Origin of the sequence: Pantanalinema rosaneae CENA516 (assembly GCF_050753385.1) — a bacterium.
Classification (GTDB): Bacteria; Cyanobacteriota; Cyanobacteriia; order Leptolyngbyales; family Leptolyngbyaceae; genus Pantanalinema; species Pantanalinema rosaneae.
Genome location: NZ_JBLZFZ010000004.1, coordinates 115343 through 173013 on the forward strand (window position 1 = coordinate 115343; position 57671 = coordinate 173013).

The 57671-nt window shown below is 48.3% G+C and carries 52 protein-coding genes (1 of these 52 cut by a window edge); 13 read left to right on the forward strand and 39 right to left on the reverse strand.

What is annotated here, in order from left to right; all coding sequences use genetic code 11:
• From ACN4EK_RS03530 to ACN4EK_RS03570, 9 genes are all read right to left on the reverse strand, one after another.
• Nucleotides 1–39 carry the beginning of an ABC transporter ATP-binding protein gene (locus ACN4EK_RS03530; RefSeq protein WP_431656094.1) on the reverse strand. It extends 1266 nt beyond the left edge of the window, so the window shows 39 of its 1305 coding nt (coding positions 1–39); its start codon is at nt 37–39; its stop codon lies off the left edge, out of view.
• A 65-nt stretch (nt 40–104) separates the two neighbouring features.
• A complete protein-coding gene (locus tag ACN4EK_RS03535) occupies nt 105–947 on the reverse strand; it encodes an ABC transporter permease (protein ID WP_431656095.1) in 843 nt (280 codons plus the stop codon).
• 589 nt (nt 948–1536) lie between these two features.
• Nucleotides 1537–2451 (reverse strand): cyanoexosortase C, encoded by a 915-nt coding sequence (crtC, locus tag ACN4EK_RS03540; RefSeq protein ID WP_431656096.1) that lies wholly within the window; start codon nt 2449–2451, stop codon nt 1537–1539.
• 5 nt (nt 2452–2456) lie between these two features.
• Nucleotides 2457–3056, reverse strand: a complete 600-nt coding sequence (gene hpsJ-C / locus ACN4EK_RS03545) for an HpsJ-like protein, cyanoexosortase C-associated (RefSeq protein ID WP_431656097.1) — start codon at nt 3054–3056, stop codon at nt 2457–2459.
• A gap of 159 nt (nt 3057–3215) precedes the next feature.
• Nucleotides 3216–3899, reverse strand: a complete 684-nt coding sequence (locus tag ACN4EK_RS03550) for a PTPA-CTERM sorting domain-containing protein (RefSeq protein WP_431656098.1) — start codon at nt 3897–3899, stop codon at nt 3216–3218.
• A gap of 452 nt (nt 3900–4351) precedes the next feature.
• Nucleotides 4352–5302: a GDP-L-fucose synthase family protein gene (locus ACN4EK_RS03555; RefSeq protein WP_431656099.1), complete on the reverse strand. Its 951-nt coding sequence runs from the start codon at nt 5300–5302 to the stop codon at nt 4352–4354.
• 29 nt (nt 5303–5331) lie between these two features.
• A complete protein-coding gene (gene gmd / locus ACN4EK_RS03560) occupies nt 5332–6411 on the reverse strand; it encodes a GDP-mannose 4,6-dehydratase (protein WP_431656100.1) in 1080 nt (359 codons plus the stop codon).
• Between the two features lie 116 nt (nt 6412–6527).
• A complete protein-coding gene (locus ACN4EK_RS03565; RefSeq protein WP_431656101.1) occupies nt 6528–7328 on the reverse strand; it encodes a WecB/TagA/CpsF family glycosyltransferase in 801 nt (266 codons plus the stop codon).
• Between the two features lie 422 nt (nt 7329–7750).
• A complete protein-coding gene (locus ACN4EK_RS03570; RefSeq protein WP_431656102.1) occupies nt 7751–8188 on the reverse strand; it encodes a hypothetical protein in 438 nt (145 codons plus the stop codon).
• 45 nt (nt 8189–8233) lie between these two features.
• On the opposite strand from ACN4EK_RS03570, the gene ACN4EK_RS03575 reads away from it, so the two are divergent.
• Nucleotides 8234–8497 carry a hypothetical protein gene (locus tag ACN4EK_RS03575; RefSeq protein WP_431656103.1) on the forward strand — a complete coding sequence of 88 codons (264 nt, stop codon included), beginning with the start codon at nt 8234–8236 and terminating at the stop codon, nt 8495–8497.
• A 916-nt stretch (nt 8498–9413) separates the two neighbouring features.
• Here ACN4EK_RS03575 and ACN4EK_RS03580 read toward each other — a convergent pair.
• Together ACN4EK_RS03580 and ACN4EK_RS03585 are read right to left on the reverse strand one after the other, a co-directional pair.
• Entirely contained in the window at nt 9414–10106 is a 693-nt protein-coding gene (locus ACN4EK_RS03580) for a Bax inhibitor-1/YccA family protein (protein ID WP_431656104.1), read from the reverse strand.
• A 140-nt stretch (nt 10107–10246) separates the two neighbouring features.
• Complete coding sequence (locus ACN4EK_RS03585) at nt 10247–10930, reverse strand: potassium channel family protein (RefSeq protein WP_431656105.1); 684 nt, start codon at nt 10928–10930, stop codon at nt 10247–10249.
• A 168-nt stretch (nt 10931–11098) separates the two neighbouring features.
• Here ACN4EK_RS03585 and ACN4EK_RS03590 point away from each other — a divergent pair, with 168 nt between their 5' ends.
• Both ACN4EK_RS03590 and ACN4EK_RS03595 read left to right on the forward strand, forming a co-directional pair.
• Complete coding sequence (locus tag ACN4EK_RS03590) at nt 11099–12445, forward strand: S1C family serine protease (protein ID WP_431656106.1); 1347 nt, start codon at nt 11099–11101, stop codon at nt 12443–12445.
• 351 nt (nt 12446–12796) lie between these two features.
• Nucleotides 12797–13528: a GUN4 domain-containing protein gene (locus ACN4EK_RS03595; RefSeq protein ID WP_431656107.1), complete on the forward strand. Its 732-nt coding sequence runs from the start codon at nt 12797–12799 to the stop codon at nt 13526–13528.
• Between the two features lie 7 nt (nt 13529–13535).
• Here ACN4EK_RS03595 and ACN4EK_RS03600 read toward each other — a convergent pair whose 3' ends face one another.
• The 14 genes from ACN4EK_RS03600 to ACN4EK_RS03665 form a co-directional block, all read right to left on the reverse strand.
• Complete coding sequence (locus ACN4EK_RS03600) at nt 13536–14984, reverse strand: HlyD family efflux transporter periplasmic adaptor subunit (protein ID WP_431656108.1); 1449 nt, start codon at nt 14982–14984, stop codon at nt 13536–13538.
• A gap of 2 nt (nt 14985–14986) precedes the next feature.
• Nucleotides 14987–17959 carry a peptidase domain-containing ABC transporter gene (locus tag ACN4EK_RS03605; RefSeq protein WP_431656109.1) on the reverse strand — a complete coding sequence of 991 codons (2973 nt, stop codon included), beginning with the start codon at nt 17957–17959 and terminating at the stop codon, nt 14987–14989.
• A 225-nt stretch (nt 17960–18184) separates the two neighbouring features.
• Nucleotides 18185–18925, reverse strand: a complete 741-nt coding sequence (locus ACN4EK_RS03610; protein WP_431656110.1) for a peptidylprolyl isomerase — start codon at nt 18923–18925, stop codon at nt 18185–18187.
• A gap of 267 nt (nt 18926–19192) precedes the next feature.
• The gene (locus ACN4EK_RS03615; protein WP_431656111.1) at nt 19193–19474 is read right to left on the reverse strand and encodes an HU family DNA-binding protein; all 282 of its coding nucleotides are present in this window, start codon (nt 19472–19474) and stop codon (nt 19193–19195) included.
• Nucleotides 19475–19698: 224 nt separating this feature from the next.
• The gene (locus ACN4EK_RS03620; RefSeq protein WP_431656112.1) at nt 19699–20334 is read right to left on the reverse strand and encodes a vWA domain-containing protein; all 636 of its coding nucleotides are present in this window, start codon (nt 20332–20334) and stop codon (nt 19699–19701) included.
• Between the two features lie 119 nt (nt 20335–20453).
• Nucleotides 20454–22058 (reverse strand): photosynthetic/respiratory NAD(P)H-quinone oxidoreductase subunit D1, encoded by a 1605-nt coding sequence (ndhD1, locus tag ACN4EK_RS03625; RefSeq protein WP_431656113.1) that lies wholly within the window; start codon nt 22056–22058, stop codon nt 20454–20456.
• 298 nt (nt 22059–22356) lie between these two features.
• Nucleotides 22357–24450 (reverse strand): NAD(P)H-quinone oxidoreductase subunit 5, encoded by a 2094-nt coding sequence (locus ACN4EK_RS03630; protein ID WP_431656114.1) that lies wholly within the window; start codon nt 24448–24450, stop codon nt 22357–22359.
• A 163-nt stretch (nt 24451–24613) separates the two neighbouring features.
• Nucleotides 24614–25816: a glycosyltransferase family 4 protein gene (locus ACN4EK_RS03635; RefSeq protein ID WP_431656115.1), complete on the reverse strand. Its 1203-nt coding sequence runs from the start codon at nt 25814–25816 to the stop codon at nt 24614–24616.
• Nucleotides 25817–25965: 149 nt separating this feature from the next.
• Entirely contained in the window at nt 25966–27645 is a 1680-nt protein-coding gene (locus ACN4EK_RS03640; RefSeq protein WP_431656116.1) for an MFS transporter, read from the reverse strand.
• A 49-nt stretch (nt 27646–27694) separates the two neighbouring features.
• Nucleotides 27695–28642, reverse strand: a complete 948-nt coding sequence (gene recO, locus ACN4EK_RS03645; protein WP_431656117.1) for a DNA repair protein RecO — start codon at nt 28640–28642, stop codon at nt 27695–27697.
• Nucleotides 28643–28680: 38 nt separating this feature from the next.
• Nucleotides 28681–29361 carry a deoxyribose-phosphate aldolase gene (deoC, locus tag ACN4EK_RS03650; protein ID WP_431656118.1) on the reverse strand — a complete coding sequence of 227 codons (681 nt, stop codon included), beginning with the start codon at nt 29359–29361 and terminating at the stop codon, nt 28681–28683.
• 338 nt (nt 29362–29699) lie between these two features.
• On the reverse strand, nt 29700–31613 hold the full coding sequence (gene dnaK, locus ACN4EK_RS03655; protein ID WP_431656119.1) for a molecular chaperone DnaK: 1914 nt from the start codon (nt 31611–31613) through the stop codon (nt 29700–29702).
• A complete protein-coding gene (locus ACN4EK_RS03660) occupies nt 31586–31891 on the reverse strand; it encodes a hypothetical protein (RefSeq protein WP_431656120.1) in 306 nt (101 codons plus the stop codon). The genes dnaK and ACN4EK_RS03660 overlap by 28 nt, the downstream gene beginning before the upstream one ends.
• A gap of 12 nt (nt 31892–31903) precedes the next feature.
• Nucleotides 31904–32395, reverse strand: a complete 492-nt coding sequence (locus tag ACN4EK_RS03665) for an Hsp20/alpha crystallin family protein (protein ID WP_431656121.1) — start codon at nt 32393–32395, stop codon at nt 31904–31906.
• Nucleotides 32396–32751: 356 nt separating this feature from the next.
• Here ACN4EK_RS03665 and dusB point away from each other — a divergent pair, with 356 nt between their 5' ends.
• Nucleotides 32752–33816, forward strand: coding sequence for a tRNA dihydrouridine synthase DusB (gene dusB / locus ACN4EK_RS03670; protein WP_431656122.1), 1065 nt, complete (start codon nt 32752–32754; stop codon nt 33814–33816).
• A gap of 158 nt (nt 33817–33974) precedes the next feature.
• On the opposite strand, the gene ACN4EK_RS03675 is transcribed toward dusB, so the two are convergent.
• The 5 genes from ACN4EK_RS03675 to ACN4EK_RS03695 form a co-directional block, all read right to left on the reverse strand.
• A complete protein-coding gene (locus ACN4EK_RS03675; protein WP_431656123.1) occupies nt 33975–35081 on the reverse strand; it encodes a hypothetical protein in 1107 nt (368 codons plus the stop codon).
• A gap of 199 nt (nt 35082–35280) precedes the next feature.
• Nucleotides 35281–36762 carry a lecithin retinol acyltransferase family protein gene (locus ACN4EK_RS03680; protein WP_431656124.1) on the reverse strand — a complete coding sequence of 494 codons (1482 nt, stop codon included), beginning with the start codon at nt 36760–36762 and terminating at the stop codon, nt 35281–35283.
• A gap of 255 nt (nt 36763–37017) precedes the next feature.
• The gene (locus tag ACN4EK_RS03685; protein WP_431656125.1) at nt 37018–37233 is read right to left on the reverse strand and encodes a hypothetical protein; all 216 of its coding nucleotides are present in this window, start codon (nt 37231–37233) and stop codon (nt 37018–37020) included.
• A complete protein-coding gene (locus ACN4EK_RS03690; protein WP_431656153.1) occupies nt 37214–37543 on the reverse strand; it encodes a PIN domain-containing protein in 330 nt (109 codons plus the stop codon). Before ACN4EK_RS03690 ends, ACN4EK_RS03685 begins: the two co-directional genes overlap by 20 nt.
• A gap of 159 nt (nt 37544–37702) precedes the next feature.
• Nucleotides 37703–40318: a DNA polymerase III subunit alpha gene (locus tag ACN4EK_RS03695; RefSeq protein ID WP_431656126.1), complete on the reverse strand. Its 2616-nt coding sequence runs from the start codon at nt 40316–40318 to the stop codon at nt 37703–37705.
• A 251-nt stretch (nt 40319–40569) separates the two neighbouring features.
• On the opposite strand from ACN4EK_RS03695, the gene ACN4EK_RS03700 reads away from it, so the two are divergent.
• A complete protein-coding gene (locus ACN4EK_RS03700; protein ID WP_431656127.1) occupies nt 40570–41307 on the forward strand; it encodes a Uma2 family endonuclease in 738 nt (245 codons plus the stop codon).
• Nucleotides 41308–41310: 3 nt separating this feature from the next.
• Here ACN4EK_RS03700 and ACN4EK_RS03705 read toward each other — a convergent pair whose 3' ends face one another.
• A complete protein-coding gene (locus ACN4EK_RS03705; protein WP_431656128.1) occupies nt 41311–42294 on the reverse strand; it encodes a type II secretion system F family protein in 984 nt (327 codons plus the stop codon).
• A 55-nt stretch (nt 42295–42349) separates the two neighbouring features.
• On the opposite strand from ACN4EK_RS03705, the gene ACN4EK_RS03710 reads away from it, so the two are divergent.
• Nucleotides 42350–42694: a phosphomannose isomerase type II C-terminal cupin domain gene (locus ACN4EK_RS03710; RefSeq protein WP_431656154.1), complete on the forward strand. Its 345-nt coding sequence runs from the start codon at nt 42350–42352 to the stop codon at nt 42692–42694.
• Here the strand turns inward: ACN4EK_RS03710 and ACN4EK_RS03715 are convergent.
• Nucleotides 42677–42847 (reverse strand): hypothetical protein, encoded by a 171-nt coding sequence (locus ACN4EK_RS03715; protein ID WP_431656129.1) that lies wholly within the window; start codon nt 42845–42847, stop codon nt 42677–42679. The genes ACN4EK_RS03710 and ACN4EK_RS03715 overlap by 18 nt on opposite strands.
• A gap of 161 nt (nt 42848–43008) precedes the next feature.
• Between ACN4EK_RS03715 and ACN4EK_RS03720 the strand changes: the two genes are divergently transcribed.
• The 4 genes from ACN4EK_RS03720 (at nt 43009) to ACN4EK_RS03735 (ending at nt 48392) form a co-directional block, all read left to right on the forward strand.
• Entirely contained in the window at nt 43009–44157 is a 1149-nt protein-coding gene (locus tag ACN4EK_RS03720) for an ABC transporter ATP-binding protein (RefSeq protein ID WP_431656130.1), read from the forward strand.
• Nucleotides 44158–44970 carry an ABC transporter permease gene (locus ACN4EK_RS03725; protein ID WP_431656131.1) on the forward strand — a complete coding sequence of 271 codons (813 nt, stop codon included), beginning with the start codon at nt 44158–44160 and terminating at the stop codon, nt 44968–44970. It abuts the gene before it with no gap.
• A gap of 113 nt (nt 44971–45083) precedes the next feature.
• Complete coding sequence (locus ACN4EK_RS03730) at nt 45084–46844, forward strand: Gldg family protein (RefSeq protein WP_431656132.1); 1761 nt, start codon at nt 45084–45086, stop codon at nt 46842–46844.
• Between the two features lie 72 nt (nt 46845–46916).
• A complete protein-coding gene (locus ACN4EK_RS03735; RefSeq protein ID WP_431656133.1) occupies nt 46917–48392 on the forward strand; it encodes a cyclic nucleotide-binding domain-containing protein in 1476 nt (491 codons plus the stop codon).
• Here the strand turns inward: ACN4EK_RS03735 and ACN4EK_RS03740 are convergent.
• A complete protein-coding gene (locus ACN4EK_RS03740; protein ID WP_431656134.1) occupies nt 48378–50642 on the reverse strand; it encodes an AAA family ATPase in 2265 nt (754 codons plus the stop codon). The genes ACN4EK_RS03735 and ACN4EK_RS03740 overlap by 15 nt on opposite strands.
• A 115-nt stretch (nt 50643–50757) precedes the next feature.
• On the opposite strand from ACN4EK_RS03740, the gene ACN4EK_RS03745 reads away from it, so the two are divergent.
• Together ACN4EK_RS03745 and ACN4EK_RS03750 are read left to right on the forward strand one after the other, a co-directional pair.
• On the forward strand, nt 50758–51003 hold the full coding sequence (locus tag ACN4EK_RS03745) for a DUF4160 domain-containing protein (RefSeq protein WP_431656135.1): 246 nt from the start codon (nt 50758–50760) through the stop codon (nt 51001–51003).
• Entirely contained in the window at nt 50996–51382 is a 387-nt protein-coding gene (locus tag ACN4EK_RS03750) for a DUF2442 domain-containing protein (RefSeq protein ID WP_431656136.1), read from the forward strand. Before ACN4EK_RS03745 ends, ACN4EK_RS03750 begins: the two co-directional genes overlap by 8 nt.
• On the opposite strand, the gene ACN4EK_RS03755 is transcribed toward ACN4EK_RS03750, so the two are convergent.
• The 5 genes from ACN4EK_RS03755 to ACN4EK_RS03775 all read right to left on the reverse strand — a co-directional run bounded on the left by ACN4EK_RS03755 (nt 51360) and on the right by ACN4EK_RS03775 (nt 55389).
• On the reverse strand, nt 51360–51518 hold the full coding sequence (locus ACN4EK_RS03755; RefSeq protein ID WP_431656137.1) for a helix-turn-helix domain-containing protein: 159 nt from the start codon (nt 51516–51518) through the stop codon (nt 51360–51362). The two genes, ACN4EK_RS03750 and ACN4EK_RS03755, sit on opposite strands and share 23 nt — an antisense overlap.
• A 554-nt stretch (nt 51519–52072) precedes the next feature.
• Nucleotides 52073–52318, reverse strand: coding sequence for a type II toxin-antitoxin system RelN family antitoxin (locus ACN4EK_RS03760; protein ID WP_431656138.1), 246 nt, complete (start codon nt 52316–52318; stop codon nt 52073–52075).
• Nucleotides 52319–52645: 327 nt separating this feature from the next.
• A complete protein-coding gene (gene gcvT / locus ACN4EK_RS03765) occupies nt 52646–53779 on the reverse strand; it encodes a glycine cleavage system aminomethyltransferase GcvT (protein ID WP_431656139.1) in 1134 nt (377 codons plus the stop codon).
• A gap of 66 nt (nt 53780–53845) precedes the next feature.
• Nucleotides 53846–54637, reverse strand: coding sequence for a DUF4347 domain-containing protein (locus ACN4EK_RS03770; RefSeq protein ID WP_431656140.1), 792 nt, complete (start codon nt 54635–54637; stop codon nt 53846–53848).
• A gap of 593 nt (nt 54638–55230) precedes the next feature.
• Nucleotides 55231–55389, reverse strand: coding sequence for a hypothetical protein (locus ACN4EK_RS03775; protein ID WP_431656141.1), 159 nt, complete (start codon nt 55387–55389; stop codon nt 55231–55233).
• A 115-nt stretch (nt 55390–55504) separates the two neighbouring features.
• On the opposite strand from ACN4EK_RS03775, the gene ACN4EK_RS03780 reads away from it, so the two are divergent.
• Nucleotides 55505–56572: a GGDEF domain-containing protein gene (locus ACN4EK_RS03780; protein ID WP_431656142.1), complete on the forward strand. Its 1068-nt coding sequence runs from the start codon at nt 55505–55507 to the stop codon at nt 56570–56572.
• Here ACN4EK_RS03780 and ACN4EK_RS03785 read toward each other — a convergent pair.
• Complete coding sequence (locus tag ACN4EK_RS03785; RefSeq protein WP_431656143.1) at nt 56559–57242, reverse strand: hypothetical protein; 684 nt, start codon at nt 57240–57242, stop codon at nt 56559–56561. The two genes, ACN4EK_RS03780 and ACN4EK_RS03785, sit on opposite strands and share 14 nt — an antisense overlap.
• Between the last annotated feature and the right edge of the window lie 429 nt (nt 57243–57671).

The window sequence follows — 57671 nt, forward strand, 5'->3', positions numbered from 1 at the left end:
CTTGCTCAAATTCTCAACCCGAATGACCGTGTCAGACATGCTTATCCTATTGTTTACTGCTGACTGCTGTGAAGTTAAAACTATTACCAATTAATCTTCGGGAGTTAAATCACATCCGCAAATGTCCGCTCCATGCGGCGGAAATACCAAATTCCACTAATTAGGATTAACCCTACTAGGGTCAGAGACAATAAGAATCCTGGCAAATAAATCTGTGAATCGCCACCCAATATTGCCCAGCGAAACCCATCTATTACCCCTACCATCGGATTCAAAGAGTAAAGCAATCGCCATTGCTGCGGTACAATGCTGCTGCTAAATCCAACTGGTGAGATATACAGCCCAAACTGGACAATAAACGGCACAATGTAGCGAAAATCTCGATATTCTACATTCAGTGCTGCCAGCCACAGCCCTGCCCCCATTGCTGCTGCAAAAGCAATTAGAATAAACAATGGCAATGTTAGAATTCGCCAATCTGGGACAAAGTTATACCATGCCATTAGCCCCAGAAGAATCATACCCGAAATTAGAAAATCCACGAAACTTACAATTACTGAGCTGGTTGGTACAATTAACCGAGGGAAATAAACTTTAGAAATCAAATTGGAATTAGCAATTAAACTATTACTGCACTCTGACAAAGCGTTAGAGAAAAACTGCCAGGGTAACATAGCCGCAAATACTAGAATGGGATAGGGAGCACCTTGAGAAGGTAACTTTGCTAATGTACCAAATACTACCGTGAACACCACCATTGTCAGAAATGGACGAATGAGTGCCCAAGCAATACCGATCGCGGTTTGCTTATAACGTACTAGAATGTCTCGCCAAGCCAGGAAATAAAATAACTCCCGATACTTCCATAAATCCTGCCAATATTGGCGCTCTGTTCGTCCTGCTTCAATAACGAGATGCTGCCGTATTCCAGCCATTTGATGGTTCATTACGCTGTTACTTTTGTTTCTATAGTCATCCCATACAACAAGAACGTAATCACGTTCTAAAGTTATGTGATTAATAACTCAGGCTCCAAAGACCTGACCGTCTTGAGCATCTTGACATTTCAGGCATTTGCAGTCACTCCGTCGTGTTCCAATATCATCTTATGCTTGTCACTATTTTTGCCATACTAATCCCGTAATTGAACCTCCTGGTTAACAAAGTCATTTCAAGGCTAAGGATCGCAGATTAAATAAGACCAATTGTTCTCTGAATAGACAAACGGCTGTTCACCCGTACAAGAAAATATCAAAATTATTTAATTCCCGTTCCTAAGGAGGTTACGATGAAGGAACTGAGATCTAAACGACCATCAAAGCTCACTTCTGACAGAATTATATATTCTATTGATTGTTTAACCTTAACAGAGCCAAACCTATTACTGTAAGTAACAGCAAGCTTAGTTCTAAATAGTTTGATTTCAGGGCTTAACTTGAACTACTCACTTACTACGCAGGCTGCTCCTTATATCAGGGAGAAACACAAAAACTCTTCTGCAACTTATGTTGACTTTAAGTGGCGTTCATCTAGGCTTCATATTGGAACTTTTTTAGTGGAACGATTCACTATCCACATAATGGCATAGTAGTAGACAGTAAACAGTACCCCTGCAAACATTTGCCCGCCCCAAGGCCCGTGCCAAAACTTAAATGATACTTCTCCCCAATAAACAGAAGCGATCGCTAGCAGCATGATACGCGGCACATTGAAGAGCAGTGATAAAACAATCCCTACCACAATAAAGCCAATAATCTTGAGCCAGCTTTGCTTGAGAAAAAGTCCCATAATTAAACCAGCCGCTGCCATCGTAAAAGCCATATTAAAGCCATTGCAACCCCAATCCACTTTCACTGCACCAGCCGGTAGCGAAACAACATTCTCAATCACCGTGGCTGGTTGTCCGATCGCTCTCAGGGCATGAACTCCAGCATTCGCCATTAAATTCTCAAGTAGGTTCGGAGGTGTGAAAGTTTGCCACAGAATACGTGCCATCACCCCAGGCTTAGGATACACACTTAACGCAATCAGCAGAATTGGCAGTGGGTATTTTCGAAAGAAGCTGACTCCCCAAGAACTACAAGCAATCCCAGCCAGGACTAATAACCAGATTAAAGCTTGCGGCCAGATCACAGATCGACAAAAAGGAAACAGGATCACCCCACTCAGGATGAGAATATGCCCCAACAGTTGGTCTTCTTCCGCCGCCGTAGTCTGGGCTAATGCTTGCCGCTGCTTCCACAACTCGTGAAATCCCAGAAACACAACCGCCAGAATGAGCGGTAATCCTGCCGATCCTTGCGATGCGCTAACGGTTAGACCGCCGAGCCAAACAGGGAGATAACTCAGTCCTACTAGTAACCCACATAATACAAAGCGCCCATGAGTTGTTTTTAGGTGAGTTTGCAGGAATTGCCGGGCTACCTGACTCACCTTCTTTTGCCACTTCATTGTCACTAATTTCTACGTGGACGCAGACCATAACGACCTAAACTAATCAAAGCAATCCCAATCACCACCAAATTCCCTGTAATTGCGATCGCAGTTTTCATGATGCCAGCCTTAGCATTTTGCTTTAGAGCCGTCACTCGTGCATCCACTTGTTGAGACGCTTGTTGTAACTGCTCCGGTGTAATACTGGGTGCAACTTTGGGATCATTTTTGGCATTTTGAATTTGGGTTTGTACCTGCTCAGCTTGGTTCGTAATGTTTTTAGCCGCTAGATCATTTAAGGTCAAGCCATCATAAATTACTAGCACACAGGAAAGCAGATATATGACACCAATCACTAGCAATACCATGCCAAGCTGCTTACGTAATGCCCGTACTTCTAAGCTGCCATAGAGGGTTAATGCTGCCCCAAATAGTAAAACAATACTGCGATCGCTTATCTGTTGCAGAAACCCTGTGCGCCACTCTGGATTACCCAGAGCAGGGGGTAAAGCCAGGATCAGCATATCAATTACAAAGCCAGCTAAACAGGCAAAACCGACGATTCTAATCAGGGATTTTGTATTGTAGCTAGTAGAAACCTGTGAAGAAGATAGAGATGCCATAGATTAAGTCGGTAGTTTGTGAATAGGAACAATAACTAATGGAAGGTCAGGATATTAATCTGATCAGTTCGCACCAAGGAAAATTCTTTAAATTATTCTGAGATAAAGGTGTGAGATCCGGATAAAAAGCTATCAAATCATCACACCTTCATACATGAATTAAACGTTGATTGCAGCCTCCTCAATTGCTTCTGTCTTGCGCTTACGCATTACACCTAGTCCTAGACCAATCAGACCAGGTAGCAGAGCCGGAGTAGGAACAGGATAAGCGGCGATTGTACCTGAGTAACTTGTTGTTATAGCTTGGTTGATTTGCTCCGCTGTCAGAACAAACTGTGTAGTAAAGACACCAGATCCCAGAAATTCGCCATCCGCAAAAAACTTTCCACTGATATCGGAGTCATAGACGTAGCGCGTAAAGCCACCTGGTAAGGATCTAATGCTGGCAGATCCTAAAACAAATTTTGTGAGGTTAAATGTCAGATCTTTGCCCTCTACTTTTAAGCCTGTTAACCAATTTGGAAACGGACCAGCTTCACCACCAACCAAGTTGATGACCTTAGGAGCAACCTTTCCCGTACCAGTAACCTGATTCTTCTCGGGAGTATCAAAAGCCAGCGTCGTACTTGCTAAATCAACAGCGAAATTGAGACCAGGTGATAAAGAATTAGAATCTTCAAATGTAAGTTTGGTTGGGTTGCCAACAGTATCAAACGTGACTGCACCAGTAAAGTTTAGAACCCCTGTTAACTTTGCAGCCTGAGCAGGTGTTGTAGATAGAATCGTGTTTGAAGCAACAGTTGCCGCTACAACCATTCCTACATGGAAAGTTTTCAACGTCATAAATTAAGCCTACCTAAGTGTACTTTTTGTTCAGTTTGAGTTGACTTTACAAAACCTGATAGGCTACCGAACTGTAGAAGTGTGTGAAAGAGTTGCTAAGCTGATGGTTGATCTGAAGAACGCCAGTTAGTGGCATCATTCACCTACCTCTGTCCAGGCAAGCTAGACAATTGATTCGGTAGCCCGGCAGTGCACTATTGGTAGATGAACTAAACCCTGAAAACTTGTGTGGAGAGTTTTCTAATCAGCTAATTGATCATGCCAAGCTCCACTCCTTTGAATTTTAAGTAGTCCTACTGAAACCGACCAGATCAGCAGCAGAGATTTACTAAACTTTTACAGGGTTATCTGCTTTTTAAACTTTCCAGAGAAAATAGCTTTAACACTCTAGAACATCCTCTTAGATGTGAAGTAATAGTGTAGGAACATCTGACGATCGCTCGGGATTGCTCTTAAGCAGCCTGTTGGGCATACCACGCGATCGTATTCTGCAATCCCTGCCGGAAGCTTACTTGAGCCGTAAATCCAAAAGCCGCTTGCGCCCGTTCTATATCCAGACAACGGCGCGGTTGACCATTTGGTTTATCTGTCTCCCAAATCACTTCTCCCTCAAACTCCATCAGTTCACAAATCAGTCGCACTAAATCCCGAATCGAAATTTCCTCCCCAGTACCCAGATTCACAGGGTCTGGATGACTGTAGAACTGAGCCGCCATCACAATCCCTCGCGCGGCATCTGTAGAGTAGAGAAACTCCCGTGTCGGACTGCCATCACCCCATACAGGCAGTAGTTGATCTCCCCGTTGCTTCGCCTCATAAACCTTGCGAATCAGAGCCGGGATCACATGGGAACTGCGGGGCTCAAAATTATCCTCCGGCCCATACAGATTCACGGGTAATAAATAAATTCCATCAAATCCATACTGCTGCCGATAGGCTTGCAACTGCACTAACAACGCTTTTTTCGCGATGCCATAGGGTGCATTTGTTTCCTCAGGATAACCATTCCACAGATCATCTTCCTGAAATGGCACTGGAGTGAATTTGGGATAAGCGCAAATCGTGCCTACACAGACGAACTTTTGCACTCCAGCCGTATGGGCAGCATGAATCAACTGAGTTCCCATCATTAAGTTGTCATAGAACAACTCAGCCGGTTTTTCTCGATTCAAGCCAATCCCACCGACATGAGCCGCTAAATGAATCACCACATCCTGCTGATCAACTGCCCGTTGACAAGACTCTAGTTGGCGCAGATCACAATCCCGCGATCGAGTCACCGTCACCTTATCTAAAGTGGCTCCAGCCGCCACTAGTTGCTGAATCACCTGTTTACCCAGGAAACCAGCCCCCCCTGTCACCAAAATGCGTTTACCGGACAGGTCAAATTGAGGAGTGTTCATTCACACCATTCCTTACAATACGCCATTGTTTAAGCCAGAGAACTACCAACCGACTGCCGCACCGTGGCTAAATCTTGCACAATCTGGATTTCATGCCCATTCAATGGCACTAGCCCCAATGCCTTCAGATCGGCTTCCACCATCAAATGCACTAACTGTTCAAACGTCACCGATGGTTCCCAGCCCAGCTTCGCCTTCGCCTTCGCCGGATCTCCAATCAACAGTTCTACCTCCGCAGGACGCAAATAGCGTTCATCAAACTCCACATACTTTTGCCAATCCAGATTGACATAACCAAAGGCAATATCTAGAAACTCCTTCACGGAATGGGTTTCTCCCGTGGCTACTACATAATCATCCGGCTCTTCCTGTTGCAACATCAACCACATCGCCTGCACATAATCCTTGGCATAACCCCAATCGCGTTTAGCATCTAAATTGCCCATATACAGTTTTTGCTGCTGTCCGGCAACAATTCGCGCCAATGCCCGAGTAATTTTGCGAGTCACAAAGGTTTCACCTCGCCGGGGCGACTCATGATTAAACAGAATTCCATTACAAGCAAACAGATTGTAAGATTCTCGATAATTCACCGTTTGCCAATGGGCATAGACCTTCGCACAGGCATAGGGACTGCGAGGATAAAACGGAGTCGTTTCTGTTTGGGGAATTTCCTGCACCTTACCAAACATTTCCGACGAACCCGCCTGATAGAAGCGCACTTGCTCTCCAGTCCGCTGCTGATAGTCCCGAATTGCCTCCAATAGCCGCAATGTCCCCGTACCGACAGAATCCACGGTATATTCTGGTGAATCGAAACTCACCCGCACATGCGATTGGGCTCCCAAATTATAAATTTCCGTGGGTTGCACCTCTTCCAGGACCCGTCTTAACGTTGTGCCATCGGTCAAATCGCCATAATGCAAAAATAACCGCGCCCCAGGAGTATGGGAGTCCACATAGATATGATCAATGCGATCGGTATTAAACGTAGAGGTACGGCGAATGATGCCATGAATTTCGTAGCCCTTTTCCAGCAAAAACTCGCTCAGGTAAGAACCATCCTGGCCAGTAATTCCTGTAATCAGTGCCCGCTTGCAATTCGTCATGAATTTCTACCTTGATTGTGAAATAAATCAACTCACTAGAGTAATCACCCCTTCTCCCAAGTTAAGGAAAAGGGGTGAGGAAACAACTATGGACAAAGATTTAGCAAGCTCAATGCTCAGTTGATTTCAACTAAATCTTCGTTTAGATCAGGTTTACTGCTCCATAGTTGCTTTAGCGCTAACCATAAAAACATGGGAATTGTGCTGCTGTAACGCCACCATAATCGCCTCGGTTCTTGAATCAGCCGATACAACCACTCCAGTCCCGCTCCTTGAATCAAGCGAGGGGCCCGCTTTTTCAATCCGGCATAGACAGGAAATGCTCCGCCTAACCCAATCATCACCGCCTGGACTTTACCCTGGTGTTTAGCCATCCAGGCTTCTTGCTTCGGGCAACCCAGCGATACCAGCACCAATCCAGCACCGCTTTGATTGATCTTTTCGACGATCGCCACATTTTCAGCCTCAGTTAACGGACGAAAGGGGAGCGATTCCGCCCCAGCGATCTTTAACGTGGGAAACTCCTGATGGAATTTAGTGGTCATTCGCTGCAAAACCTCCGGTTCTGAACCCAGGAGGAAAATGCTGATGTCTTGCTCAACGGATCGATCGCAGACAGACAGCATAATGTCCAAACCTGCTACTCGGTTCTGGCGAGGATTACCTAACCACCTCAACATCCAGACCAGTGGCATCCCATCAGGAGTCACGAGATCCGCCTGCTTTAGCACTTTGGCAAACGCAGCATCTCGGTGTGCTTCAACTAACATGTGGACATTCGCAACGCAAACGCTTCTACTGTCTCGTTGCTTAGCCCATTGCATCATTAAGGTAATTTGGGATTGAAAGTCTAAGGCAGTGACAGGAATACCAACAACGTTGACAGAGGTGAGTTGATCTTTCAAATCTGCATGCATAGGGTTGACTTCTTTTTGAGCAGGGTTTAGTACAGACAGGGGCTTCAGTACCCACTAACCTGGCAATACATGGCAGAAATACACCTATAGCTGTTCTCAACTGTGGCGAACAGGCAAAGCTGTGAAAGTGATTTCCTGACAAAACGTTCTTTCACAAGCCCATTAAAGTAATTCAACTCAGAATTTAGCCTCGGTCTTGATTAGAAAATTATGACTAAACTGATGTCAGACTCAGCTAGCACAATCATTGGCATCCAAAATTGACTAATCCAGGGAACTTTATGTCGTGATTCTGATGAAATTAAAACGCCATTATTTCTTTCAGCGTTTTAACCGCTAAAACAACCATTTAGTAACTAAATTCATTTTTTAGATTTAATCTAAAGGATGACTTTAGTTACTTTTTGACGACTAATCAGAATCTACACATATTTCAACATGCGAGCTTGTCTTCTGGTAAACTCGCTGACCGAAGGGTTTCCGTAAGGATCAATCACACCAGACACCGATCGCCAGAGTTCAGGTGGAGCAAGGGAAACGTCATAGGAACTCTCTAGCTTACGCACCCGGTACCACTTGGTTCTCTGGCAAGACTCACACCAAAATGCTTCCAACCACTCTCCTTGTAAGGGCACTGCCGTTTGATCGGCGATCAAAAGCTGGGCATTTTTGCGTGATATGCCTCGCTGTTGCAACTGACCAGGTTGGTCAGCGAACAGCGGATATTTAGGGCTAACACTATCGAGATAGCAAGCGTGGATAGGGCAATAGATCCCACGTCGCTTTGAGCGTTTTCGATTCCGTTTGCGGCGCTCCTGAGTATATAACTCTGAACTCAACGAAGGTGGCTCAGTTTGCATAGCGTTCTATCGTCAGGTGAATGTCAAGATTTGCACACGATTTCTGTGAATCAGTTTCCCGAACTACCGTTACAAGCAGCAAAAGGAAACCGCATTGGAGGAACTGAGATCGAAATGACCATCAAAGCTCACTCCCCTGGGCAAAAGACACCTGATTACTTAAAATACGACGATCGCCGCCGTCACAATCTCGATCGCTCAACTTCCCCGATTGCCTTTCAGCCAGAGAGCGAGCAGCAGATATTGGTAGGAACTCAGATCTACAAGATGCTCAAGTTCACTCTTTTGGGCAAACGACACCTGATTTAACTCGCCTATCGCTATAAACTTGAGAGATTCTCTCGTCTCGCGATCCTGAAAGATTGGCGATCACACACCTGATTCTCATCGCCCCGAACTGGTATTAGGAAATTGATGCCACTCTGCGGCTTAACGCTGAAACTGGTTGAGTGTTTCAATTTCTGACTAATAGCATGATGTACCTAACAAACATGATTGTTGAAGGGAACAGTTCGGAACTGAGGAGCGCACCCAACCAAAGCAATCGAGACTTCTTTGGAATTTCACTCACTAAAGTGCCCTAGACCCAGTGATTACAGGAAAGCCAGGGATTTGACTTCCCGATAAATTTACTGAGACAGTTGTACTTTTCTCAAGTAACTTTAGCAAGCCAACTCAATTACTCCCAGAGAATAACTACAACTTCATCATATCCTTACAAAGATCAGGAAAATATGATTACATGACTAGAAAAAATTTGCCTCTCTCTGTATCAAAGAGTATTGGAAAGTCAAAATTGTTACTTACCCTATTCCCCTACCCCTAAATCCGAAGGACTCAAGAGGAATGACACCAAAATCAGCCTAAAATTAATATCCTGGCTCAGGGTCAAAGTCAATTTCAACTGACTACAATGATGTTCTACTAAAGCTTTTAAGCTGTTTTAATAATTTCAGTTTTGAGCCCGAGATCGATTTCAAGGGTCTTAAGTCAGTGACATTTGCCTCAAGAACATCTATTCAGAAAAACCAGATAGAATGTGCAGTTTCCATTCGAGTTTCATCGCCCTTAGCGTTGAGTGACCAATAAACCCAGACAAATTTCTACTATAAAATTAGCTGATTTTTATACCAAGACTCGGTGTGAGCTTTCCATATTAATAAAGATGGACGGCAGTTGCTCGTCCGAGTCTAACCACCGTCCATTACTGAGAACAGCTGTGCGATTAACGACGCGATGAGAATGCCATGACAATACGCAACACGTACCAGAATAGTAGGGCGACGGAGGCGAATAGCTCTAATGATGCTGCAACGTGATGCTCAGTAGAATAATGGTGCATGATTTTGGAGGTGTCATACAAAATGGCAGCCGCCGCAAAGATGACCATTGCTACCGAGAAGATGAGTCCCAAAGTAAAGCCAAACAACACGCTGCAAATAATTAATCCGATCGCCACAAAGCCTGCAATCTTTAGAATGCCACCCAAAAACGAAAAATCTTTGCGGGTGGTAAAGGCGATCGTGGTCAATCCAGCAAATAATAATAAGGTCAGAATTGCCGCCGTCGGAATCACAGTGGGATCAGAAAAATAGGCTGCAATAAATAATAAGGGTGCAAAGATGATGGCTTCAGCAATCACATAAACGCCTAAACCAATATATTGAGTTTGCACCGCATCTGCCTTACCAGCCAGTTCTCGCGAGAACCATCCCAATAGGGCAAAGCCACCTAAAATCGCTAACCAGCTAAAGCGACTGGCAGCCACAAAACTCGTTAATGCCGCCGCAATACCAGTTTGAAATAAAAGAAATTCAACCAATACAAATGCGCCAACTGCCCCAGCTAAATGGGTATAGGTTTTTTGAATAAACTGCGCTCGTTCACTGGGACGGGCTTGAGCTACTGTTAGCGTCATAGTTTTCCTGAAGATAGTTAACTGAGTCTATCGCCAGTCTAGCCAACCGATCGCGCAAGTCAGTTGAGTATAAATACTTTACCTTCGGAGTTAAATACCCTGCTAAAACGATTAAAAAATTTACTCTTTTCGGAAACAAATCAAGTTGATTCACACCCTTGAATAAAATCAATCATGGCGTGCATTGTGCCCGGTTTAGTCACAATTAAAATGGTTGATTCCGGCTCTAAAACAGTATTGCCATTGGGAATCACCAAGTCCATCTGAGGGTGAGATTGATACCCAATAATCAGGGAACCACTGGGAAACCGAGGATCTTGGGCAATCTCAGCTAACCGCCGATTCACCACATAACATTGTTTAGGAATTGCCAACTTTAAGACTTCAATCTGTCCCTGTTCAAAATGCATCATTGATTCCACCTGAGGATACTCGATCGCATTTGCCATCGTGGAAACCGAGAGATCGATCGTGTTAATCACATAGGTTGCTCCAGCAATGCGGTAAGGTTCAGCAAAGTCTCGATGCCGCATTCCCACCAAAATTCGCGGCACTCCGTAATGTTTTGCCAGACAAACCATGGCTAAATTCAACGCATCATCCCGGAGCACAACGGCCACCGCATCCGCTTTGCGAATTCCCGCTTCTAGTAACAATTCTGTACTGACCGCATTCCCTTCAAATGCCATCACACCTAAGCGTTCCCGCGCATACCGACAGGCAATTGGATCAATATCAATCACTGCCACGGTATGACCTAGATCAATCAGACGTTGAGCTAACCCCAACCCCATCAATCCCGCACCACCAATCAAGATATACATATCCCTTGTGGAAACCAGTTCCCTCCTAATCTATAGCAATCCTTGACAATCTCCGTACCATCGCCAGGAAAACTTCTGGAGCACATCACGAATTCTGTAGATTTTAGCTTGCCAAAGACATTTAAATTTGCCATGCTGAGTGACCATCTGCTTCTGTGTTCTCGGTCTATGGCAAAAATTCTCTGGAGTGTCCTGCTGACGATCGTGTTGTGCTGGACTCCCTTCCAACTCCCTGTCAGCGCCACACCCCTCCATCCTGTCCAATCTACTGTCAGTCAGTCACCTTTCAGCCCCTTCGAGCCCCAGTCCAAAGTGACGATCGAGATTGCTCGCATTCGTTCCGGGTTGTTGCCCGGTGCTTTTTTAGGTGGGCATCACGAAGGCTTTCTTCATCTGCTACAACAACACTATACCGCTTCGGGTTGGCTGGATGAACAACTGGAAGATGCCCTGCGGCGGGTGCTGGCAGATGAACTGAATCGAGCAGGGTACAATGTGGCTCAAGCCCAAACCAGTTCAGTGTTTGAAGAACAATTGGTAGAAGAATTGGAGCCAGGACAATTTTTGCTCGGGGGGACGATTACCCAGGCGGCACTCAATTCCTACAGTTCCCTGTTTGGGGATGTGACGAAAGACGAACGCACTGTACGTTGGGAGGTGTTCGATCGCGATCGGAGTAAGGTGATTTATCGCCAAGAAACGACAGGTCAAGCTGAAGCCGAGGGCATTAAGAATCCGGCAGCAACCTACGAAGCCATTAAAGCCAGTTTTCAGGCGCTATTAGCCTCCCCCCAATTTGCGGCAGTGTTCGAGCGATCGCCGATACCGGAAGCCGCAGTGCCGACAACGAGCTACACAATCTCAGCGGTTCCCAGTTCTACGGTGCCGTTGACTGTAGAACAGATTGCCGGACAGACCATCCCTTCGATTATCCGGATTCGGACTCCCCTGGGGCGAGGTACAGGCTTTTTGCTGAGTGACTCTGGGTTAGCCATTACCAATCAGCATGTGGTGGGTGCCGCGTTCTCGGTCAAAGCTGATTTATACGATGGGTCTACCCGCACCGGGCGGGTGATGAAACGGGATGCCACGTCGGATATTGCCCTAGTCAAACTGGAAGGGGAAGCGACCCACATCTCCGGACTACCGATCTGCCAAACCAATGCCGTCAAGGTCGGTGAATCAGTAGTGGCGATCGGGAATCCCCTGTCCTATACCAATAGCGTGACGCAGGGAGTTGTGAGTGGATTTCGGACAACCGCATCCCGCAATCTGATCCAAACCGATGCGGCGGTGAATCCTGGTAATAGTGGGGGACCACTGCTGAATCGCTTTGGGGCAGTAATTGGGATTGTCACCGAGAAGATCGCCAGTCGTGGAGTAGAAGGGTTAGGCTTTGCTGTCCCGATCGCCGAATCCCTGCAAAAACTGAATGTGCAAATCACCACACCAATGAATACGAATTTAAATGCCTGTGGCAATCCCAATTCCATCACAACTAGAAGAACAGTTTAGAGGCAATAAGTTATATACCTAAATTCCTTTTGGATATAACTACGAAACCTCACTCAAGGATTAATTTTTTCTAAAATTACTGGCAGGGCAAAAATATTGCCTTGTCTACAAAAACGTTTGAAGGTTAAGGTGGTACTGATTATTAGCGGTGCGTGGATATTCTAGGCGGGGATGTGGGGCTAAAAGCACCTTACTAGTTTTTACATATTGCCCAGCCAAAATAGCTATATAACTTTTCCCAAGAATTGTAAGTTATGTGTTTCATGACACGGTTGTTCATGTACTTGAGCAAGCTATTGGGCAAATGAAAGGCTAGTTATTGAACATTCATAACTTTTCAGAACTTTAACTATGACACCAAATAGACACTATCAAACACTTGAAATTGCACCAGGAGCTACCCAGGCTGAGATTAAGCAGGCTTATAGAGATTTAGCTCTAGTTTGGCATCCGGATCGATTTATTGATAATCCGAAGTTACGGCAAAAGGCAGAAGAGAAGCTAAAGCAAATTAATGCTGCCTATGAATTTTTAAGATCTTATCAACCTCAGTTTTCTCGAAATGAAGTCGAGCCTGAACCGGAGCAGGCTGTTAAAACTTCTTTGGGGTGTGAGAGGCTAGAGGAACTGCTTGAGGCAGGTCAGTTGAAAGAAGCTGACTATGAAACTAAGCGGCTTTTACTGAAATTAGCAGGTCGGGAAAAGGATGGTTGGTTAAGACCAGAAGACATCAAAGCGCTTTCACTCCAGTCTCTACTAATTATTGATCAACTCTGGATCCGCAACAGTAACGGTCACTTTGGATTTAGCGTCCAAAGTAAAATTTGGCATCAAATTGGTTGCACCTCGTCCACTAATATATCTACACAAACAATCAACGAGAATAAATTTGGTCAATGTGTCCGTTGGCGTGCCGGTAATATGTGGTTATCCCCCTGGGATTCCTTTCATTATGATAGCCAGTCCCCTCAAGGAAGCTTGCCACGGGAATACATTTTTACTCTCAGTGGTTGGTGGAGTTATTCCAAAGGTTGGGTTGGTTACCTGATATGGCGATTCGATGAAATATTTCTCAAATTTTAGGATGAAGTTATCGAATAAATTTGAGGGTTTCTGCTTTACGGGCAAACAGATCGGTAAAGATGCTCATCACTGTTCGTTGTCGCAACTTGATATTGGTACTGACAGACATCCCCGACTGGAGAGGAATTTCCCGTTCGTCTAATTGCAGGTGTTGGCGATCGAGTTGGACTTTTGCCGGGAAGCGATAGAACGGATAAATCTGATCAGGGGGAAGGGCATCGGAACCAATCCAGAGCAGTTTGCCTTTAATGTCGCCATATTCACTAAAAGGAAACGAGTCAATCCGCACATCAACATCCATCCCTTCTTTAACAAACCCAATATCCTTGTTGGTAATGTAAACTTCCGCCACCAGGGAATCGGTCGGCACGACCTTCAGCATCGGCACATTGTTATTCACCACATACCCTGGAGAACTCGGTTTAAGTTCAAATACAGTGCCATCCGCCGGAGAGGTGATCACCTGATACTTGAGTGTTTGTTGTGCTTGACTCAGCTTGCCATCAATTTCATCAATTTGCTTCTGGTTATCCAACATCGCCTTCGTCAGTTGGCTATCGATCGCGGCAACTTGTTTGTTGTTATCCGTCAATCTCGACAACATATCTTCCTGGGATACTGCCGCCGAATTATGCAGTTTTTCGATCGCTTGCGTAATCGCTAATTGCAGTCGTTCCTGTTCCTGTTGTAGCTTCTGAACGTCCGTCTTCCGAGTTTCGACATCTTGTTGTTGTCGCAGATATTGCAGGCGCGAAATTCCCCCTTCCGTTGCCAACGTTTGCAGATCTCGCAGGATACCTTCATTCACACCTAATAGATTGCGAGCATTGGCTAATTGCACTTTCACCTGGGCTAATTGTTGTCGCAGTTGTTCCACCTCTAGTTGTGCCGTCGCTAACCGGGTATTACTCTCGGTTTGGCGAGTTTGTAGCCGAAGGCGTTGTTCAGTCGTTAAGTTTGCCGCTCCAGTCTGCCCCTGGAGTTGTGCCTGGTAGACCTGGTTCTCTGCTGTTAGGGCAGCGCGGCTTCTGGCAAGGGTTAACAATTCCGGCGCAATCTTGGTCGGAATATTGCTAGGGTCGGTGGCATTGCCAGTCAACAAACTGCGGTAAAACTGGTTTTCTGCGACTAAGGCAGCTCGGACTTTCTGTAATGACACCAGTTGTGCCTGCGCCGTAGTCGAATCTAGTTTGACTAACTGTTCGCCTTTCTTGACCCGCTGCCCATCTTTCACGTAAATTTCTTGCACCACCCCACCCAGGGGAGCCTGAATCTCTTTGACTGCTCCCTGGGGATGCAGTTTACCGATCGCAGGAATCGCTTCTTCAATTTTGGATACACAAGCCCAGATGACTGCCAGAGTGGTCGCGCCAATAATGCCAACAGCAATCAGGCGGGAGCGAGTGGGTGACTGTTCAAGAATCACCGGTTGATCAAACTGAGTGTAAGTAGTCATAGTTAGTTTGCAGCATCCTGTTGTTGATACAAGCAGTAGTAATAACCTTTCATTGCCATCAGTTCTTCGTGTGTGCCCATTTCGACGATGCTGCCTTGATCCATCATCAAAATGACATCGGCGCTGCGAATCGTGCTAAGGCGATGCGTAATGAAGAACACGGTACGATCGCGGAAGGCATCCGCAATATTCACACAAACCTGATGTTCCGCGTTGTAATCGAGGGCGCTGGTCGCTTCATCCAAGACAATCAAGCGAGGATTTTGTAACACGGTACGGGCGATCGCAATCCGTTGACGTTGTCCTCCCGATAATGCCGATCCGCGTTCCCCAACCCGTGTGTTGTAACCATTGGGTAACGCCATAATGAAGTCGTGAGCAAAGGCAACTTTTGCGGCTTCAATCACCTGTTCATCGGTGGCATCGGGATTGGCAAGGGTAATGTTATCGCGCACCGTACCATCAAACAGCAACGTATCTTGCAACACCACGCCAATCTGTCGCCGCAGGGAATAGAGTTCCACTTTGCTGATGTCGTAGCCATCCATCACAATCTTGCCAGCTTGCGGTTCATACAAGCGCGGCAGTAGTTTCAGCAAGGTACTTTTCCCGGAGCCGCTCTGTCCCACAATGCCAACAAAGGTGCCTGGCGGAAAGTCGAGATTAATATTAATCAACTGCATCACACCCGCCGCCGGATTGAAGCTGAAGGATACGCCGTCAAACTTCACATGTCCCTGGATGTCTGGCATCAGAATATTTTGACTGCCCTCTTCCTGCTCTAAGGGGGCATCGACAATATCTGCCAACCGTTCCAATGAGAGCGCTGTCTCCTGAAAATTCTGCCAGAGTTGAACTAACCGCAGTAGGGGACTGGTGACATAGCCAGCAATAATCCGAAAGGCAATCAACTGGCCCAGAGTCAGGCTCCCTTGCAACACCAGATAGGCTCCCACCCACAACACCAACATACTGGAGAGCTTGTTAAGAAAATTACTAACGTTGCTGGCGGTTGTGTGGGTCGAAACGGTTTTAAACCCAGCGCTAATGTAGCGAGCATAGCGATCTTGCCATTGCCAGCGCGATCGCAGTTCCAGATTTTGGGCTTTAACAGTCTGCATCCCTCCCAACACTTCAACTAAATAGGAGTGAGTGTCAGCATGGCGTTCAGCTTTTTCCCGAGACTGGCGACGGATCAACGGCGATGCTACTAACGTGACTAAAGCAAATAGGGGAACGGTTGCCAGCGCCACTAGAGTCAGCACCCAGCTATAGATCAACATCACAACGATGTAGACCACCGAAAACACCGCATCGAGTACCACCGTCAAAGCCGTTCCCGTGAGGAATTGGCGAATGTTTTCTAATTCATTTACCCGAGTTGCCAGTTCTCCCACCGGACGACGTTCAAAGTACGGCAGGGGCAACCGCAACATGTGATGAATCACTTCGGAACCCAGAGCCAGGTCAATTCGGTTAGTAGTATCAACAAATAGATGGGTGCGTAAGTTGGTCAGAATGGCTTCTACAAATGCCATTCCCAACAAAAAGATCCCTAATACGGTGAGGGTATCGCCACTGTTTTTGGTAATGACTAAATCAATGATCACCTGTGTAACCAGGGGATTCGCTAAGCCGAATAACTGCACGAATACCGATGCCAGGAGGACGATCAGGAGTACACCCCGGTAGCGAATCAACGATGGCACAAACCAACTCAAGCCAAAGCGTTGTTTGGGAGTGTATTTCGAGGTACGCAGCAGCACCACCTCCCCCTCTTCGCCCCAGGCTTCGACAAAGTTGGCAGGCTGCTTCCGAATTAAGCCGATCTCGGGCACTGCTAACACAATTTCCTGAGCGCTGGCGTGATACAACACTGCAAACGTATCTTGCCAACTAATCAGGGCGGGAGTTTGCAATCGACTGACTGCCACGGCGGGCACTCGCACCAGTTGGGTGGTTAAACCAAGCAATTCAGCCACCGCTCCACAAAAGGGTAGAGAAAGACTGCCAACTCGCTCCAGTTGGTTCGCGACAACCCGCCGCACTGTATCTCGCCGAAACGGTACCCCAAAATGCTGGCTGATCATCTGACAACACGCGAGAGTAGCATCCAGGGGACCGCGACCGGAGACAAAGGGATATTTTTGCGGTTGGGTGTAGGTTGGGGTGGGTGTCACTGAAATTTCAGGCGCATCCTGAATTTCGATCGCCCCTGCCCGATCGCCATCAGCCGCCGTGGAGACAATCGCGCTGGTGGCACTACTATTACCAGTAGGAGCCAGAATTGATTTGGGTAAGCCAATTAAGCGAGCCCCATTTCCCTGAACCTGTAAATCGACGATCGCGGTACTGGGATTAATCCGGCTAGAAACGGGAAAGCCAGTCACCGCACCCGCACTAACAAACCACATTAGATCAGGATCTAACTGACCAATGGCAGTTTTACCCCCCGACAACGGATGGACAACTGCCTGAGCATAACCTTTCAAGACCAGATCCGACAGTTTCACTGTGGCATTGGCTTGTCGCCCTAATTCTGCTCCCAGGAGATCAAAGATTTCGACTAAACTAGATTGTTGGAGAAAAGCTTCGGCAAAGTTGGGATATTGTTTCATCAATCCCAAAAAGTCGGCGGCGGGAATGGTTAAACAAATCGCTTCCGTAGAGGCGATCGCCGTTTCACAGGGCACCCCCCGGATTAATCCTACCCAGCCAATAATTTCCCCTGGCTCTGCTAGTTTTAAGGTGGTAGGAGTCTGCCCATTCGGGTCAAAGCCTAATAGCCGCACCTGACCTTGATACAACACACTCACCTGGGTCGGCAGAGTCTCCCGCACAGCGATCGCCTGCCCCATGCGGTAGCGTAAGAATTGCACTCGCTCGCCTAAGCGTTGAAAAACATCGGGTGGTAGGCAATCAAACGGAGGAACACCCGTCAGAAATTCCTGAGTTGCAACAGAAACTGAGTTCATTTTGATTTTCTTTGCCAAAGGCAAAACTACCGGACGGTCACTACAGGTAGACATAATTTGGGGTTGTATGGACAAAATTACAGCCGATCGGGGCAATCTGTCGCCAGAATGCTGTGAAAGTTTAATAGTCTCGGAAGAGAAAATTACTGGGTTTGACCAGGGATCACTAATGGGCTAGAACCCTGCCTGACACTCAATAGCAACCTGATTCATGCGTTCCGTCGCTCAGGCAACCTGTAACTGCGGTGGTGCTGCCGTGGCTTGCCCGAGTTGGCTTTGGATCCAGGTTTCAAATAATTCGTTCAGTAACCGTTGCCGCATCAAATCATTCATTTGGGCAGGCACAATTTGGTCTAACTGCACAATCACCAGCCACTCCCCTAACCGCGTTGGTTGCCAGAGTTGCCCCGGCTGACTCACCCGTAACATCCGCGCTAGTTGGGGATGCAGTGTACCTAATTCCGACGGCCCAATCTTTCCCCCCGATCGCGCTTCGGGGCCCAGGGAATAGGTAGCCGCTAACTCGGCAAAACGTTGTTCCTGCGCTTGTAACCGAAAGTAAAGTTCCTGGGCAATCCCAGTATCTTGCAGCCGGATTAACGAATAAATGGCTTGATCCAGTTGCCCTTTGCGCTTGAGGAAATAGGATTCTAATTTGTGATCCCAGGTTGCCCGCTTAAATTTTTCTATGCGTAACTTCCGAGTCGCGATCGCGTCCAGATCGGCAGGCTGCATGTTGTGGCGTTGCAACCATCCCTGTTGATCCGCTTCGGAGGTTAGTTGCTGCTGTTGATAAAACTGCTGACGGGCAATGGCAGTTTCTTCAGGAGTACAGATCATCTCCGCGATCGCCTGGTCAATCAGAATTTCCCGTTGCAGTTGAGGCAATAACTGATATCGAGTTAATAGCGGCATCAGGTCTTCGGAGGTCAGAGTTTGATTGCCGATTTGGAGGGCAGTGGACATAGATCGATAGTTCCTTATAACTCACGCTTAGGGGCGGGGGCTAGACCAGCACCTATGGATTTATATGGAACAAGCACCAGGTTTTATGCACAGGCGATCGTATTCAGTTGCAGAATCGACTGACAGACAACCCATAACCTGACGATTTAGCCACCCAAATTAAAAAGGGACGTAAAACTACGCCCCTAATCTGCCAATATCCGATGATGACAATTCAGTAATGAGTGCAGGCTGAGAATTGGGAGGTTCCGGCAGCTAAATCAAGTCTTAAGCACTCTCTAGCACTTTTTCTTTGAATAACTTACCGGCACTAAAGGCGGGGACTCGGGTTGCCGGAATCTTGATTGGCTGCCCCGTCGAGGGGTTCCTGCCTTCCCGTGCCTGCCGTTCTCTAGCTTCAAAGGTGCCAAAGCCAACCAGCGTGACCTTTTCGCCACTGGCAACCGTTTCCAAAATCACATCTAGCATGGCAGTCAGAACGAGATCTGCATCTTTTTTGGTGACATTTGCTTTAGCAGCAATCTGGTCAATCAGTTCTCCCTTATTCATATTCGGAAAATCCTTGTAAGAGTTGCTGTGATTATACTTGAGGAGTTTGAAAGCGCAACAGGTTCAATGACATTTTCAACAGAAACACACTAAATTTCAAGTTTTAATTTGCTGATGTCGCCGCTAACAAGTGCAAAACATTCTTAATCGCTAATATTAGCAACTCCCAGCCCCGTTAGACTTTATCTTTAGCAACAAAATAGATTGCTTGAAGATCAACGAATCTAATCACGAATGATGTCTTTCAAAAATTCAGTTAAACAGTTCGCTTGAATCTTGTCCAACGTTTGGGTGTGAACAATATCAAATTTGGCCCCTGCCCGCGATCGTAAATCATCATCCAGAGCGTTGAGAAATCCCCGCGCAATTAGATCATCACCCACTTGCACAAAGCCAATCCCCAGTTCATGATCATGATCCATTTGCTCGGCGGCTTCAACAATGGTTTTAACAATTTCCATGCGATCGCGGGGTTCGCCATCAATCAACACCACAATCATTTCACCATTTGGCTTTGTTTGTCCGGCTTGTTTGCGAGTGAAGTAGTCACTTAACGCCAGACTCAACCCGTCCAGTAAATTGAGGGCTTCTGGAGGATAGTTTTCACCGAAGATCTGTTCGATCACGGTAGAGGTGACATGACGGTACTGCCGGAAGAACCCAGCCGCATAGTCTTTAGAAGAAATGTAAATTGTAATCCCATCCGGATCGAAGGTTTCACATTTTTGTACCAACGTGACGATCGCTCGATGGGCATCACTCCAACTTTGGTGAAATTTTGGCGAGGCCTGCACCGTACTGGGAGCGGTCTTAGCGACAATTACAGTGTAATCCCGGTTATCAAGGGCAACTTCAGACATGGGGGCTTCTCCTGAGCTTTGGCTATTCTAGTGCGTTCCTCCACTGTCGAAAAAAAATCTCTAGGGTTTTCTTTAGAAGTGGAAGCCCCTAGAGATTAAAACTAGTTGGGATTTACCCCTTAGTCGGGTGAATCGACCAGAGCAGGAGCCTTCAGTGGCGGGAGCTTCAACTGCGGCACCGTGATCGCATTCGGAACGAGCGGGGCAACTTCAACCAGGGACTCATCCAGCTTTGCCGTGAGTTGCAAGGTGGTCGAGTCGTAGATTTGGGTCAATAGTTTGGGATATAGCCCAATGCCGATAATGGGTACTAACAGCGCCCCAATAATGAAAACTTCACGCGGTTCGGCATCCACCAACGCTTCGTGCGAGGTTAATTCCTTGTTCTCCGGCCCATAGAAGATCTCGCGCAGGTTAGACAGCAGGTAAATCGGAGTCAGAATCACCCCAACCGCCGCTAACAGCACCACGATGATCTTGAACGGCAAGCTATACGCATCACTGGTGGCAAACCCAACGAACACCATGAGTTCGGCGACAAATCCGCTCATGCCGGGTAAAGCCAAGGAGGCCAGGGAACAGGCTGTCCACATGGCGAAGATTTTCTTCATCTGTTTGCCGACCCCACCCATTTCATCCAGCATCAGGGTATGGGTACGATCGTAGGTAGCACCGACCAGGAAGAACAGACTGGCTCCAATCAGTCCGTGGGAGACCATTTGCAACAGCGCTCCACTTAGACCGAGATCGGTAAACGACGCGATCCCGATCGTCACAAAGCCCATGTGGGAAATGGACGAGTAGGCGATCTTCCGTTTCAGGTTACGTTGGGCAAAAGAAGTCAGCGCCGCATAAATAATATTGACAATGCCCAAAATCACCAACGCTGGGGCAAAGACCACATGGGCATCGGGCAACATACCAACATTCATCCGCACCAGGGCATAACCACCCATTTTCAGCAGGATGCCTGCCAGCAACATGTGAACCGGAGCGGTCGCTTCACCGTGGGCATCCGGTAGCCAGGTATGGAAGGGAATAATTGGCAGTTTCACGGCGTAGGCGATCAGGAATGCGCCATACATCAACAGTTGAAAGTTGAGCGCCATATCCTTTGCCGCCAGCGATCGCATATCGAAGGTGACAGTATCGCCATAAAATGCCATCGCCAGCGCCGCGACCAGAATGAACAGCGAACTACCTGCCGTGTAAAGAATGAACTTGGTAGCCGCATATTGCCGTTTTTTCCCACCCCAGATCGCCAGCAGTAAGTAGACCGGAATTAACTCCAGTTCCCATGCCAGGAAGAACACCAGCATGTCTTGAACCGCGAATACGGCAATCTGACCGCCGTACATGGCTAGCAACAGAAAGTAGAAAAACTTCGGCTTGAGAGTGACCGGCCAAGCGGCGAGGGCTGCCAGAGTGGTAATAAATCCGGTCAGCAGAATCAAGGGCATCGACACCCCATCGGCACCAACGGACCACCTGAGATCCAATTGGGGAATCCAGGCGTAGCTCTCGACCAGTTGCAGATCCGGATTAGCAAAGTCGTAGAAGTTATAAAAGGCGTAAACCAAAACTGCAAAGTCGATCAAGCCGACGACTAGCGCATACCAGCGTACAGTTTTGCCATCTTTGTCGGGAATGAAAGGGATCAGCAGTGAGGCTGCGATCGGGAACAGAATGGTGAACGTTAGCCAGGGAAAATCGGCAGTCAACATTTCACGATAGGTGTAATGAGTATCAGTCGTTTGGTGTAGGTATTAAACCAATTTTTCAATTAATACCGCATGGAAGTTGATGTGAGGGAAATTCTAAGGTTGAATCCCGATTCCATTGGTTGCCAGAGGGGATTGGAGCGAGAATCTCATCCAGGCGTTGATTAGAGTGTGGTCAAAATTTTAATTGCTCACCGATGCTCATGCCATCCAAAATCTGGATGATTGAATTTGGAATTGCGCGTAGTGGTTCACTCAGAACATCGATCGAGTTGAACCACTACCAGCGGTAATCCTGGGTTCAAGTTACCCCAGAAAAGATCACGAGTCCTAGAACCGCAGCAAAGACAATCAGGGCATAGAACTGAGCGCGACCATTTTCCAGGTACTTCAGTCCTTCACCCGTTAACAAGGTGACTAATCCTGCCAGGTTGACGATGCCATCAACCACCTTGTAATCGACTTCCAACACTTGTCGGGCTAACCGCCGACTGCCCTGAACAAATAACGCATCGTAGATTTCATCCACATACCACTTGTTCTTAGACAGGTTGTAGAGGAAGGGAATCTTCTGAGCGATCGCCACTGGATCAACTTTGCGGCTCAGATACATTAAGGAAGCCAGGGTAATTCCAATCAAGCTGATGCCCACAGAGCTACCTGCCATTAAGGCAAATTCGCCTAATTCCTCAGTGGGTAGACCATTTGCCCCAGCTTCTAGCACTTCACCCGGTGGATGGATGAAAGCTTCAAAGTAGTTGCCAAAGGGCGTACCAACTAACCCGATCGCAATTGAAGGAATCGCCAGAATCAACAAGGGCAATGTCATGGTGATCGGCGACTCATGGGGCGTATCCGCATGATGGTGATCATGACCATGCGCCTCGTGATCATGGGTGTCATGGTGATCATGGGCGATCGTCAGTTCCTTGGGATTCATCGCTCCTGGCCCAAAGGCGATCCCCAACGCTTGCAGTTGTTCGGCTTTGATCTGGTTGCGAATGTCGGCATCCTTGCCCCGGAACTCACCTTCAAAGGTCGTGAAGTACATCCGGAACATGTAAAAGGCGGTAATTCCGGCAGTCAACCAGCCAATCACCCATAGGGTGGGGTTAACGGCATAGGTAGAGCCGAGAATTTCGTCTTTTGACCAAAATCCGGCAAACGGCGGAATCCCGGAGATCGCTAAAACGCCAATAAAGAAGGTTCCGGCAGTCAGCGGCATGTATTTGCGTAAACCACCCATCATCCGCATGTCCTGAGCATAGGCAGGATCATGACCAACCACACCTTCCATGCCATGAATCACCGAACCGGAGCCGAGGAACATCATGGCTTTGAAGTACGCATGGGTCATCAGGTGGAATAGTCCAGCGCCGTAAGCACCTACACCCATTGCCATGACCATGTAACCCAACTGCGACATCGTCGAGTAGGCTAACCCCTTTTTGATGTCGTTTTGGGTAATCGCGATCGTCGCCCCCATAAAGGCAGTGAAGGCTCCTGTCCAGGCAATCACACTCATGGATGAAGGAATGCCTTCAAACATCGGAAACATGCGGGCAATCAGGAAGACTCCGGCGGCAACCATCGTTGCGGCGTGGATCAGTGCTGATATCGGGGTCGGACCTTCCATTGCATCCGGTAGCCAGACATGCAGGGGAAACTGAGCGGATTTCGCTACCGGTCCTAAGAACACCAGAATGGCGAATAGGGCTGCCAATCCAGTACTAATAGCGCCGGTTTGGGTGAGTTCCTGAAGGCGATCGCCAATCACATTGAAATCAAAACTATGGGTTGACCAGTACAGCCCCAGAATCCCCAGGAGTAGCCCAAAGTCACCCACACGGTTCGTGACAAAGGCTTTCTGGCAGGCATCTGCGGCAGCTTTGCGGTCATACCAGAATCCAATGAGCAAGTAGGAACACATGCCCACCAGTTCCCAAAACACATATACCTGCACCAGGTTGGGACTCACGACCAACCCCAGCATGGAAGAACTAAATAAGCTTAGATAGGCATAAAAGCGCACATAGCCTGGATCGTGCGCCATATAGCCATCGGTATAGATCATGACCAGGAACGCCACCGTGGTTACGATCACCAACATCAGGGCAGTCAGGTGATCCACCACGTAGCCCATACTGAGATGAAAGTCTCCAGCGGCTGCCCACTCAAACATTTGAGTGTAGGTTTCGTGCCCCTGCCACTGACTCCATAACAACGCAAAGGACAGCACCATTGCTGCCCCTGTAACTGACACAATAAACACGGCAACGACCTGCCGCAGGCTGCTGGTTAGCTTACTGAAGGAGATTAAGCCCAATCCGACAATCATTGCCGCGACCAGCGGCAGGACAGGGATCAACCAGGCATATTGATAGATCGTTTCCATTACGTATGCCTATGTTTCAAGTTCTTTCTGGGTTTGGAAACCCGTTGACAGACAATCGGGTAGTTTCAGAAGACAACCCACCAACAAGGTAGGCGATCAACCTCATGTTAGTTTACCCGCTTTGTACTGTCTTAACATTTCTCGATAAAGTTTCCTGATTAGCTCACCGTTGAATGGACTGCAAAACCTTAGCAGCAAACCGTCGTTGTGCCCGTCCAGTCACACTTTCCACGATCGGTTGTTGTTCTACAACCTCGTCATACAGCTTAACTAACGTTGCAATGTTATGACTTAAGGTATAGCGTTCTTCGACACGACGACGGGCATTGTGCCCTAAAAGTGTTGTCCAGCTTACATGATCCCGCAGTTGGGGCAGTAGGATTTTCAGTTGAGTCGCGACACTATGGGTTTTCAGAATCACTCCGGCTTCGTTTTCCAACACCTCGCCATCAGCACCCGCATCCGTAGCCACGCAGGCAACCCCGCAAGCCATTGCCTCTAGTAAGGAAAGCGATAGCCCCTCGACTAGAGATGGCAGCACAAACACATCGGTGCCACGGAGGATATCAATTCGGCGTTGTTCGTCAGCAATGAAGCCCAGCCAGATAATTCCATGCTCTGCCCCATAAAAGGGCATCAGAGAAGCTGCGAGAGGTCCATGATTGCCGACGATGACTAATTTGGTATCGTCTCCCATTCGGCTTTGTTTCCAGGCTTTCAGGAGAGATTCCACATTCTTTTCTGGCGCGATTCGTCCTTGATACAGAAAAATCCGCTTAGCCCCCAGTTCGGCTTTAAGCGTGGAAGCCCCAGGCGAGTATTTCTGGATATCAACTCCATTCGGAATCACCACTACGCGATCGGCGGGAACACCCAATCGAATCAACAGTTGTCGTTGCAGATGGGAAAACACAATCACGCGATCGTACTTGGCTAACCAGGGGGCATAAAGCTGGTAGGTAAGATGTTGCGTCCCAGAGGTGATGTTACGAAGTTTGCGATCGAAGGCAGGGTGAAATGTGGCGATCAACGGTAGGTTTAGATCGCTACAGATTTCTGGTAGGAGAAAATCTAAGGGTGATAGGGTCAGCGAAGCATGAACCACATCTGGCTGCAATTCCTCCAGAGACTGGGTCAGAATCTTTTTGGAGGTGAGGCTGGGGATCGTGTAAATCTGGGACTTGTAGAGAAATGGGATCGTTACTTCTTCGCCAAAGCTCGGCCAATTATCCGGTGGGGGTTCATCTTGAGCAAAGTGGAAAAAGCTGACTTGATGACCCAGATCCCGCAGGATGTTAGTGACTTCGCGGCTATAGGTAACGTTGCCACAAAAAGGGGATTTCTTTCCGAGCCAAGCGATATGCATTCAGGTTTGTTCGGGTAGTGGACACAGAAGGAGGCGCTAAAGGAGCGATCGAAACTAAAATTAAGCAGATGTCAGAAGTTATACCAGATTTTCTCCGATCGCTGGAGTTCAGATAAGCCGGAATTCCTTGCCCACTTAGCGTTAAACCACTATTCTTGTTTGCTACGACTCACATACCAGGTAATTCCTCCCCCGGCAATCACTAGTAGCGCTAATCCTGTAAACACGGCGCGTAGCCCCAAAAAGGTTTCTGCTACTCCAGCTAATGCCAGTGGCAAACTCAGGGCAATATTGATCGCGTTATTTTGCAACCCAAAGACTTTTCCATGCATATCCTCCGGCGTTTCTTCCTGAATCGTCGTTTGCATGGGGACTCCGACTAAGGCGGCAAATGCTCCCAACGAGCTAATTAATAGCAGAGCCGGGACTAATTGTTGGGCAAATAGTGCCAACCCCAGCAAAGACGCTGCCATTCCGATCGAGCCATACAAACTCAATTGAGCATGGGGAAAGCGTTGCCCATACTGCCCAATGAACGTCGCCCCGATCGCCATCCCCACTCCACCCGCTGCCAGCAAGAAGCCGAATTGGGATGACTTAATCTCTGGGATCACTTCTGCCAGACGTACCGCTAACACGGCTAGAGCCGCAAAGACAGAAAATAGAATCACTAATTGGATCAGCGCACTCCGTACCCGGCGTTGTTGACCGAGATACCGCAGCCCGTCGCGAATATCTTCCCAGATATGCGGTGGTTCTGTCGCGATCGCCCCATTCCCATTGGTTCCATTGACCTGATTGATCTGGCGGCGACGTTGGGCATCGGGCTTCAGCAGCAGAATCAGAATTAGCCCCGCGATCGCGTAGCCGCAGCCCACGACTAATTCTTTGCCTAAGCCCACGGCTGTCCAACCGAAATAATTCATCAGGTGGTCGGCAATGGCTAACAACGGTTCACCGACTGCAAACCCAATGATCACCGATACCATCATGGTGGTCGTATAGAGGGAGTTGGCAGACAGTAAATGTCGGCGTTCGACGATCAACGGAATCGCCGCTTGTTCCGCTGGAGCAAAAAACTGGGTCAGGGTAGAGACTAGAAAGGTAATTGCCAACAGAATCCAGAAGCCTACGGGGAGTCCGGCTAAGGGAGTCCAGCCTTTGGTCAGCCATAGTAAAAAGGGTAGGGCAAACACCAACCCGCCCCGGAGCAGATTCGTTACCACCAAGACCCCCGGTTTTGACCAGCGATCGACCAACGCTCCCGCGATCGAGCCAAATAGGACTGCCGGAATCGTGAAGGCAATCATAATTGAGGACACCCAGCCACTAATCGTCTGATCTTCTGCCTGAAAACGACTGGCAATTAAGGCAATCATCAATACCAGATACACCTTATCTGCCAATTGCGAGAAGACCTGACCACTCCAGAGCGTCAGAAACTGACGATTCCGCAGAACAGGGAGAAATCCAGATTCGGGCTCTAAGCTATCTCCACCCTCCTCCTCTAGATCCACTAACGCATCCCCCACGGGCAGCAGGGAAGACTGGGAGGCACGATCGTTCATTGCCGGAGTCCGAGCATCGGTCGGTTGCATCTCATCGGTAGTTGGGAGCGTATCTTCCTCAGAGCGAAACATTAGCGAAGAACTCTCCTCAGTACTAGAGATATCCTGAGCTAAAACGGGGCGTTCCGGCAAGTCCTTGCCATGCGTCGGCTCCTCCGCCAACTCTGGAAACGATAACTGGTTGCTCGACGCATCTCGATATGACGTTGGGGATTGCTTTTGCCGATCGCCGGAATAGCGGGGATCACTTGAGAGCAACACAGCTGATTCCAGGTTGGAGTTCGAGAGTTGAATCATAGCTCGGACAGGATTAGGGGTGGGTTGGCGGGGTCAGAAAGCAGGCATCCATTAAACTGGCAGACCGGATGGGACGATCGAAATGATACTGAGCATAATGCCGCAATGCGCGTTCCAGGGAAAGCCATAATCGATCAATTTCTAAAGCATCTGCTGCCAAAGTCACAGATTGAATAGTGTCGGTTTCCGGTAATTCTGCCTGAGCCAACTGTTGCAGCAAGATTAATTCCGGAGCAGTCAACTGACGATTTAACTGCGATCGCAGGGTAGGTGGCGGTAATTGATAGGATCCGGTGCTACTGTTCGCTCTAGGATTCTCTATGGCTGTGTGAGCAGCGGATGACGCGACGGCGACCCGTCGAGTCGGTTGGTGTTTGCCCAGTTGCAGTTTTTCCAGTGCGGCTAACGTGACCGCCCCTCCAGTCGGAATGCTGAATCCGGCTCGCCAATTGCTATCGGTGGGGTCAGGAATTAAGGGTTGGCGAGTGACACAGCAGAGATGAACTTGAGGAGCTAGACCTGCCAGAATCAGCAGTTGGTAGGTGGCATGGGTGAGTCGGGCCAGGACTTCGGTGCTAGGCGATCGCTCAATTCGTTTTAGATGCTCATTCAGTAAGGAAAATAATTCTTCTTGCGGCTGGTCACTTAATGCCTGACAGAGACACAGTTCAGCCAGGTATTGGCTGGCAGTGAGCTTCTTCAAATCCAGCCCTAAACCGGGATAGGATTCCAGCGTTTCGGCTTGGGCAATCTTATCCAGCGATTTGCCTTTAATAATCAGCAGATCGTTGACGACAAATAGACCACTCCGCCCCGCCAGACTAGAATTATGTTTGCGCGATCCCATTGCCACCACCCGCACCAACCCATGTTCCCGCGTGAGGACAGTCAGCAAGCGATCGGCTTCCCCCATAGGCATTGCCTTCAAATTAATTCCAGTGGCTTTGTAGGTGCCGCTCATAAATAAGTTTGATTAGTTGGCGCGGTCTGCTGCTTCATTTACTCCTCTCCCAGGGTATCGCGCTGTCGCAGGATATCGGGTCCCCGAGAGGTACCTAATCGAGTTGCCCCTGCCACAATCAGTTCCAGAGCTTGTTCGGCAGTACGAATGCCCCCAGAGGCTTTAATCCCGACCCGATCGCCCGTGAGTTCTTTTAATAGCCGGACATCAGCAACAGTGGCTCCGCCATATAACCCTGTACTGGTTTTGATCAAGGCGGCTCCCGCATCCATACAGAGTTCAGCCGCCAAGCGTTTTTCGGCATCCGTCAGCAGGGCAACCTCCAGAATCGCTTTCACCAGTTGTCCGGTGGCTTCCCGGATTTCGGCAACTTCGCGATGTACCTCATTGGTCATGCCCGCTTTCAGCCAACCAATATTAATCACCACATCCAGTTCGCTCGCCCCATTTTCCACCGCATCTTGCGCTTCATAAAGCTTAACGGCGGAGGTCGTCGCGCCATAGGGAAAGCCAATCACTGTACAAACTTTAGGACGCTTGCCGTGGAGTAAGTCGGCTGCCTGCTTAACGTAGGTCGGTTGGACACAAACCGCCGCGAAATGCAGGCGATCGGCTTCTTCACACCATTGTTCGACCTGTTCCGGCGTAGCCGTAGGAGCCAGCAGGGCGTGATCAATAAACGGCGCAATATCGATGTCGGGCAGGTTGGCGATCGTCATGGAGGCTCTCAGTAGTCCATTACTAACTAGTAGCAAAAAGTTAAGGAAGGTTAAAGCGATTTAAGACAGATTAACGAGATACCCAGTAGACCCGATTAAATCATGAGTCCGGTAGAGGCTAGTAGGGGTGGATTCTACCCTGAAGTGGATAATATGGCTGATCAATTTGTGTAGCTAAAGTTAGCCTTAACGATCGCGACCCGCTGTGGGTAGAGCCGCTGCCCTTAAAAGTATGACAGTAAAAAAAGGCTGATAGAGTCCAGAATGCTCTGCTTCTATCAGCCCTCTTAGTTATGGAGCGATGCACCGACTCAACCAGTCGGAACTAGCTAGTCGGACTACTTGCTTTCGGTGAAGTCAGCATCAATCACATCATCATCACCGCCGGAGGCAGATCCACCGGGAGGGGGAGGAGCGGCTCCACCATCTTCAGGACTACCGCCACCCGCTTGTTGATAGATGTTGCTACCGATCGTGTATAGCGATTGCTGAAGTTCGGTGGTCAGCGTCTTGATGCGGTCGAAATCTTCTTTCGCGATCGCGTCTTTCAAGTCTTTTACCTGACCTTCGACCTTACTCTTGTCGTCAGCAGAGACTTTATCGCCCAGTTCCGCCATTTGCTTCTCAGCCTGGTAGGCCAGCGAATCTGCCTGGTTCTTCAGATCGATCTTCTCGCGGCGTTCCTTGTCGGCATTGGCATTGCGCTCAGCTTCATTCACCATGCGATCGACTTCATCCTTCGGCAGGGTAGAAGCGCCAGTGATGCTAATCGACTGTTCCTTGCCCGTCCCCTTATCCTTGGCAGTGACTTGCAGAATGCCGTTGGCATCAATATCAAAGGTGACTTCGATCTGAGGTACACCTCGGGGAGCCGGAGGAATACCATCTAAGCGGAAGGTTCCCAGGCTCTTATTGTCGTTCGACATTTCCCGTTCACCCTGGAGCACATGGATTTCCACATTGCTCTGTCCGTCAACGGCGGTCGAGAAGACCTCAGACTTCTTGGTCGGAATCGTGGTGTTACGCGGAATGATCTTGGTCATCACGCCACCCAGGGTTTCCACACCCAGCGACAGTGGAGTCACGTCTAGCAGCAGCAGACCTTCGGTTCCCGCTTCACCGGACAGCACACCGGCTTGAATCGCCGCCCCGACTGCTACCACTTCATCCGGGTTCACGGTTTGGTTGGGATCCTTACCGAGTAAGCGCTTCACCAGTTCCAGCACCGCCGGAATCCGGGTCGAACCACCCACCATCACCACTTCATCGATATTGTTCTTGTCGAGCTTGGCATCCCGCAGGGCATTTTCGACGGGGATACGGCAGCGATCGATCAGATCGGCACAGAGTTCTTCAAACTTAACGCGGGTCAGCGTGGTATCGAGGTGCTTTGGACCATCCTGAGTCGCGGTAATGAAGGGCAGGTTAATTTCTGCCTGGGTGACGCTAGAGAGTTCAATCTTGGCTTTCTCAGCCGCTTCCGTTAACCGTTGCAGCGCTTGCTTGTCCTTCCGCAGGTCGATGCCTTCCGTGCGACGGAATTCTTCCGCCAGGAAGTCCACGATCTTCTTGTCGAAGTCGTCACCGCCCAGGTGCGTGTCTCCAGAGGTCGCTAACACTTCAAACACGCCATCGCCAATTTCCAGGATGGACACGTCGAATGTACCGCCCCCTAAGTCAAACACCAGAATGGTTTCGTTGGCTTTCTTGTCTAACCCGTAGGCAAGGGAGGCAGCGGTTGGTTCGTTGATAATCCGCAGCACTTCAATCCCAGCGATCTTGCCCGCGTCTTTGGTGGCTTGCCGTTGGGAGTCGTTAAAGTAAGCGGGAACAGTGATCACCGCCTGGGTGACAGTCTCTCCCAGGTACTTACTGGCATCTTCGACCAGCTTCCGTAATACCTGAGCGGAGATTTCTTCGGGAGCAAACTGCTTGCCCACGGTGGGACAGTCGAGTTTGACGTTCCCATTCACATTCAAAACTTTATACGAGACTTCCGTCGCTTCATGGGTCACTTCATCAAAGCGACGACCAATGAACCGCTTGACAGAGTAAAAGGTGTTCTCGGGGTTCATGACTGCCTGCCGTTTAGCAATCTGACCCACTAAGCGATCGCCATTCTTCGCGAACGCCACAACAGATGGGGTAGTCCGGAAGCCCTCGGCGTTAGCAATCACAGTGGGCTTACCACCTTCCATAACTGCCACACACGAGTTTGTAGTCCCTAGGTCAATTCCGACAACTTTTGCCATTGTGCTTCGGCTCCATTCACTAAATCAAAAATTTCTACGAGTGGCGACGTGCCACGAACGTTAGACCTTAAAAAGGCGACAGGGTATTGCGGTAGGGACAGTAACCGGAAGCGATTTCTTGCAGGGTGACTGACGGCTACACAACACGCCTGTCTACTATACTGAGCGCGATCGTCACTTCTGATGAAGGCGTATTTACCGTACCTGGGTGGGGCGGTTTGGACAGTCGAGATCGGGCAGTTGAGAAAGGGGGATAAGGGCAAACCCAGATTGCTCATCCCCCGATACCATTAGCCTTCAGTTACCTCGGTCGGAGTCGCTGCGATCGGCGTACCGTTCAGGCTCACCTTCACGACTTTGGGGCGATCGGCTTCCACTTTCGGCAAGGTCAAGGTCAGAATGCCATCTTTGAACTCAGCATTGGCTTTGTCATTTTGGACAGCGATCGGCAGACCAATTACCCGCCGGAAGCTGCCATACCGGAATTCGGTTCGGAAGAGTTGATGGTCTTCAGTCTTGGATTCAGCCTTGTATTCACCGGAAATCGAGACGGCATCCTGGGTCACTTGAATGTCGATGTCTTTGGCATCAATGCCAGGGAGTTCGGCTCGGAGTACCACATCGGTTTCGGTCGTTTTCAGTTCGATCGCGGGTGCCCAAGCGCGACCTGTGACGGTAGAAACCGCATCCCGGCTAATTGGAGCTAATTCGTCAAACAATTGGTCAAATTGACGACGCAGGGTTTCCATTTCTTGCCACGGTTGCCAACGAATCATTGCCATACGATTACCTCCTGAAACTGATGGATTGATTGCGTACTTGTGCTGGGTTAGGTGTGGAGAAACTGAGTAACGTTTCAGCATCAAAGTGTTAAGGAATAAATCAGATATTCAGGGCTTGACTGTTAGTTGAGTTCTAGTTTTTTTATTTGAACTCTGTCGTGTTCCTGATGTTTCTAATGTAAGACAGGCTCAGGTTTGTAGCATTGAGGTAAACCGTAATTCTCCGGTCGTAGTTCCCGATTTTTTCTAATAAGTTGCCTGACGTTGCTGGGTTAGGTAAACCGAAATCTCATGGTCGGTTTACCGATGCAATTCCGCAGCGATAGAATGAGAAAGCTAATTCCGTTTGGTTCGCTATGGTTTCTTTGTCGCCTGCCCTGCAAGAACGCCTCGCTGCTCCTCTGAAGATTGGTCCGTTTGAGGTCAAGAGCCGGGTGCTGCAATCACCGTTGTCGGGAGTCACGGATCTGGTGTTTCGGCGGCTGGTGCGGCGGTATGCACCCGATTCAATGATGTATACCGAAATGGTGAATGCGACGGGACTGCATTACGTGAAGGAACTGCCCAAGATTATGGAGGTAGACCCGAACGAGCGCCCGATTAGTATTCAGTTGTTTGACTGTCGCCCAGACTTTCTGGCAGAAGCGGCACAGATGGCCGTCGCAGAAGGGGCAGATACCGTCGATATCAATATGGGCTGTCCAGTGAACAAGATCACCAAGAATGGCGGTGGTTCCTCGTTGTTGCGGCAACCGGAAGTGGCAGAAGCGATCGTGCGATCGGTGACTCAGGCGGTCAAGGTTCCGGTGACGGTGAAAACCCGGATTGGCTGGACAGATAAGGAAATCAATATTCTGGATTTCGCCAAACGCATGGAGGATGCCGGGGCACAGATGATCACGGTGCATGGCCGGACTCGCGCTCAGGGCTATAACGGCTTGGCAAAGTGGGAATGGATTGCCCGGGTGAAGGAAATTCTATCGATTCCAGTGATTGCCAATGGCGATATTTTTTCGGTCGAAGCGGCGGTTAAATGTCTGGAACTGACGGGAGCCGATGGGGTGATGTGTTCGCGGGGAACGTTGGGCTATCCGTTTTTAGTGGGTGAAATTGATTATTTCTTGAAAACTGGAATGACTAAACCTGTGCCGACTCCGATCGAACGGTTGCAATGTGCCCGTGAGCATTTATGGATGTTGTGGGAATATAAGGGCGATCGCGGAGTACGCCAAGCCCGGAAACACATGACCTGGTACTCGAAAGGCTTTGCCGGAGCAGCAGATTTGCGCGGACAATTAAGCACGATCGAGAATGTGCATCAAGGCATGGAATTACTCGATCGGGCGATCGATCGGTTAATGAATACGGATGACTTTGGTACAGAACCAGAATCGGAAACCCCAGAATTAGCGGTGATTTAAATAGAGTTTGCAATTTCATTTAAAAGCTAATTCAAAAGTAGCAAAACGCATTATATCTGCCCCCTAAATCCCCCAATTCTGGGGGACTTTGAATCCGGTTCCCCCCAGAATTGGGGGGCTAGGGGGGCAGTTTTAACTGTTAAACCTTTAAAGCACTCTTAGAGTTCTATTGGCTCACATAGTAGGATGTACATCAAATCTGTTCTCGCTACCTGGGCTTCTGTTGGAGCTAGCTGCACCCAATCTTGAAAACTCATTCCTAATTGATGGATGGCTTTGATCTCGGTTTCATAGGCTTGTAACCGCTGGCTAGTTTCAATCACTGATTCCATCGTTATCATTGCCTTTACCAGTTCATCTTTTTGAGAGGTAATATTTTTAGTAGACGGTGAATTAGGTGAAAAGGCAAATTTGAGCGTTAAAATTCCTAAGGCAACTGGGCTAGGTAAATCTTTAACCGATTGCATCGAATATTTAGCCAATTCAAACAAATTTTCTCGTTGCAATTCAAATACAGCATTTTCATCTAAATTGGGATTGATCCACTGGTAAATTCTGGTCAACCTGCTTAGACTGATTTTTCCTTTCAACTGAGGTTGTAAGTAAATCGCTGGATTATCAGTCAGTAGGACTTCAACATATTTTTGGAAGCGAGGACGCAGCTTTTCTATGCCTTCTTGCAACCGAGTTAAAGCTTGCTTTGATTCTCCTAATTCTAAATAGCAATGAACTTGAGCTAAATAAGCCAGAGATAAGGTCAGAAGATATTCGATCGCGATCGCATTCTTCTGCTCCAGTTCTTTGTCTGCTAGATTCTTATAAATTGATTGGGCTTCAGCAAAGCGACTAATTGCCTCTAAAGCTCGACTTTCTCGATAAGCTAAATTCTCAAATGTAAAAGCATCAGTAGCGGCTTGTAGCGCTGCTTCAAAATTAGCGTAAAAGCCCAGATCAACTTTATGATTTAGCTCTTTAATCTCCGTTTGAATCTGCCGTAAGTTATTTTCAATAACTTCCAAACGTTGCATGATTATCGGTAATCCGATCGCAGAAATCCCCAAATTTAACAGGCTGGCTGCTGTTGCTGTCTGTAGCATTCCCGGTAGAGCCACCTGGGGCAGAGTTGAACCTAGTTCTCTTAACCAAGCGACTATTTGTTTACTCCCCACTTCCCGAATAATTCCACCAACCCGCTCATAGTCACCAATTGCTAATCCCTGAGCAATTTCAACCGGAAGATCAAAGGTCACACTTAAAGGATTCATAGATCTATTCTCTAGAAAAAGTTGAGCAAATCATTAGATACAATGACGCTTCCCTGATCTAGTTAACCCACGTTACCTATCGATGTAACCTAATCTTTGGAGCTTGAGTAAGAATTGCAGCGACCTCTGCTTAACTAGCCTCTTTCTATTAGTGCTTGCCAGTTTATAGCCGTTACAGAACTTCCTCAACTTTAACCATCTAGAGTGCCACAGGTCCAGAAGGTAGAATATACATTAACTCTGACTCCGCTAGCTGAGGTTCTTGAGGGGCTAAGTTTTTCCATTCATGAAAACCGATTCCTAGTTGAGACAAAGCTTTAATCTCTGCTTGGTAAGCCTCTAGTCGGTAGTACGTCTCAATCAAAGACTCAATCATTTCTAAAGTTTGAGGAAGCCGTTTCAAGGCTTCTTGTTTCATCTCTTCTTTGTTACCCCAAACGCTACCCTTCACTTCAGTTCTAGCTACAATTGCTTGAGGAAGTGACTGAACCCATTTATAACCGGATTCATTACCTAAGTCTCTTCTTAGATTGAAAAGATTCTCGCGATGAAATTCAAAAACATCTACCTCATTTAAAGAGGAATCAAACCATTGGTAAACTTGGGTAAAACGATGTAAGCTAATCTGATCCTTAAACTGTGGTTCTAGATAAACAGCAGGATTTGAAGTTAGTAATATCTTGATATACTTCTCAAGTTTGGGACGTAGCTTTTCTAGACCATCTTGAAGAATATCCAAGGCTAACGAAATTTCTTCTAACTCTAAGTAGCAGCGAGCTTCAGTGACGTAGCTTAGAACTAATGCTAGTAAATATTCATCTGCTACCTGGCTGCCTTGATCGATCTTTTCATCGGTGTACTTGCTATAGATAACATTAGCTTCTTTTAACTTAGTAATAGCATTAATCGCCATTCCCCTTCGAGTCTCAGGAGTTTGAGTCTTTATTGCTGTAACAGCCAACTCTAATGCTGCTCTAAAATTAGCGTAATAACCTAGATCAATTTTTTCATTGATTTTATTCAGAGTATCTTGAACTTGCTGAATACCCTTCTCTAACTGATTTAAGCGTTCATTAATTACAGCAAAGCCCATCATGGTAATGCCAAGGTTCAAGACACAAGCCATTGAACTAATTTTCAGTAATTTTGAGATAGGAGTAGAACTAGCTTTAGTTTCGCGCAACCAAGCAACGATTAAATTTTTCTGTTTATCAAAAATTATTCCGCCAGTTCTCGTTAGAGTACCGTTAGCCAACCCTGAAGCAATTTCATCAGAAACAGCATAGGTTGAGATGACTGTTTTCATGGTTTTATAACCTGCCGCTGAAACTCCCACCCCGACAGCAGAAGTACCTACGCGAGATGCACGATTTACTTGTTCACTTTCACTTTTACCTATTTTGCACCATGTCGCAAAATGCTCACAGTTATTAAAAAACAGATTATATTCATTTTCTCCTAACCGTTTTTCTGCACGTAAAACTACAATTTCTGATAGATCGCAATGCTCATAATTCTTTACATATATTTCACTGCCACAGGCAAATTCACTAAGGGTAGTGCGCGTAATAATACCCTTAAGTTTTTCCCCAGTATAGTGAATAACCGTACCATCTCCACAATCAATACCATGATGAGTATAACCAGTACAGTTAATGTAGATATGATCCCCTTTCGACATGGGTACGATCCTTTACATACTTAAAACTGCTATCTTTACTCAAGTTTCCCAAAAACTTTTCAATCTTAATATTCCATACTATTTTTGTATTTTCTTTTGTTAGCAAATTGAAGCGGTTGCGTCAACTAGGTTACTATTGGCTAATAGTACGGAACTTATATTCGATCTTGAGTAAGAACTAAAGCGATCGCAGTTTCCCACCAGCACTACGAGATAGTTCTACTAAGCTAAAGATAAAGTTATCTGCTTACCTGTTTATGGTTTACGGTGCAATTCCTGAAACTCTACAATCTTGGTATACAAACTTGTGACTGACTCTTGACCAAAAAGCTCATCCTTCAGTTTGAGATAATCTCCTTTGCCAAGATGACATGCTGCCCAAAATCGAGCAACTTTCGACGGTTCCGTATTGGATAGAAGAATTTGTAGCCCTTCCTGCAAGACTTGTTGCTCACTCTTGACCTGAATCATCGCCAGCTATCTCCAAGATAAAATCGACTGGATTTGTTGCTTTTATGCCTAATCCTATACACCGATTGATCAAACGCTTGTCACAGGTAATGAAATAGTTGCTACCAATAGCTTCAGCACAGGCAACATGTAATGCATCCATCGCCTTTAATCCATTATGTTCCAGGTGCATGGCTCTTTGGCAAGTTGCTTCATTTACCTCCTGCCTTGCGCCTGCTAACTGGAGATACCGATTCATCGCCGCTTGCTTGAGGGGATATGGATTGCGGCTATTTTCATATTCCAGAACTGAAGAACTGATTAAATCAATCTCGTTTGTCTAAATCATCTGGAAGATAATAATTACAGCTTGAGATTCGAGAAAAATTTTAGGCTGGGTTTGATCATCAAACGGACGGTTATAGACACTGGTATCTAAATATACCTTCATGCGATCGCTCAAATCAGTTGATCGGGCTGATTGGTCAGGTTAGCCATAAACGGGGGCGAGAACTTCGATTTGTTTGAGATCTAAGCCTTGTTCAAAAATGGTGTCGATCGCGAGCATTTGACCGTTAGTAGTCATGAATTTGTGATCTTTGGTAGCACGAATGATTGAGCCATCTTCTAACGTGTATTCAAATACTTCTTGCTGACCGCGATCGTGCCATTGGCGAATCGGTTGGGTGTAAATATAGCCACGGGGAGTCATGCTATAGACTGTGCAATTGAGGCGTTTATCGACAATTTCCCCGATCGGAACTGTGCCATATTCTACAGTCAGAATTGGAGTGTCATAGGTGAGACAATACTCAGCAAATAACACCATTTGTTCAAACAGTTCTGCCGCAATTTTGGATTTCACACCATTTTTTTCTGACCCTTTAACAAAGAGTTCCTGGTGTTTTTCCATCTCCGATTTCTTCTTTTTCCCCATCGCTCGGCGTAGTAGATCCGCTTGACCAAGGGAATACCCTGCCATATCCTGAGCAATTTTCATGATCTGTTCCTGGTAGACCATGATGCCGTAGGTTTCCTTCAGAATCGGCTCTAAGATTTCGTGGGCATAATCAATTTTTTCCCGCCCATGTTTACGGTTAATGAACTTAGGAATTAGCCCTGCATCTAATGGGCCCGGACGGTAGAGGGCAAGAACTGAAGAAATATCTTCCAAACCAGAAGGACGCAGATCGCGGACAATTTGCCGCATCCCCGAGGATTCCAATTGGAATACGCCTTCCAGGTCACCGCGTGCCAAAAGTTTGTAGGATTCGGGGTCGTCGAGAGGCAGGCGATCGAGGTCAATTTTAATTCCCCGACCTTGTTCCACTAACTCCACCGTTTTTTGGATCATGGTGAGGTTTTTCAGCCCCAGGAAGTCCATTTTCAACAATCCCAGTGCCTCAATATCTTCCATGTAATATTGGGTGAACACTGCCCCATCCTGGTTCCGTTCTAGGGGCACAATTTCATCCAACGGCTGCGCCGAAATCACCACTCCGGCGGCATGAATCCCCACACTTTTGTTCGTACCTTCGATCCGCATCGCCATATCAATCCAGCGGCGATAGGTGACAGGTGGATCAGTGCCGGGAACAGCGAGATTTTTGTGGTACTTGTCCTTAAATTCGGGTGTTGGAGTGTCATCCGAAATCATCACCTTCAGTTTGGTCGGCTTCCCGCGCACTACCGGAATCATCTTGGTCATGCGATCGGATTCCCCGTAGGGAATATTCAGCACCCGCGCCACATCCTTTAACACCGCTTTCGAGGTCATGCGGTTATAGGTGATGATCTGCGCCACCCGCTCAGTCCCGTACTTCTCAGTCACATATTGGATCACCTCATCCCGGCGATCGATGCAGAAGTCGGTATCAATATCCGGCATCGATTTCCGTTCGGGATTGAGGAAACGCTCAAATAGCAAGCCATGATGCACCGGATCAATGTTAGTAATGCCCATCGCGTAGGCAACCAGCGATCCGGCAGCCGAACCCCGTCCGGGGCCCACCGGAATCCCCTGATCCCGCGCAAACTTGATGTAATCCCAGACCACCAAAAAGTAGGTCGAGAATCCCATCTGTTGCATCATCTTCAGTTCATATTCCAGCCGCTCTTGATATTCCGGTTCTACTTCCTCGATCGATTTGCAGTCCCGCCGTTGTGCCAACCCTTCCCGCGCCACCTTTTCCATATAGGCATCTGCGGTGTAGCCTGCGGGAACCGGATAATCGGGAATCCGAGGTTCACCCAGAATGTCGTAGCTGGAAATTTTGTCGGCGACTTTCAGCGTATTGGCGATCGCCTGCTCAACCACATCTTCGGTCAGGTGATCACGGAATAAGCAACGCATCTCATCGGCGGACTTGAGATATTCCGTACCGCTATAGCGCAAGCGTTTTTCTTCACTAATCAATTTTCCGGTCTGGATACACAACAAGGCATCGTGCGCCTCGACATCAAAACAGGAAATGTAGTGGGAATCGTTGGTACAGATGACTTCAATATCGAGTTCCTGAGCAATCTTGACCAATTCCACATTCACGATCCGGTCTTCCTGTGATCCGTGATCCTGAAGTTCCAGGTAATAATCGTCCCCAAATAAATCCTTGTACCAGGTCGCTACCCGTCGGGCAATTTCGGGTTTGCCTTGCAGAATCGCTTGCGGCACTTCCCCCCCCAGACATGCTGAGGTGACAATCAGCCCTTCGTGGTATTGCTCTAATAAATCTTTGTTGATACAAGGACGGGCAAAAATTCCTTTGCCTTGATAGCCCTTAAGGTTTGACAGGGTTGTGAGTTTAACCAGATTCTTATAGCCCTGCGTATCCTTTGCCAGGACGACCTGATGGTAGCGCGGACGACGTTCCTGCTTGGTAATATCGCCGTTAATCACATACATCTCGTTACCGATGATCGGCTTGATCGCCCCGCCTTTGCTTTTACAGACCTTCAGCAGTTCGATCGCCCCATACATCACCCCATGATCCGTCAATGCGATCGCTGGCATATTCAGCTCAATCGCGCGATCGATCATCTCCGGTAGCTGGCTGGCACCGTCGAGGAGGCTGTAATCACTATGGATATGAAGACCAACAAAGGACATAATGGCTCAGACTCGGCAAAGACTGAGTTATAGAGTATGCGATCGTGACTCAATTGACTACATAGATTTAGCGGTTTACTTTTAAACTCAACGCTATATGTAGTGAGAAGCCCTTGAGAGGATGGAAAAACTTTTCAAGCTGACTCTATTATGGTACTAAAGTATCACTCTTTCCTTCCAGTACCTCCAGCAATTTTTTCGGGTCAGTTACACTGAAATGGATCGCCTGCTTTTCCTGAGTTCTGGCAGCAATGGTTACACCAATTTCTGTTCAACCTGACGTTTTTTATCCCAGCGAGGATGGTGAACCGTTGGCAGAAACCTCTGTATATGTGGATGCCATTATCCAGACTGTGGTGGCATTACGCCAATATTTAACCGGACAATCCGCGATCGTGCTAGCCGATCAGTTTCTTTACTATGCCCAAGGCTACCCCAAATTACGGGTGGCTCCGGATGTGATGGTGATTTTTAATGTTGCGCCTGGAGCCAGGGATAACTACAAGATTTGGGAAGAAGGACAAGTGCCCAGGGTGATTTTTGAAATTACCTCGGAAGGCACAAGAGCTCAAGATCAGGGGCATAAAAAGATTTTGTACGAACAGCTAGAGGTGCAGGAATATTGGCTATTTGACCCTAAAGGGGAGTGGATCCCTGAGCAGTTGCAGGGCTATCGTCTGCGGAATGGCTTATATGAATCGATCGCCGACTGTCGTTGTGAACCGCTACAATTACGGCTTGCTGTAGAAGGCAACTTGATTGGGTTTTATCGCGAAGATACAGGGGAAAAGCTGCTGGCTCCCGATGAATTGATCCAGACTCTTCAAGCAGCAGAAACCCAACTGGCTCAGGAACGCCAACGGGCTAATCAGGCAGAACAAGCCCAACGGGAAGCAATTCCCCGGTTATTAGCAATGGGACTCACATCGGAACAAATTGCTGCCGCATTAGGCTTACCGATCGAAACAGTGTATGCGATCAGGGAATAAATTTTAATTAGAGAACGTGCTGATTAGAGAACTAATTAGTTGTCCTCCCGCAAAGAATACTAATACGCCCATCGCCACGATCCCGATCGGGCGCAGCATTCCCTGAAGTCCTTTCAAGCGACTTTCCAGATCATCCTGGTAGTATTCGCCAATCTTACGCAGCATTTCGTCCAATTTGCCAGCCACCTCTCCGGTTCGTAGCATTTGCAGGGCATGGGCAGGAATTTTGTCCTGCAAGCTATCACTTAAGGGATTGCCCGCTCGAATTTGCCGAGATGCCATTGATAACGCTTTCGCCAGTTCCGGGTCGGGAATGCGGGGACGGAGTAAATCCACCCCCTGCAAAATCGATAGCCCACACCGGAGGGGTAATTCCAATTCCGAGAAAATCACCATCGATCGTGCCGCTTCCAAATCCTTTAAGGGCGGAATTCCGATAGCAACAGAATGCCAGGTTTGACTGACGTTACTGGTACTGCCCAACATCGTTGCCGCGATCGGCGCGATCGTTAGAATTAACCCAATCAACCAAAAAATCGGGCTGACTAGAAATCCAGTACCACCCGAGACAATAAATAACAGGAGTGCCAATGTACATAAAAGAATGGCTCCTGTGGATAAAGCCACCGATCGATAGAGCTTTTGGCGCTGATGTTGCGTTTCTACCGCCACCGCTAACCGTTCACATACCTCAATCAACGCTCCACTGGCTTCCGCCGATCGCAGGAGGCTGAGTGTCCAGGGATCAAACTGGGGTGGGTTTGTGCGTAACGCCGTCGTTAAATCTTTACCAGCATCAATCTCGGCACCTGCCTGCTTTAAGTAGCGTTGAAACTTATCGCTACAGCGCTTGCCTGCCATACTCAAGCTCTGGGGTACCGAGTATCCGGCATTGAGTAATGCTGCAAACTGGCGGAAGAATCGGGCTTTTTCCAGCATTTTGGCAGAAAATATAGGGGTGGGTTTTGGAATTAAGACGATGAGCAAGCAGGTAGAAAACCAAGAGCTGGTGCATTCACCGTCTGGAAACGAGGCTGACGTAATGCGAGTGCGTCCCTGGGGCACAGTAACGCAACTAGAGGAAGGTAGCCATTACCGGATTAATCGGATTGAGTTAGCACCTGGTAATCATATCAGCACCCAAATGCATTATCACCGAAGCGAACATTGGATTGTCGTGTCGGGTACAGCAAAAGTAATATGTGATGGCAAAGAGGAAATTCTGGTACAGAAACAGTCTACCTATGTACCTACCTGTACACCCCATCGGGTAGAAAATCCGGGCGTGATTCCTCTAGTCATGATTGAAGTCCAGAATGGCGAATATTTGGGCGAGGATGATATCATTCGCTTTGATGATGCGGAAGACTCAAGCCGGTCGCATTAGCACTTCGATCGCCGTGAGTTGCGTAGATTCTGTCTCTGTCTCCGGTGACTCCGGTTGGCAAAAAGCGGTCTGTACCTGTTTGAACCGGGGGAACACCCATTGGATCATGGGGTAGCGAGCGATCGGGTCGGACAGAATAGAACGGCGATGCATAAGCTGATTCCAAATTTCAAGACCATCTACATCCCTTCTTCCCAAACAAGGGGATAGTATCCGGAGAATTTCAGAACAACCCAATTGTTCCCTTCAGGATCTAACATGGGCAATGGTCAGTCGTGATAGACGATCGATTCCCAACAGATCTTGAGGTGAGCATGATTGATGTTGAGCATCTGAGTAAACGGTATGGGTCAACTGCCGCGATCGAGGATGTCACCTTTCAGGTAGAACCCGGAGAAATTCTGGGGTTTCTGGGGCCGAATGGCGCGGGCAAAACGACCACGATGCGAATTTTGGCGGGATATTTACCTGCCAGTTCGGGAACCGCCAAGGTAGCAGGCTATGAAGTACACGAGCAATCGCTAGCTGTGCGGCAGCGGATTGGTTACCTGCCGGAAAACCCACCCTTGTATCCAGACATGACCGTCGCTGGATTTCTCAACTTTGTGGCACAGATTAAAGGGGTGAGTGCGGGCGATCGTCCCCAACAAATTCAATCCGCCCTGGAGCGGTGTGGATTAACCGAAAAACGGCAAACGTTGATCCACAAATTGTCGAAAGGATATCGCCAACGGGTCGGCATTGCTCAGGCGATCGTCCATGATCCACCTGTGATCATTCTGGATGAACCAACGGTAGGACTGGATCCACGCCAGATTATCGAAGTGCGGCATTTAATTAAACAATTGGCTGGCGACCATACCGTAATTCTGTCTACTCACATTCTGCCGGAGGTGAGTATGACCTGTAGCCGCGTTGCCATTATTAACCAGGGGCGAATTGTCGCGACGAATACGCCGGAGTCGCTGACCCATCAATTAACGCAAGGATCGGGCTACGAGTTGGAAGTAGAGGGCGACTGGGAAACCATTCAGCGATCGCTGCAATCTCTATCTGGAGTGCGATCGCTGGTCGCCATGACCGCAGAGCTACCCGAACATCATTACAAAGTCCGAGTCACTACCGAACCAGATACCAGTTTAAGTGGGCGTGATCTGGCGAGCGCGATCGTCACCGCCGACTTGGGACTGTATGAACTGCGTCGAGTCCAAGCCAGTTTGGAAGATGTGTTCTTACAACTGACAACCACGGAACAACCCTTAGAGGTGACAAGTTCATCTAGGGCTGACCTGGCAGCAGAGGATGCACCGGAATCTGAGTCGCCAGCCGCCAACCATCCGGCAAGCCGCGATGATGCAGATCAAGCCGCCGCTTTAGCGACAGAAGCCGATGTTGATCCCGATCCACCGAATACGGAAGCCGATGTTGACCCCGATCCACCCAGTTCAGGAGCCGCCGTTTAAATGCAGATGATGTTTAGTAATATTCTGGCGATCTATCGCAAAGAACTCCAGAGTTATTTTGCCTCCCCGCTAGCCTATACCGTGGCAGGTGTGTTTTGGCTAATTGCTGGCATCTTCTTTGCGGGTATTTTATTCGGCGATCAGGGGCTAATTGGGCAAGCCTCCAGTAGTGATCTACGGGCACAGCAATTTGGCTTTACCCCCTTTCCGATCGATGTGCCCTACACCTTCCTGCAATTCTTTCTGGGCACATTGGGATCGCTGGTACTCTTCATCCTGCCTGTCCTTTCTATGGGACTGTATGCCGAAGAACGGAAACGCGGCACTTTGGAGTTACTGGCTACGTCCCCGATTACCAATTGGATGGTGGCGATCGGCAAACTATTAGGCGTTGTCACCTTCTTTCTCACCATGCTGTTGCCGTTACTGATTTATGAAGCGATCGTCTTCAATGCTTCCAATCCACCGTTCAACTTTACGACAGTATTAGTTGCCCATCTCGGACTATTACTCCTGGCCGCCGCCATTCTCTCACTCGGCATGTTTGTGTCGTCGTTGACCGATAGCACCATCCTGGCAGCCGTGTTTACCTTTGCGCTGGTCTTGCTGCTCTGGGGAATTGATTTGGTGGCTAAGAGTGTGGGTGGAGTAGTGGGGGATGCGTTGGGACATCTTTCCTTGTTGAAGCACTACACCAATTTAGTTCAAGGGGTATTGGACACCGGCAGTCTGGTGCTGTTTGCCAGTTACATTGTGCTGGGAGTGTTTCTGACCGCCCAATCGATCGAAGCCCTGCGCTTCCAACGAAGTTAGAGGGTGTTTCAACAGTCCAACCTGTTACCGTAACTGCCCCCCTAGCCCCCCAATTCTGGGGGGAACTAGATTCAAATTAGCTCAAAATTATTCATGTTCATTTGGGTTGCCCCATGAAAGCGATCGCTCCTTATCTCAAATATCTAAACTATGTCGTTTGGTTAGGACCCATGCTGATTGTGGCGGGGATTACCGCCGGGATTGTTGCCGGAGTCTGGAGTCCGATCCCCATGGGCATGATTTTTCTGGGAATTCTAGTGATCGGACTGTGGTTATTGTCCCTCGGGTTAACGGGAGTTGACCTGTCGCAGCCCGGTTTCTGGAAACGCCGTTCCACCGAAGCCAGTACGAATGCGCTGATTGCCACTGTATCGGTGTTAGTGATTTTAGGGTTAATTAACTTTCTCGCCGTTCGGTATGGCGGACGAGTTGATTTGACGGATAGCCGTATCTTTACCCTGGCACCCGAAACCCAGCAATTAGTCCGTAACCTGAAGCAACCCGTGAAAGTAGTGGTCTTCAGTACCCAGCAGCATCCCCAAGACCGGGAATTACTGGAAAGCTACCGTCATCAGGGGCAGCAGTTTAACTTCGAGTTCGTTAACCCGATCGCCCAACCCACCTTAGTGCAATCCTTTGAGATGAAAAACGTGGGTGATGTGTTTATTGAATCTGGCAACCGGCGGCAGTTTGTGCAAACGGTAGAAGTGCCCCAAGAAAATCAGGTCGTGGAACGGCTATCGGAAGCAAAGCTGACCAACGCGATCGAACGGATTAGCAACGATCGCCCGATTCAAGTCTATTTTCTGCAAGGACATGGGGAACGCCCGATCGAGTCAGGTCGGGGAGCAATGACCCAAGCCGTCCAAAGTTTGACTGATAAGAATTACACCGTCCAACCGTTGAACTTAGGCACAACCGCAGAATTTCCGCAGGATGCCGATGTGGTCGTGGTCGCGGGTCCTCAAAAGCCCTTGTTAGACCCCGAAGTCAAGGCATTACAGAGTTATCTCGATCGTGGGGGCAACCTTCTGTTAATGCTCGATCCCAACACCAATCCCAACCTGGATACGTTGCTAAAACCCTGGGGCGTGAGTTTAGACAACCGCATCGTCTTAGATGCCTCCGGTCGCGGCAGATTAATTAACCTGGGTCCCGCCGATCCATTAGTCACGCAATACGGTGATCATCCCATTACCCGCGATTTTGGCAGTACCAACGGATCCTTCTATCCCCTGGCACGTCCGCTAATTATCACCGCCGTTGATGGCATTACATCCACTCCCCTGTTGTATACCGACGAAAATAGTTGGGCAGAAAGCGATCTAAAAACCGCTCCCCCCCAATTCAATCAAGACACCGATCTACCAGGCTCGATCGTCCTGGGAGTTGCCCTCAGTCGTCCCGTTGATCCCGCCAAAACCGCCCCTCCTAAAACCGAAAGTAATTCCACCAGTAATTCCCCAGGTTCCCAATCAGAACCAACTCCCTCACCTTCCCCATCTCCCTCACCTTCCCCATCTCCCTCACCTTCCCCATCTCCCTCACCTTCCCCAACTCCCTCTCCCTCCCCAACTCCCTCATCTTCCTCCACCTCCTCAGTTCCCCAAACCCGCCTCGTCGTCATCGGCAACTCCAGCTTTGCGACGGATGGTGTATTTGAACAGGTGGTCAATGGCGATGTGTTTCTCAACTCGGTGCGGTGGTTGAGTCAGCAGGATCAGCTAGCCATGTCAATTCGTCCAAAGGAAGCCAAAAACCGTCGCCTATTAATTACGCCCTCGCAGGAAGGATTAGCCAAATGGACAGCGATCGGGATTTTGCCCTTACTGGGATTTGGGGCAGCATTAGCCGTATGGTGGCGACGACGCTGACGGAGGCTATAGACGTGTCCTAGATTCTCCAGCCACAATAATTGGATACGTTTCCTCCCGTCACTGCCCTAAATGAACTGGATTACTGAGCAACTCAAGGAAATTTTTACTGGAGTTATAGAAGTCTTTGCCACACCCATGTTTGAGGTGGGTGGGACAAGATATTCCCTCAACTTAATCCTGACCCTACTGGTGATCAGTATTGCCGTCTTTTGGGTCGCCCGAGGACTGAGTAATTGGATTAAGCACCGATTACTGGTCAAAATGGGCTTCGATCGCGGCAGTCGTGAAGTCACCGCTTCGTTTATCCGCTATTTGTTGACCGCCTTCGGCTTTATTGTCGTGCTACAAACGGCTGGAGTTAACCTGACCTCATTGACCTTATTTGCGGGTGTGGTTGGGATTGGGATTGGCTTTGGGCTACAAAACCTGGCGAGTAATTTCATTAGTGGTCTGACATTGTTAGTCGAGCAACCAATCCGGGTTGGAGATTTTGTCAAAGTCGATGATTTGCGGGGTACGGTTGAGAATATTTCGATTCGATCGACCACAGTCAGAACTCAGGATGGCGTGTTTGTGATTGTGCCGAATATCCGGTTTGTGGAGAACAACGTAGTTAACTGGAGCTATCGTGATCCCCGCTGTCGATTGCACGTCCCCGTCAGTGTGGCGTATGGCAGTGATACGGTTTTGGTATCAGAAGCCCTGCTGGAAGCCGCTCGTAAAGACTTAAGAGTATTGTCAGATCCCCCTCCGCGCGTATGGTTCCAGAATTTTGGGGATAGTGCGTTGGAATTTGAGTTGCTGGTCTGGATCAATCAACCCCCGGAGAGTGATCCAATTAAGAGCGCGTTGAATTTTTTGATTGAGCAGGAATTTCGTAGCCGGGGGATTGAGGTGCCCTTTCCGCAACGGGATCTGTATATTCGCAATCTCTCTGATTTGTCTCCAGCGTTACTCAGCCTGAGTCAACCAGACTCCGAAAACGGGAAAACGGCTCACACGATCGAATCTGCCCCAATCGATAGTAGGAAAGCTGCACCCCCATCCCCCGGCAACATGGCATTGCGGGACTTGCTGCGACGGATTAGTTACTTTGAGCAATGTTCAGATGTAGAAATTCTCCAGTTAATCGAATATGGCTATCGACAACTATTTCCGGCGGAACAAGTGGTCTGTGAGGAGGGCGCACCGGGGGATTCGTTCTACATTATTCTGAAAGGATCGGTAGAAATTTTTTCCCGTCGCGTTGAACAGTACATTGCCACCTTAAACGAAGGCGAATTTTTTGGCGAAATGTCGCTGTTAATGGGGATTCCCCGATCGGCAACAGTACGCACTTTAGAAGATTCAATTTTGTTTGTAATTGAGCGCAATGACCTGCAACGTCTCCTCCAGAACCATCAGGGACTTGCCGATCAAATGGCACAAAAACTGTTGGAACGGCAGCAAACCCTGCGGGAAATGGGCATCTTGTCGGATGAATTGACTGAAGGCAATCCGTTACTGCGAATTCGTAAGCGGTTACAAACCTTATTTGGCATCTAATAAACTTAGGGCTGAAGGTTGAGCTTGAATCAACGCGATCGCGCTTGACCATTGCACCTGCTGCTGATTCAACGTGGTGATCAACGCCTCGCGAATCTTGGTGATTTCAGCTTCAGATAGTGTTTGACTGAGATGATCTTGGTAACTAGGACGATCGCTCCCTGGACTAAACCACCGTTTGAATAAAGCGGGAGTAATGCGGATCTCCGTGGTCATCATGTCCACCTGAATCCCAGCCGTTAACCCTGCCGTGTGCAACCAAGCGGTCAGATCCTCAACATCCCAATTAACTAACGGATCACTAGGATTCTGATAAATCGCTTCTTCCGCCTTCACCCAGCGATTGTAGAGGCGTGTACCTACGCGATCGCGCTCCAGCAATTGATACAGCCGTTGGGTATATCGCGGTAGGGTTTCTGCCAGAATCAATTGTCCCGGCGGCGATAGTAATTGAGTCAGTGCATGAAGTAATGTCGCTTGATCGCTACCTGCTGTCGCCTGCGATCGTTGCATGGCTTGAAGCAACGCATTTCTGCCGATGATGCGATCGTACTGAATCCCAGGAACCTGTTGAGCTAACACCTGTGGTAACTCGATTAGCTCGGCTTGCAACACGATCGGACGTTGTAACTCTGGTAAGGCTAACGCCTGTTCCTGTAACGCGATCGCGTCCTGCTCCGTTTGCACACAGGCATACACGCCACCTTCCGGCACCTGGCGCACTGCTTCCCAAGTGAGTAGACCACTCCCCGCATTCAAATCTAAGATCACATAATGGCGTTGGGGTTGGGCCAGGGCGAAAACGCGATCGCGTACCTGGGCTAATTGGTCGCCGACCTGACTTAAGGTGCGTTGCAACCAGCGTTCTTGAGTAGAGTTGGTGGGGCTAAAGGTCAGCACTTCTGCCACGGCTGGATTCTCAACTAGAGCGGCTAACTGGGCTTCCCGTTGCCGAGCTACTTGCGTTTGAATCTTGGCTTCGTAGCCCTGATTCGAGGGTTGGTAAAACACCTGTCCCTGCAAGGAACTGGGGAGATATTGCTGTTCCACCCAATGATCGCGATAGGCATGGGGATACAAATACCCCGCTCCATGACCAAATCCCTGTTTGTCCCGATTACCATCTCGTAACGGATTGGGGACTTCCGCCTCTCGCTCCTGTTCGACGGTAGCCAGTGCATCAAAGAAGCCCATCACACTATTCGATTTAGCGGTGGTTGCCAGATATAACGTCGCCTGCGCTAAGGGATAACGTCCTTCCGGCATGCCGACGCGATCGAACGCTTCCGCACAGGCATTCACTACCACGATCGCATTCGGATCAGCTAACCCAACATCTTCTCCTGCTAGGATCAGCAATCGCCGAAAAATAAATCGCGGGTCTTCTCCGGCGTATACCATCCGGGCTAACCAATACAACGCTGCATCCGGATCGGAACCGCGCACACTTTTAATAAAGGCGCTAATCGTATCAAAGTGGGCATCCCCTTCCTTGTCATACAGCACCGCTCGCCGTTGAATCGATTCTTCTGCCACGGCTAAGGTAATCTGAATCACTCCTTCCGCATCGGGTGGCGTAGTTTCAACCGCTAACTCCAACGCATTTAACACCGCTCTGGCATCGCCATTCGCCACATTCACCAGATGATCTAGTGCCTCCCGATCCAGTTGCACGTTCAGCTTGCCGTAGCCGCGATCGCGATCCGCCAATGCCTGCTGCACAATTTGGCGTAATCCCGATTCATCCAGGGGCTTGAGTTGGAAAATTCGCGATCGGCTGACCAGCGCTTTATTCACTTCAAAATAGGGATTCTCGGTGGTCGCCCCAATCAGAATCACGGTGCCATTTTCCACCCAGGGTAACAAAGCATCCTGTTGCGCTTTATTAAACCGATGCACTTCATCCACAAACAGAATCGTGCGTTGGTTATACATCCCCCGTTTGTCCTGCGCCGCCGCGATCGCCTCCCGAATTTCCTTCACCCCCGCTAACACCGCATTAATCGCGATGAAATGCGCCTTTGTGGTGTTAGCAATAATTCGGGCTAGCGTCGTCTTCCCTGTTCCCGGTGGTCCATAAAAGATCAACGACGACAATTGATCGGCTTGAATCGCCCGCCGCAATAACCGCCCCGGCCCAATAATCGCCTCCTGTCCGGCAAACTCATCCAGGGTACGCGGTCGCATCCGAGCCGCTAACGGCGCTTCTGCCTCGGTAATCTCCTGTCGATGGCGATCAAATAAATCCAATAGCTCTCACCCAATTTCTGATTCAATGGTCACAATCGTCATTGATTAGACTAGGCTAACTCCTAAAGTGGAAAGTCCTCATGATGACGATCTTCATGATAGAAGGGAGTTTAAGATGCCAACAGTACATCGTGAAGATGGCTTTCGCATCGTGATTTATCCAAACGATCATTTACCTCGCCATGTTCATGTTTTTAAGGCTGATGGTGAAGTTATTATTCAGTTAGGGAGCGATACAGAAGCCCCTCTTATTGATCAGGTCTACGGAGATATAAGTAATAAGAATATTGCTAAAGCGCTTCAGCTCGTTCAAATTCATCAAATGAAATTGCTGGCAGCCTGGAGAGAAATTCATGGATAACATTAGCTCGGACGCAACTAATTTACGATCGCAGATTGTTCAGGCTAGAGAGAAGGCAATTATTTCTAGCCTTTGTGAACCAAGGGCTGAATCTGCCTATTACGATCCGGAGTCCGGCAGAATCGTAATTCATCTGCAACATGGAGCAATTTTTAGCTTTCCAGCCGAATTAGGGCAAGGGTTAGCAGGTGCAACTCCTAACGATTTAGCGACTGTCGAAGTTACGCCCTCTGGTATAGGGCTACATTGGGAATCGCTAGACGCGGATCTCAGTGTTCCAGCCCTACTCAATGGAATTTACGGCAATCCGGCTTGGATGATTCAACTTCAACAATTAAGCCTGCCATCTGACAATGCTAATCATCGATCGCGAGCTTGAGAAACCGCCAGGTATGATTAATATACTGACCTGGAATCTTACCTTCCGAGGCTTGCTCTGCCACAACTTCAGATGGCAACCGGAGATAATCGGCTATTTCTTCTAGCGTCAGAACATTGGGAAGAACAGAGGTCATTAGAGATAGGAATTATTCAGATAACTATGATCTATTCTGGCAAAAATTAAGGGGGTTCAACTCTTAATCTTGATGGATCTAAGAAGTGTGATTTTATTTACTGTTATGCCCTCTTAGATTTGAAGGAACAGGTTATTTATGGAGCGATCGCCATTGACTTGCCATAGAGTACATTCTAAGTCTCGGTAGATCCATCATCAGTGGGATCTATGCTCAACGCGTTGGTAGCGATCGCATCTCTAATTTCTTCCACTGTTACATCTGACTGATCTGACTTGGAATAAATCAGCAATAGCAAGATAACTGCCGATGTTTCAACTTGGTATATCACCCTATAGCCTGCACTTTTACCCTTCTGTATATCACTATTTCGGACTCGAACTTTGAAAACGATATATCCTGTGCCCGGAATCTAGTCGCCAATTAGTTCTCCCGCTTGCAGTTATTCAAAAATTGGCTGAATATCATCACGAATATGGTGATACCGTTTTGCGAGCTTAACTAATCTTCGTTGAAACTCAGGTACAGCTTGTACTTTAATGGGCGGTAAATTGTTAGACATCAATGCCATCCCATGACTGCTCAAGCGGAATCGTCTGCCCTGCTTGCGCTTCTTTCCAGGCTTGGCGAAATCCCTCTAGAACGCTTTCCTTTGGCTCATCAGCTTCATCTTCTAAGCCTTCACTTTCTGTTAGGAGTACAATCACACGTACTCGTTGGGTTTCAGCGACATTTAGGGGATGATCCAGACATAGCTGCCCTTGTTCATTCACTGTTCCAGTGGTTTCGATCGCTCTCATCCTGCCTCCAATGTAATCTACTCACTTCATCATTAACGATCGCAGCTTCAACCAAAATCGTTGACAGATCTTTGTGTCTGCGATTAGTTCATGATCTAATCACTTCTTAATCGATCGTAGCTAACATAACCTGTTGAGCGATCGCAATTGAGTTGTCATAGAGCAACTTCTAATTATCAGTCGATCCATTACAAACGGACTCTATGATCACAGCAATGCTGGACGAGCATATTGAGTTGGATGACGTACAGGAACAACTGTTATGGCACTCAAGCGAATTGCTAGCAGCCTCAAGCATTGGTTGGGAGGGAAACGAAGGGTGAGTGACTAAGCCGATCGGCGATAGAACGGTTTCTTCACCACGATCGCGGGATACTGTTTCCCCCGGATTTCCACATCTAGAATTTGTTCCGGTTTAGATAGGGCAGTTGGGACATACGCTAGAGCGATCGCGTAACCCAATGTAGGGGATTGGGTGCCACTGGTGACTTCACCCACCACAGAACCCTCATGTAGCACCGAATAGCCATGACGGGCAATATTCCGCCCTTGCATTTGGATCGCGACTAATCGCCGTTGGACTCCCGCTTGCTTTTGAGTTTCTAACACCGAGCGACCGATAAACGCCCCTTTGCTGTCGAGGTGAACCAACCAACCGAGTCCGGCTTCTAACGGTGTCGTCGTGTCATCAATATCTTGACCGTACAGACACATCGCCGCTTCTAACCGCAACGTATCTCTCGCACCCAAGCCACAGGGAGTCACACCAGCCAGCAACAGCGATCGCCACAGAGCTACCGCGACGGCTGGATCGACCATGACTTCAAACCCGTCTTCTCCCGTGTATCCAGTTCGCGCCAGAAAACCGGGATGCCCTAACACCGTCGCTTCCAGATGCCCAAAGGCTTTAATCCCAGACAAATCTTCGCTGACAAACTCTTGCAGATGGGCAACCGCCTGGGGACCTTGAACCGCAATCAGCGCTTTATCCTGGGATAGGTCTTGAAACTCGATCGCAGTCAGATCCAATTGTTCGAGCAGCCAGGTTTTATCTTTTTGCGTCGTCCCCGCATTGACGATCACTACCCAGCGTTCTTGACCGACCGAATCTAATCCCTGGTAATAAAAGATCAAATCATCAATAATGCCACCCTGGGGATTCAGCAGTACCGTGTATTGTGCCTGTCCGGGCTGTAATCGGCTCAGATCAGACGGTACTAAGCGTTGGATCTGTTCCAGTACCTTGTTCCCGGTCAACGTAAACTTGCCCATGTGGGAAATATCAAACATGCCTGCACTGGTTCGCACCGCCTGGTGTTCGCGAGTAATGCCGCTAAATTGCACAGGCATTTCCCACCCCGAAAACTCTGTCATCCGGGCGTTCAGTTCCAGAGACAAATCATACAAAGGAGTGCGGTAAAGGGGGGAATGATCGGTACTAGCAGGATTAGTCTGAGTCACAAATCTACGGTTCCGTTGCAGGTCGCTACTCTACAATCCTAGAGGAAACCAGACCCGATCGCGGGATTACAACGCTTCTATACTCAGATTTAACGGTAGTGCTGTAGGGGAACTGGGGGAAGTCGCCGGATTACTGGCAACCTGAATGGCAACCCCCGGAGCATTATTGGCATAACTGAGTGTCTCACCCGTGGGCGTAATCGTCAGTGACAGGGTTGAATCGTAGGTTGCCAGAGTTACAGGGTCAAAAGCGATCGTTGATTCTACCTGTCCGAATGTATATTCCAAATCCCAGTTGCCATTCAGATCTAAACTGCCTGTGACATCAGTCGATGCTGCAATATCCGCCCCGGTCAACCGAGCCAATCGCACCAGAAACGGAGTCGGAGAGAAGGGGGTAGGACGTTGGGATAATAACGGATCATTCGCCACCTCTGAGCCGTAAATCACAATATCGGCAGTGGCAGACAACGCGGTTCTCCAGGAGGCAATTTGGCTGGTGTATTGCGTCAGAGTTGTATTATCTAGCCGCGTATTACCAATTTGTAAGCCTGCACTAAATCCCCGTGAGACAATGTGCAAACTGTCAATCCCCCTTTGCCCTGTCAGGGTTTGGGTAATTTGGGCGATCGCATCCTGAACTGGATCCAACACAACCACTTGAGTGCCAGCACTCACCCCTGCCACTAAGTCCTGATAGTTATCCAGGGTGGAGTCGATAAATAGCCACGAAGCACTGGATGCCGTTAATGGTGGCAGTGGTGCCGCACCAGCGGTTAACGGATCGGGAGGTAATAGGGGGGTAGGGGTAGGGTTTAAGGGAGACAGACTATTAGCAGATGGAGAAAGCAGTTCCACAACGGTGTTCCTCTGGAATAGCTGGGCAAAATTCAATCAGTTGGATATTTAACAATAAAGAATGTGAATTGCACCATAGTTGCTGGTACAAAGTCAGCATTTAACTTTGCAGTTGGTAACTGAGGCAGCCAGCAACCGCTCAGAAGATATGGTAATTCTGATGGTTTCAGATTAAAAAGCGATTAATAAAACGGAGGTTTCATCTCGTATACCATCAAACTCTCTACACTGTTTCACAAATGGAAGCAGTGAATTATACGTGATGTGCAAGTAGAGCATTTGGTCGGTGGAAGTGAGATGCACCCAAAAACTTCGCTAGACTCGATCCACCGCCAGATCCAGACAGCTAAATGGTATCAAGTTAGATTGGCTGAACAGGAGAAAAATTTGCTTAAGTATGCCAGGTTCCCTCAAATCTCCTGTCTGTCAACTCGCCTCTATGCCTACCCATGTAAACACGACTTCCAGACGCAACAGGCACATTCACGGAAATTTGTCTCAGAATTTACCGTTTCTTCATGATCTTAGCCTAATTCACCTCAGCACCACTCAGGCTGCCTTCAGCCATCCGGATTCTCAGTTGAGGGCGAACCTCAATCAACCAGCCGATCGCTGATTCCCCACCGTTCCACGCCAATTCTCCAGTAGACCTGGTGACAGAGCGATCGCGTAGCCGAATTTTCCTTGAGTTCCCTGTGGTCGGCAAGCAAGATTCGCATTATACAGAGAATATCACTCTTGAATTGGCTCACAGCCGCCGCATCCCCTGCGTGGCAGTCCTCTCCCCACCCCCACGCCTACCAATCAAATTCGCGATCGCGGCTTCAAGGTTGCTATCACTATCGTGGCAGGTATCAAAAAAAAATAATGAACGATTTTCATAAAACGCTTTACGAGGCTGTCTTAGTTGCCTTTGGTAAAGTTCTGGCTAAATATAACGTGTTTGCCCAAAGCGCAATCCTCAAAGATGTGGGCAAAGAAATTATTGAGTATTTACAAGCCCATAATTTTGACTTTGAAGAACAGGGTAATCTGGATGATTTAACTCGTCTGATGACTCTATTTGTAGACAACGGCTTTGCTGAAACACTCATCATTGAATCCGCCGACCAGGGTAAGAATTACATTTGGCAAGATCTCTATGGGATGGAGGCGTATAAGACACTATTTGACGTGGCTGAAAATCCCTTTTTGTCCTGTCCGCTCAATCTCTGTTTGTACTATCTAGCCGATAAACACAACAAAACCTTTCTCCTGCATCGTAAGTCCTTTGATCTGGAACATCACATCACCCAATCCCAGTACGAGCTAGTGGACAAAGCAGAATCTAGTGAAGTTGGGTTTGATCCACTGGTCCTGGAGAATGCTCGGTTATATGAGTTGGCATGTCAGCGCGAAGAACAGTATCGCCACCAAGCCATTACGGATCCCTTAACCGGGATTAGCAATCGTCGCCACATGCTGGAAGCAGGCAGAAAAGCCTTTTCACGCGCTCACCATTACGATCGTCCCTTATCTGTTTTGATATTCGATATTGACCACTTCAAACGCATCAACGACACCTACGGTCATAGTATGGGTGATGTCACGCTGTGTCTGCTGGCAGGGCTATGCCAACAATTAGTGCGGAGTATTGATCTGCTGGGTCGCATTGGAGGAGAGGAGTTCCTGATTATCCTACCTGATACCCCCCTGGAAGGCGCGATCGCGCTGGCTGAGCGATTACGTCAGGCGGTAGAGAGTACCGTGATTTCCACCGATGACTCCTCTCCAAGCCAATCGTCATTTAGTATCACCATTAGCATTGGCATCTCTGCCTATGATCACGAGGTACCCAGTCTAGAAGTTCTGTTAGATCAAGCCGACTCGGCACTCTATCAAGCGAAGGCATCGGGACGCAATCGAGTTGTGGTGCATCACCTCACTGCTGACTAATCACGACCTCTGCCTCACCTTTAAACGTCTGCATACTCCGCTCAAATACAGGAAGGTGCTGCAAATAATCCTCGGCTGCCGTAGAATAGCCGACTGTCCAAACGGTGTGAGCTTGCTTGATCACATAGATCAGTTGCTTCACCTGGACTCCTTGAGAGCTAGCTTCCGTCACTAGCCGTCCGGCAGGTTGTCCTTGAATTGTCACCTGTTGACGATCGACAATGCGAATTTGGGCAGGCAGAATCGTTGCCAAAGCGGTTAAATAGCCCTCTAAGGTGAGCGTGGGGGCAACCTGCTCCGCTGCCACTAAAACGTTGGTGACACCACCGGTCGCATTCAGTTGTGGATCAACCGCAAACAGGACAAATGTTGAGGGATTGTTCTCCACCATTTGGGCAATTTGAGCAAACTCTGTCCCCAGCCCTTTAATCGCCGCAATCAAGCCTTTGGCATCTACTGCACTGGGACTGCCGCCCCGGTAGTAGTTCGGCAACCATAATTCTACGCCTCTACCTCGAAAGGCTTTCCAGTCAGCCGCCTGCGCGATCGCTGGAGTTAGCGCCGGAGAAATTAGATCACTGGCAACTGGCATTCTCTCCACCGGAGCTACCACTGTTCCTAAACTGAGGCAAGACAGGCAAACGCCCCATAGACCACATCGCTGACTCATAAACCGTAACGGAAAGCTGTCTTTGATTATGTGCTTTTCAATTGTGCCGAAGTTCTGTGATCTGGAGCGATCGTGTAATTAAAGTGAACAGTGATCCAGCAACGCCCCACCCTGGACAGTCAGTGTGTAGCCATCGCTAGTTAGGATTGCAGATTTATTCAGGTGTAATTTTGCGTAGGGGCGTGGCATTCGGTAAAAAGCCCTTGCCATTGCCCCAAAAATCTCTGCCGTAGCTTGCTTCCCGGAGGATATGCCGCGCCCGTACAAAGAGATGCGGAGTTATTTAATTCCCATTCCTTAACAGAGTGCGATCGGCTGTGATGATTATTCATCTCAAATTAGTCACAGCCTGTAGATCCAGGGATGATCTGATTGGATCCATGTGGCAGAATGAACAGGGTACGTTCCGGACTATTGTGTTTCCCCCAA

Excerpts from the sequence above, each read along its gene's own strand:
- ACN4EK_RS03720 (WP_431656130.1), top strand. The coding sequence starts at position 43,009 with ATGATTGATGTTGAGCATCTGAGTAAACGGTATGGGTCAACTGCCGCG.
- ACN4EK_RS03685 (WP_431656125.1), bottom strand. The coding sequence starts at position 37,233 with ATGATTCAGGTCAAGAGTGAGCAACAAGTCTTGCAGGAAGGGCTACAA.
- gmd (WP_431656100.1), bottom strand. The coding sequence starts at position 6,411 with ATGACGAATTGCAAGCGGGCACTGATTACAGGAATTACTGGCCAGGAT.
- ACN4EK_RS03630 (WP_431656114.1), bottom strand. The coding sequence starts at position 24,450 with ATGGAAACGATCTATCAATATGCCTGGTTGATCCCTGTCCTGCCGCTG.
- ACN4EK_RS03780 (WP_431656142.1), top strand. The coding sequence starts at position 55,505 with ATGAACGATTTTCATAAAACGCTTTACGAGGCTGTCTTAGTTGCCTTT.
- hpsJ-C (WP_431656097.1), bottom strand. The coding sequence starts at position 3,056 with ATGGCATCTCTATCTTCTTCACAGGTTTCTACTAGCTACAATACAAAA.
- ACN4EK_RS03730 (WP_431656132.1), top strand. The coding sequence starts at position 45,084 with ATGAAAGCGATCGCTCCTTATCTCAAATATCTAAACTATGTCGTTTGG.
- ACN4EK_RS03615 (WP_431656111.1), bottom strand. The coding sequence starts at position 19,474 with ATGAATAAGGGAGAACTGATTGACCAGATTGCTGCTAAAGCAAATGTC.
- dusB (WP_431656122.1), top strand. The coding sequence starts at position 32,752 with ATGGTTTCTTTGTCGCCTGCCCTGCAAGAACGCCTCGCTGCTCCTCTG.
- ACN4EK_RS03695 (WP_431656126.1), bottom strand. The coding sequence starts at position 40,318 with ATGTCCTTTGTTGGTCTTCATATCCATAGTGATTACAGCCTCCTCGAC.
- ACN4EK_RS03595 (WP_431656107.1), top strand. The coding sequence starts at position 12,797 with ATGACACCAAATAGACACTATCAAACACTTGAAATTGCACCAGGAGCT.
- ACN4EK_RS03635 (WP_431656115.1), bottom strand. The coding sequence starts at position 25,816 with ATGCATATCGCTTGGCTCGGAAAGAAATCCCCTTTTTGTGGCAACGTT.
- ACN4EK_RS03715 (WP_431656129.1), bottom strand. The coding sequence starts at position 42,847 with ATGCATCGCCGTTCTATTCTGTCCGACCCGATCGCTCGCTACCCCATG.
- dnaK (WP_431656119.1), bottom strand. The coding sequence starts at position 31,613 with ATGGCAAAAGTTGTCGGAATTGACCTAGGGACTACAAACTCGTGTGTG.
- crtC (WP_431656096.1), bottom strand. The coding sequence starts at position 2,451 with ATGAAGTGGCAAAAGAAGGTGAGTCAGGTAGCCCGGCAATTCCTGCAA.
- ACN4EK_RS03660 (WP_431656120.1), bottom strand. The coding sequence starts at position 31,891 with ATGAGCAATCTGGGTTTGCCCTTATCCCCCTTTCTCAACTGCCCGATC.
- ACN4EK_RS03745 (WP_431656135.1), top strand. The coding sequence starts at position 50,758 with ATGCCAACAGTACATCGTGAAGATGGCTTTCGCATCGTGATTTATCCA.
- ACN4EK_RS03785 (WP_431656143.1), bottom strand. The coding sequence starts at position 57,242 with ATGAGTCAGCGATGTGGTCTATGGGGCGTTTGCCTGTCTTGCCTCAGT.
- ACN4EK_RS03750 (WP_431656136.1), top strand. The coding sequence starts at position 50,996 with ATGGATAACATTAGCTCGGACGCAACTAATTTACGATCGCAGATTGTT.
- ACN4EK_RS03680 (WP_431656124.1), bottom strand. The coding sequence starts at position 36,762 with ATGTCGAAAGGGGATCATATCTACATTAACTGTACTGGTTATACTCAT.
- ACN4EK_RS03725 (WP_431656131.1), top strand. The coding sequence starts at position 44,158 with ATGCAGATGATGTTTAGTAATATTCTGGCGATCTATCGCAAAGAACTC.
- ACN4EK_RS03555 (WP_431656099.1), bottom strand. The coding sequence starts at position 5,302 with ATGAACACTCCTCAATTTGACCTGTCCGGTAAACGCATTTTGGTGACA.
- ACN4EK_RS03665 (WP_431656121.1), bottom strand. The coding sequence starts at position 32,395 with ATGGCAATGATTCGTTGGCAACCGTGGCAAGAAATGGAAACCCTGCGT.
- ACN4EK_RS03710 (WP_431656154.1), top strand. The coding sequence starts at position 42,350 with ATGCGAGTGCGTCCCTGGGGCACAGTAACGCAACTAGAGGAAGGTAGC.
- ACN4EK_RS03600 (WP_431656108.1), bottom strand. The coding sequence starts at position 14,984 with ATGACTACTTACACTCAGTTTGATCAACCGGTGATTCTTGAACAGTCA.
- ACN4EK_RS03535 (WP_431656095.1), bottom strand. The coding sequence starts at position 947 with ATGAACCATCAAATGGCTGGAATACGGCAGCATCTCGTTATTGAAGCA.
- recO (WP_431656117.1), bottom strand. The coding sequence starts at position 28,642 with ATGAGCGGCACCTACAAAGCCACTGGAATTAATTTGAAGGCAATGCCT.
- ACN4EK_RS03700 (WP_431656127.1), top strand. The coding sequence starts at position 40,570 with ATGGTTACACCAATTTCTGTTCAACCTGACGTTTTTTATCCCAGCGAG.
- ACN4EK_RS03605 (WP_431656109.1), bottom strand. The coding sequence starts at position 17,959 with ATGAACTCAGTTTCTGTTGCAACTCAGGAATTTCTGACGGGTGTTCCT.
- ACN4EK_RS03755 (WP_431656137.1), bottom strand. The coding sequence starts at position 51,518 with ATGACCTCTGTTCTTCCCAATGTTCTGACGCTAGAAGAAATAGCCGAT.
- ACN4EK_RS03580 (WP_431656104.1), bottom strand. The coding sequence starts at position 10,106 with ATGACGCTAACAGTAGCTCAAGCCCGTCCCAGTGAACGAGCGCAGTTT.
- ACN4EK_RS03570 (WP_431656102.1), bottom strand. The coding sequence starts at position 8,188 with ATGCAAACTGAGCCACCTTCGTTGAGTTCAGAGTTATATACTCAGGAG.
- ACN4EK_RS03735 (WP_431656133.1), top strand. The coding sequence starts at position 46,917 with ATGAACTGGATTACTGAGCAACTCAAGGAAATTTTTACTGGAGTTATA.
- ACN4EK_RS03675 (WP_431656123.1), bottom strand. The coding sequence starts at position 35,081 with ATGAATCCTTTAAGTGTGACCTTTGATCTTCCGGTTGAAATTGCTCAG.
- ACN4EK_RS03620 (WP_431656112.1), bottom strand. The coding sequence starts at position 20,334 with ATGTCTGAAGTTGCCCTTGATAACCGGGATTACACTGTAATTGTCGCT.
- ACN4EK_RS03550 (WP_431656098.1), bottom strand. The coding sequence starts at position 3,899 with ATGACGTTGAAAACTTTCCATGTAGGAATGGTTGTAGCGGCAACTGTT.
- ACN4EK_RS03760 (WP_431656138.1), bottom strand. The coding sequence starts at position 52,318 with ATGAGAGCGATCGAAACCACTGGAACAGTGAATGAACAAGGGCAGCTA.
- ACN4EK_RS03610 (WP_431656110.1), bottom strand. The coding sequence starts at position 18,925 with ATGTCCACTGCCCTCCAAATCGGCAATCAAACTCTGACCTCCGAAGAC.
- ACN4EK_RS03585 (WP_431656105.1), bottom strand. The coding sequence starts at position 10,930 with ATGTATATCTTGATTGGTGGTGCGGGATTGATGGGGTTGGGGTTAGCT.
- ACN4EK_RS03590 (WP_431656106.1), top strand. The coding sequence starts at position 11,099 with ATGGCAAAAATTCTCTGGAGTGTCCTGCTGACGATCGTGTTGTGCTGG.
- ndhD1 (WP_431656113.1), bottom strand. The coding sequence starts at position 22,058 with ATGTTGACTGCCGATTTTCCCTGGCTAACGTTCACCATTCTGTTCCCG.
- ACN4EK_RS03565 (WP_431656101.1), bottom strand. The coding sequence starts at position 7,328 with ATGCATGCAGATTTGAAAGATCAACTCACCTCTGTCAACGTTGTTGGT.
- deoC (WP_431656118.1), bottom strand. The coding sequence starts at position 29,361 with ATGACGATCGCCAACCTGCCCGACATCGATATTGCGCCGTTTATTGAT.